Source organism: Methylobacterium variabile (genome assembly GCF_001043975.1).
GTDB lineage: Bacteria > Pseudomonadota > Alphaproteobacteria > Rhizobiales > Beijerinckiaceae > Methylobacterium > Methylobacterium variabile.
Genome location: NZ_LABY01000034.1, coordinates 1 through 42,861 on the forward strand (window position 1 = coordinate 1; position 42,861 = coordinate 42,861).

Here is a 42,861-nt window from a genome sequence, read left to right on the forward strand (position 1 = left end):
AACCTAAGCGCGGCGGTATAAAGCGGAACGCATTCCGCTCTGTCCTGCACGCTCAGCGGCTCTTGATCCCGGGCTCTCGCCTTTGGCGAGCCCCGGGATGACCCTGTGGGGTGGAGGTGTTTCCGCCAGGATCTCGACGCTTACTGCGTCAGCGGGCAACCACTCGCCTTGGCCGACAGGAACGCCTTGTCGGCGGGAATCGTGGCGAGCAGCTTGTAGTAGTCCCACGGCGCCTTCGACTCGGTCGGCGACTTGACCTGGAACAGGTACATGTCGTGGACCATGCGGCCGTTGGCCTGCACCTTGCCGCCGCGGCCGAAGAAGTCGTCGACCGGCAGCTCGCGCATCTTCGCCGCCACCGCGTCGGTGTCGTCGGTGCCGGCAGCCTTCACGGCCTTCAGGTAGTGCAGCACCGACGAGTAGGTGCCGGCCTGGATCATGTTCGGCATCTTGCCGGTCTTGGCCATGTAGCGCTTGGCGAAACCCCGGGACTGATCGTCGAGGTCCCAGTAGTAGCCTTCCGTCAGCACGATGCCCTGCGCCGCCTTGAGGCCGAGGCCGTGCACCTCGGCGAGCGTGAACAGCAGCGCCGCGAGGCGCTGCCCGCCCTGGACGATGCCGAACTCCGCCGCCTGCTTGATCGCGTTTGAGGTGTCGAGCCCCGCATTGGCGAGCCCGACGATCTTGGCGCCCGAGCCTTGAGCCTGCAGCAGGAACGACGAGAAGTCCTGGGCGCTCAGGGGGTGGCGCACGGCGCCCACCACCTTGCCGCCCTTCTGGGTCACGTACTGGGTGACGTCGGCCTGGAGCGCGGTGCCGAAGGCGTAGTCGGCGGTGAGGAAGAACCAGGTGTCGCCGCCGGTCTCGACCAGCGACCCGCCGGTGCCGACCGCCAGTGCGTGGGTGTCGTAGGCCCAGTGGAAACCGTAGGGCGTGCACTGCTTGCCGGTGAGGTCGGAGGTCGCCGCGCCGTCGACGATCGTGATCTTGCGCTTCTCCTTCGACAGGCCCTGCACCGCGAGCGCCACCGAGGAGGTGGTGAGCTCCATGATCGCGTCGACCCGGTCGGTGTCGTACCATTGCCGGGCGATGTTCGAGGCGATGTCCGGCTTGTTCTGGTGGTCGGCATCGACGATCTGCACCGGCACGTCGAGCACCTTGCCCCCGAAATCCTCGACGGCCATCCGGGCCGCCTCGACCGAGCCGCGGCCGCCGAAATCGGCGTAGACGCCGGACTGGTCGTTGAGGATGCCGATCTTCACCACGCCGTCCGAGGCGCCCTTCTGCGCCGGGGCGGCGGTCGGGGGACCGCCCTGGGCCTGCGCGGCGAACGCGAGGGCGAGGCCGGCGGCGAGCGCGGTGGTGCGGGCGAGCGCCCGGCTCAAACGTGTCATGTCTTCCTCCCCAGCCGCCTGCCTGACCCTGCGGCGGTTGTCCTGCGCGTGGCGGCAGGGCAGCTAGGGCGTTGCCGGGGCGGGAATCAAGCGGCGGGCCTCCGGCCCGCCCCCCGTCTTTCGCAGCACGGCCACGGTTGTGCCGGCGCGCCCGCTGCCTTTTGGGTGCACGGCTCCCTATATGGGCCTATAAGGCGCCCGCGGCGCGCGCCCAGACTGTTACGATCGATCGCAGGTTCACGATGCTCGGTTCCATCGCCAAGAAGATCTTCGGGTCGTCCAACGACCGCCGGGTGAAGGGATACCGACCCCGCGTTCAGGCCATCAACGCCCTCGAGCCCGAGCTGGAGGCCCTGAGCGACGATGCCCTGCGCGCCCGCACCGAAGCCCTGAAGGCCGAGCTCGCCGCCGGCAAGACCCTCGACGACATCCTGGTCCCCGCCTTCGCCACCGTGCGGGAGGCGGCCAAGCGGGTGCTCGGCCAGCGCCACTTCGACGTGCAGATGATCGGCGGCATGGTGCTCCACGAGAGCGGCATCGCCGAGATGAAGACCGGCGAGGGCAAGACCCTGGTGGCGACGCTCGCCACCTACCTCAACGCCCTCTCGGGCAAGGGCGTGCACGTCGTCACGGTCAACGACTACCTCGCCCGCCGCGACGCCGAGTGGATGGGCCGGGTCTACCGCTTCCTCGGGCTCTCGACCGGCATCATCGTCCACGGCCTCGACGACGCCGAGCGCAAGGCGGCCTATGCCTGCGACATCACGTACGGCACCAACAACGAGTACGGCTTCGACTACCTGCGCGACAACATGAAGTACGAGCTGGGCCAGATGGTCCAGCGCGGCCACAACTTCGCGATCGTCGACGAGGTCGACTCGATCCTGATCGACGAGGCGCGCACGCCGCTGATCATCTCCGGGCCGATCGACGATCGCTCCGACCTCTACACCGCGATCGACGCGGTGATGCCGCGCCTCGCCCGCGAGGATTACGACCTCGACGAGAAGCAGCGCACGGTCTCGCTCACCGAGAACGGCAACGAGCACATCGAGGAGCTGCTGCGCGAGGCCGGCATCCTCAAGGAGGGCGACCTCTACGACGCGCACAACGTCACGCTCGTCCACCACGTCAACCAGGCGCTCAGGGCCCACACCCTGTTCACCCGCGACAAGGACTACATCGTCCGCAACGACGAGGTGGTGATCATCGACGAGTTCACCGGCCGCATGATGCCCGGCCGGCGCTACTCGGAAGGGCTCCACCAGGCCCTCGAGGCCAAGGAGCGGGTGGCGATCCAGCCCGAGAACCAGACGCTGGCCTCGATCACCTTCCAGAACTACTTCCGGCTCTACAAGAAGCTCGCCGGCATGACCGGCACCGCCTCGACCGAGGCCGACGAGTTCCAGGAGATCTACAACCTCGAGGTGGTCGAGATCCCGACCAACAAGGCGGTCGAGCGCGTCGACGAGGACGACGAGGTCTACCGCACCGTCGACGAGAAGTACGCCGCGATCATCCAGGAGATCGACAAGGCGCATGCCCGCCTGCAGCCGGTGCTGGTCGGCACCGGCTCGATCGAGCGCTCGGAGCACCTCGCCGGCCTCCTGGTCAAGCACGGCTACAAGCCCCTCGACTACAGCGACCCGTCGGCGCTCGAGGACGTCTACGCGGCGGCGCGCGAAGGCCGGGTGACCAAGCGCTTCGCGGTCCTGAACGCCCGCTTCCACGAGCAGGAAGCCTACATCGTGGCCGAGGCCGGCGTGCCGGGCGCGATCACCATCGCCACCAACATGGCCGGCCGCGGCACCGACATCAAGCTCGGCGGCAACCTCGACATGCGCATCGAGCAGGAGCTCGCCGGGGTGCCGGAGGGGGCGGAGCGCGACGCCCGGATCGGCGCCCTCAAGGCCGAGATCGAGCAGAACCGCGCGCGTGTCCTGGCCTCCGGCGAGCCCGCCGACCCGGCGGCCGGCCGCAAGAATGCCCTGCCGGGCGGCCTCTACATCATCGGTACCGAGCGCAACGAGAGCCGGCGCATCGACAACCAGCTGCGCGGCCGCTCCGGCCGCCAGGGCGATCCCGGCCGCTCGAAGTTCTACCTCTCGCTTCAGGACGACCTGATGCGGATCTTCGGCTCCGACCGCATGGACGGCATGCTGCAGCGCCTCGGGCTCGAGGAGGGCGAGGCGATCATCCATCCGTGGATCAACAAGGCGATCGCCAAGGCGCAGCAGAAGGTCGAAGCGCGCAACTTCGACATGCGCAAGAACGTGCTGAAGTACGACAACGTCATGAACGACCAGCGCAAGGTCGTGTTCGAGCAGCGCCGCGAGTTCATGGCGCAGGAGAGCGTGCGCGAGACCGTCGACGAGATGCGCCAGGGCGTGATCGAGGACGTGGTGGCGCGCCACGTGCCGGAGGATGCCTATCCGGAGCAGTGGGACATCGCGGGCCTGCGCGAGAGCGTCACCCGCGACCTCAACCTCGACGTGCCGGTCGAGGACTGGGCCAAGGAGGAGGGCATCGCCGACGAGGAGATCCGCGAGCGCCTGCGCAAGGCCGCGGACGAGGCCTATGCCGAGCGCGTCGCCCGCAACACGCCGGAGGTGATGGCCTATGTCGAGAAGCAGGTGCTGCTCCAGAGCCTCGACCACCTCTGGCGCGAGCACCTCGTCACCCTCGACCACCTGCGCCAGGTGATCGGCTGGCGCGGCATCGCCCAGCGCGATCCCCTCAACGAGTACAAGTCCGAGGCCTTCGACCTGTTCAACGGCCTGGTGGGCTCGCTGCGCGAGCAGGTCACCGGCCAGCTGATGCGGGTCGAGATCATGTACCAGGAGCCGGAAGCGCAGACGCTGCCGCCGATGTTCGCCCAGCACCTCGACCCGGTCACGGGGGAGAACGAGTTCGCCTACGCGGAGGGCGCGGCCGGCGGTGGGGGCGGTGCCTACGAGTTCGCCGGCCAGGCGCTCAACCCCGACGCGCCGGTGCTCGAGCGCAATCCCGACGACACGTCGACCTGGGGCCGGGTCGGGCGCAACGAGCCCTGCCCCTGCGGCTCGGGCAAGAAGTACAAGCACTGCCACGGGCGCTTCGCCGCCGACGCGTGATGTCGGCGAGACACGAGGCTCGCGCATGAACCCTCCCCCTGTGCGGGGGAGGTTTCCGGCGCGGGCAGCGCCCCGTTCGGCTCACATCGCCCGCATCTGCCGGTCGACGAACGCCTGCACGCTTCCGAAGCCCTCGGCCATCCGCTCGTTCACGCACATTTCCACGGTGGTGCCGTAGTACAGCATCCCGTGGCTCTTCTGCTTGCGGCACTCGGAGAGCGGCTTGGCGTAGAGGCTGCCGACCAGGAGGATGGGCAGGGCCAGCACCTTGGCGACGGTGGCGAGAGCGCCGAGCCAGTGGCCGGGCCGGCGATCGGGCCGCGGGTAGGCCGGCGCCCAGACGATCTCGACGGTGTGCACCTCGCGGGCACCGAGGCGGACCGGGAGTCGTGGCTCCGGCTCGACGCGCCGCGGCACGCGGACCGGGGCAGGCTCGACGTCGACTCGTTGGAGGGCCGTGGAAAGCTGACCAGTACCGCGGCGGGTCTCGGCGATCATCCTGCGGAAGTCGTCGTTCGTCAGGGCCATTGCTGCCGTCTCATCCCGAAGTGAGGCACCCTGTGCCTCGGTTCCCGGGACCTGTGCTTCTGGCGTGCCAGCGGAAACAGACGGCAACAATGCCGGACCGGGACATGTCCCAGGGTAAGGACGTTGCAGGACGGGGCGCGGGGTCCCGCTCGTTTCCCGATTGTTTCAGAGTGGCGCAGGCCGCGTCACCGGGCGGGCGCCCCCTCCCCGGTCCCGAGCTGCTTCTCGTAGCGCCAGGCGGTCGTGCCGTCCTCGTAGTAGTCCGCGATCGTCTCGAAGCGCCGGTAGCCGGCGCGCTCGTAGAGGCGGATGCCGGCGCCGTTGTCCTCGCGGACCTCCAGGCGCAGCCGGTCGCAGCCATGGGCCAGGGCCTCGGACTCGGCGGCCTCGAGCAGCACCCGGCCGAGGCCGGTTCCGGCCCGGCTCGGCGCCACCGCGATCGAGGACAGGCGGGCGCGCCGGCTGCCGCGCCGGCGCTCGATCGTGGCGGCGCCGACCAAGACCGCCCCATCGAGGGCGACGAGGAGCGAGATCGACGGCGATCCGATGGCGTGGCGGATCGCCCGCCGCTCCGCCCGGTCGCTGGCGAAGGCCGCGGCCTCGAGGGCCATCAAGGCATCGAGGTCCTCGCTGCGCGCCGGCCGGATGGCGACGGCCGGGCGTCCGGCGGGGTGGCCGCTCACGCGGCGGTCCACGGATAGGTCCAGGTCTCGGTCAGGGTCTGGCCGCGGGCGCGCAGGAAGGCCCGCAGGTCCGTCGACTGGCCGGCCTGGTCGAGCCGCACGTCGATGGCGGCGCGAAACCCCTTCACGTGCAGGTTCGGCACCAGCGAGACCGCGGTGATCTTGCCCTGCGTGGTCGAGGGCACGATCTCGACCGCCTTCGGGTCGCCGAGCCAGTAGGCGAGGTCGCCACCCGAGAAGTCGACGAGGAAGCGCCGCGTGCGCGGATCGCTGCCCTCGGCCGAGCCGCCGCTGGCGGTCGTGCGGGCGACGTAGGTGTTCACCACCCGGCCGCCGGGATGCAGGTCGTCGGTCTCGGCGAGCGCCCGCACCGTGTAGGACAGCTCCACCGCCTCGCCGGGCTTGTAGGGCTCCTTCGGTTGCCAGGAGGCCACGATGTTGTCGTGGGTCTCGTTCTCGGTCGGCAGCTCGACGAGGCGCACCGTGCCCTCTCCCCACTCGCCCTGCGGCTCGACCCAGTAGCCCGGGCGGCGGTGGTAGAACGCCTCGAGGTCCTGGTAGTCCTCGAACACCCGGTCGCGCTGCATCAGCCCGAATCCCTTCGGGTTGCGGTCCTCGAAGGCGGAGATCCAGCGCTCCTTCGGGTTGCGCAGGGGCCGCCAGATCCACTCGCCGCTGCCGGAATGCATCAGCAGCCCGTCGGAATCGTGCAGCTCGGGCCGGTAATCGTCCGAGTGGTGGCGGTCGTTCTCGCCGATGAAGAACATCGAGGTCAGCGGTGCGATGCCGATCGCGGCGATCTCCCGCCGCGGGTGCAGCGAGCAGCGCACGTCGACCACGGTCTCGTCGCCCGGATAGACCAGGAACTGGAACGCGCCGGTGCAGGACGGCCCGTCGAGCAGGCCGTAGATCACCGCCCGGTCGGCGCCCTTCGGCGGCATCTCGATCCAGAACTCGCGGAAGACCGGGAATTCCTCCGGGCCGCCGACGCCCTCGACGTTGACGGCGAGCCCCCGCGCCGAGAGCCCGTAGAGCTGGTCGCGCCCGAGGAAGCGGTAGTAGCTGGCGCCCAGGAACGAGATCAGCTCGTCGAGGAGGCCGGGCTTGTTGAGCGGGTAGTGCAGCCGGAAGCCCGCGAAGCCGAGATTGACCGGAAGCGGCTTGTCGATGGCGGTGCGGCCGTAATCGAACAGGCCGGGCTGGTAGGGAATCGGCGTCGGCACCCCGTCGCGGACCACGTTCACGGTCACGGGGCGGGTGTAGAGGAAGCCGAGGTGGAAGAGCTGGAGCCGGAACGGCCCGTCCTGGTCCGCCAGCAGGGCGCGGTCGGGCCTGAAGCGGATGTCGCGCCAGGCGTCGTAGTCGAGCGAGGCGAGCGGCGCCGGCAGGGCCGGCACGTTGGCCTCGAAGGGCGCGCCGGCGAGCGCCCGCGCCCGCCGCACCACCTCGTCGAAGCGGAAGCGCGGCGGCCCGGACGGGGCCGGGCTCGGGGCCGGCGGCGGCAGGGCGCTCGGGCCGGGCTGGGTCGGCCCGACCTGGGCGGAGGCCGGCCCGGTCAGGGCGGCGGAGGAGAGCAGGCCGGCGATGAGCGCGCGGCGGGAGGGTGCGATCGTCATGGTGTCCAGAAGAGTAAGGCGCGCGTGCTGAACGCGCGCGTGCGCGTCGCCGGCTGAATGGCGCGTCCGGTGCCGCTTGAGAAGGCCCCGCCAGCCGAACGCGTCGCTGCGAGCAGGCTCCGCCGTGTCCGGCGCGCCACGGTGGGGAAATCCGGCGAAATTCTGCGCGGTGGGGGTTGCGGCGGAGGGGCATGGCCCGTATCTACCGCCTTGCCCAATTTCGCACGTGCCTGTGGCCGCGTGCCGGTTGGTGGGCATCCGGACAAGAGGCCGGACAGCCGCCAGGGGTCTTAAAGGATCGATGGTCGGGAAGGGTGGATCCCTCCGGCCGGCATCCAGGTGGCGACACCGGACCCCGACAACAACCGGCAGCCGGAGGCAAAACCGGCGAACCCCGCTCTCCACGGGGGACGCAGCTTAAAGCAACGACGAACGGGCTTTTTTGGTCTCGTCGGCCCTCCAAAGGCTGACACCGAAGAGGCTTGTTTCTCCTTGCCCCGAGTGCGGATCGGGTTTCCCCGTTCCAAGCAAAGGCAGCTTCCGGGTGCTCTGCGCCCGCGCCGCATGGCGTGTCTCCACAGCACGCAGGCGCCGCGCCGCATCGCCCCCTGACGCCGGACGGCCGACGCGCGCCGTCTCGATCTCGACATCGGGGTCCCGCGGGAGCCCTCTCGAACCTTTGGTGGGGATGATCATGACCGATCGCATCCGCGACTTCCTGCGCGTGCGCCGCGAGCTCGGCCGGGATGAGGGTCCCGTGATGGTCCTCGACCTCGACGTCGTGCGCGACAACTACACCGCCTTCGCCCGCGCCCTGCCGGACACCCGGGTGTTCTACGCCGTCAAGGCCAACCCGGCCCCCGAGGTGCTGCGCGCGCTCGCCGAGATGGGCTCCTGCTTCGACACCGCCTCGGTGGTCGAGATCCAGATGGCCCTCTCCGCCGGCGCCACCGCCGACCGGGTCTCGTTCGGCAACACCATCAAGAAGGAGCGCTGCATCGCCCGCGCCCTCCAGCTCGGCGTGCGACTCTTCGCGGTCGACTGCCAGGCCGAGGTCGACAAGATCGCCCGGGCGGCGGACGCGGTCAAGGTTGCCCGCGAGGACGTGCAGGTGTTCTGCCGCATCCTCTGCGACGGCGCCGGCGCCGAGTGGCCGCTGTCGCGCAAGTTCGGCTGCGTGCCGGAGATGGCGGTGGACGTGCTCGAGCACGGCTACCGCGCCGGCCTGCACGCCTACGGCGTGTCGTTCCACGTCGGCTCGCAGCAGGGCAACACCGAGGCCTGGGACGGGGCGCTGGCCTCCGCCTCGATGATCTTCCGCGAGTGCGGCCTGCGCGGCATCCACCTGTCGATGGTCAACCTCGGCGGCGGCTTCCCGACCAAGTACCTCAAGGCGGTGCCGGGCGTGGAATCCTACGGCGACGCGATCTTCCGGGCGCTGACCAAGCACTTCGGCAACCAGCTGCCGGAGACGATCATCGAGCCGGGCCGCGGCATGGTCGGCAACGCGGGCGTCATCGAGGCCGAGGTCGTCCTCGTCTCGCAGAAGTCCGACGCCGCCGACGAGGTGCGCTGGGTCTACCTCGACATCGGCAAGTTCGGCGGCCTCGCCGAGACGATGGACGAGTCGATCCGCTACCGCATCCGCACCGACCACGACGAGGACCGCACGGTCCCCTGCGTGCTCGCCGGCCCGACCTGCGACTCGGCCGACGTGCTCTACGAGAAGACCCCGTATCCGCTGCCGATCTCGCTCGCGATCGGCGACAAGGTGCTGATCGAGGGTGCGGGCGCCTACACCACCACCTACGCGGCGGTGGCGTTCAACGGCTTCCCGCCGCTCCAGTCCTACGTGATCTGACGAATCGGCGCCCACCCTGTGGGCGCCGGCCTCGCAAGCGGAACGATGCGCCGGACCCGCCGTTATCGGGGTCGGGCGCGTTCGCGCCATCCTCAGCCATCCGAAAAGTCCCGGACGGCCCGCCGCGTGCGGCGGGTGCGAGGGCTGTTCTTTCCCCGTTTTCGAGTATCGGGAGGGTACGGCCGTGATCCAGATCCGCGACGAGCGCGCCGCCGACATCGCCGCCCGCGAGCACCTGCTCGACGCGTGCTTCGGCGAGGCCCGCTTCACCAAGACCTGCGAGCGCCTGCGCGAGGGGCGGCTTCCGGCGGAAGGCCTCGCCCTCGTGGTCGAGATGGACGGCCGCCTGGTCGCCACCGTGCGGCTGTGGGACGTCGAGGCCGGCGGCATGCCCGCCCTGATGCTCGGGCCGATCGCCGTCGACCCGGCGCTCCACGGGCTCGGCATCGGCAACAAGCTGATGCGCGAGGCGCTCGCCCGCGCCGCTGCCCTCGGCCATCGGGCGGTGATCCTGGTGGGGGACGCGCCCTACTACGCGCGCTTCGGCTTCACCCAGGAGCGGGTCGGCACCTTGAGCCTGCCGGGCCCCTACGCGCCGGAGCGGTTCCTCGCGCTCGACCTCGCGCCGGGCGCGCTCGACGGCGCGAGCGGCATGGTGCGGGCGACCGGGCGGGGGGTGCCGAGTGCGCTGCCGGCGGAGGAGTTCCGCGTCGCGGCGTGATTGGGCAGGGCGGGTTCTCCCGCCCCGCGCTGCTTGTAATCTTCAAGCGTTGAGGCTGCTCAGCAGCCGCCTATCCCCCCCACCGCCCTCACTTCCTTCGCCCTCTCCTCCGCGATCCCGCGCGCCCCCTCTGCGATCAGCCGCGTGACGAGGTCCGCGTAATCCGCCCGGCTCAGCCCGGCCGCCGGCCTGAACCAGAGATAGTGCCAGTTGACCATGCCGAAGAACGACATGGTCACGGGCTTGAGCAGAGCCGTGCCGGCAAGATGGGGAGCGACGCCGGCGATCGCCTCGGAGAAGAGGCGGACCAGCTCGCGCTCGCTCGCCTTCAGCTCCGCCTGCCGCTCGCCCGAGAGCAGGCCGAGGTGGTTGATCTGCACCTTGTGCTGGGCGTCGGCGTCCCGGTAGGCCTCAAGCAGCGCGCCGGTGAGGCTGCGCAGGCGCGGCTCCGGGGCGAGGCCCGGGCGGTCGGCGGCCTCGACCGCTTCCAGCAGCTCCTCGAGGTGCAGCCGGATCACGTCGAACAGGATCTCGTCCTTGTCGCGGTAGTAGTGGTAGAGGTTCGCCTTCGAGACGCCGCAGGCCTCGGCGATCCGGCTCATCGAGGCGCGGTCGTAGCCGTGGGCGGCAAACAGCTCGGCCGAGCGATCGAGGATCGCCCGGCGCTTGTCGTCGTAGTCGCTGGCGCGGGTGCGGGCCATGAGGTCTCGTCGCTACCGGTCTCGTCGCTATTCTCGGGGGCGCTGGTCGATGACGCGCCGGGCCTTGCCGAGGGAGCGCTCGATGCCTCCCGGCGGCAGCACGTCGACCGTCGCGGTGATGCCGATCGTGTCCTTGACCGCTTGGCAGAGCCGGTCGGCCGCCGCGTCCCGCAGGTCGGCGATGTCGGACTCGGGCCTCGCCTCGACCCGGATCGTCATCGCGTCGAGGCGGCCCTCGCGGGTCAGCACCACCTGGTAATGGGCCGAGAGGGCCGGGATGGTGAGGATCTTCTCCTCGATCTGGCTCGGGAAGACGTTGACCCCGCGCACGATCATCATGTCGTCGGAGCGGCCGGTGATCTTTTCCATCCGCCGCATCGCCCGCGCGGTGCCGGGCAGGAGCCGGGTCAGGTCGCGGGTGCGGTAGCGGATGACCGGCATCGCCTCCTTGGTGAGCGACGTGAAGACGAGTTCCCCCTCCTCCCCGTCCGGCAGGACTTCGCCGGTCCGCGGGTCGACCACCTCCGGGTAGAAGTGGTCCTCCCAGATGTGCAGGCCGTCCTTGGTCTCGACGCACTCGCACGCGACCCCCGGCCCCATCACCTCGGACAGGCCGTAGATGTCGACGGCGTGGAGGTCGAAGGCCTCCTCGATCTCGCTCCGCATGGCGTTGGTCCAGGGCTCGGCCCCGAAGATGCCGACCTTGAGCGAGGAGGCCCGCGGGTCGAGCCCCTGGCGGCGGAACTCGTCGAGGATCGCCAGCATGTAGGACGGTGTCACCATGATGATGTCGGGCTTGAAGTCCTGGATCAGCTGGACCTGGCGCTCGGTCATGCCGCCCGACATCGGGATCACCGTGCAGCCGAGGCGCTCGGCGCCGTAATGGGCGCCCAACCCCCCGGTGAACAGGCCGTAGCCGTAGGCGACGTGGACCAGCATCCCGGGGCGCCCGCCCGCCGCCCGGATCGAGCGCGCCACCACGTCCGCCCAGGTGTCGATGTCGGCCTTGGTGTAGCCTACCACCGTCGGCTTGCCGGTGGTGCCCGACGACGCGTGGAGGCGCGCCACCTGCTCCCGCGGCACCGCGAACAGGCCGAAGGGATAGTTCTCCCGCAGGTCGGCCTTCGCCGTGAACGGGAAGCGGGCGAGGTCGGGCAGGTCCGAGAAATCGCGCGGGTGGACGCCGGCCCGGTCGAAGGCGGCGCGGTAATGCGGGACGTTGGCGTAGGCGTGGTGCAGGGTCTGGCGCAGCTTCTCCCGCTGCCAGGCGGCGAGCTCCGCCCGCGGGGCGGTCTCGAACCGGTCGAGCTCGCCCGCCTCCGGCACCATGCGGGCGAGCTTGCGGGGGGCGATCTGGAGCATGGCGTCTCTCCCTTGGTATTTTTTATCCGCGTCCGGCTGAGATCTTCGACCGAGCTGACGCCCTGCGCGTCATCCCGGAGCTCGCCGGAGGCGAGAGCCCGGGATCCACAACCGCAGAGAATTCATCAGGAAAACTGTCGGCCTGTCGCTTCATCCTTCAACACCTGCGCTTCTGGCTTCCGGGCTCCGCTTTCGCGGTCCCGGAATGACGCGGCGGGCGTCACGTCTGTCGAGCAGGGCAGGTCACTCCGCCGGACCACCGCCCTCCCTCGCCAGCACCGTCCCCGGCACGGTGCGCGAGTGCCCGCGGAACTCCGCCACCACCCGCCCCTCCGCGTCGGTCACCGTCACGTCGTAGATTCCCGAGCGCCCCTCGCGCACCCGCTCCAAGGCCCGCGCCGTCAGCACCTCGCCGCGCCGGCCCGGCCGCAGGAAGGTGACGGCGCAATGCTGCGCGACGGTCCGCTGGTCGTAGGCGTTGCACGCGAAGGCGAAGGCCGAATCGGCCAGCGCGAAGATGAAGCCGCCGTGGCAGCTGCCGTGGCCGTTGGTCATGTCGTCGCGCACCCGCATCGACAGCACCGCCTCGCCCGGGCCGACATGGCCGAGGCGCATGCCGAGCCCCTGGCTCGCCCGGTCCTCGGCCCACATCGCCTCGGCGCAGGCGCGGGCCACCTCCTGCGGGTTCATCGCGCCCGCCCGGTGAAGCGCGGCGGGCGCTTCTCGAGGAAGGCCGCGACGCCCTCGCGGTAATCCGGCGTGCGCCCGGCCTCGCCCTGGAGGTCGCGCTCGACGTCGAGCTGAGCGTCGAGGCCGTTGGTCTCCGAGGCGTCGAGGGCGCGGCGGATCAGCGCCAGGCCGTAGGTCGGCTGCAGGGCCAGGTGAGCGGCCAGCCGATGCGCCTCGGCCATCAGGTCCGCGTCGTCGACCACGCGCCAGATCATGCCCCAGCCTTCCGCCTGCTCGGCGGTGATCGGCTCGGCGAGCAGCGCCATGCCGCGGGCCCGCGCCCGCCCCGCGAGGCGCGGCAGCTGCCAAGTGCCGCCGGCATCCGGGATCAGCCCGAGCTTGGCGAAGGCCTGCAGGAACTTCGCCGAGCGCGCCGCCAGCACGAGGTCGCCGTGGAAGGCGAGGCTGGCCCCGGCCCCGGCCGCCACCCCGTTGACGGCGCAGATCAGCGGCATCGGCAGGTCGCGGATCTGCTTGACCAGGGGGTTGTAGAACGCCTCGAGGGTGCGCGAGAGGTCCGGCTCGACGTCGGGCGCGAAGTTGCGGGCGGAGAGGTCCTGGCCGGCGCAGAAGCCGCGACCGGCTCCGGTGAGGATCAGTGCCCGGCACTCCGGATCGGCGGCCGCGTCGCTCAGGGCCTCCCGCAGGGCGAGGTGCAGCGGCTCGTTGAAGGCGTTGAGCCGGTCGGGCCGGTTGAGGACGAGCACGCGGTAGCCCGCGTGGACCTCCGTCAGCACAAGGGTCTCGCTCGTCTCGCTCATCGTGGCGCCCTCCCGTCCCGCCGTGTCGGATGCCCGAAACCCGGGCGCCGCCGGCGCGATCTATTGACCAACCGGACGGTAAATTATAAAGCCGTGAGGGCGAAGTCAAACGCACGCGCCGTTAGCCTAACGCAAGGGTGGACGGGTGACGCGCGGGCTTGCAAAGCACGAGGTTGCGGGCACACCAGGGCCCGTGACGCCAGCGACCGGGCGAACAACCGGCGCGGCCCGTAAACGGGAGGATATCGACATGAGGCGCATCGTCTGGGCGCTCGCCCTTGCCGGCACCGCGCTGGCCGGACCCGTGCTGGCGCAGCCGATCAAGATCGGCGTGACCATCGCGAAGACCGGCCCGGCGGCCTCCCTCGGCATCCCGCAGGCCAACACCGTGCCCCTGCTGCCGACCGAGGTGGCGGGCCAGAAGGTCGAGTGGATCGTCCTCGACGACGCCAGCGACACCACCAAGGGCGTCGCCAACACCCGCAAGCTCGCGAGCGACGATCGCGTCGACGCCATCGTGGGCTCGTCGGTGACGCCGGTCTCGCTCGCGATGATCGAGGTCGCGGCCGAGGCCAAGGTGCCGATGATCAGCCTGGCGGCCTCCGCCAAGATCGTCGCCCCGATTGACGACAAGCGCCGCTGGGTGTTCAAGGCGCCGCAGAACGACGGCCTGATGGCCCAGGCGATCGCCGACCACATGACCAAGGCGGGGGTGAAGTCGGTCGGCTTCATCGGCTTCAACGACGCCTACGGCGACGGCTGGCTCGCCGAGATCGGTCCCCGGCTCGAGGCCAAGGGCATCAAGCTCGCCGCGACCGAGCGCTACGCCCGCACCGACACCAGCGTCACCGGCCAGGTGCTCAAGGTGATGGCGGCCAAGCCCGACGCGGTGCTGGTGGCAGGCTCGGGCACCCCCGCCGCCCTGCCGCAGAAGACCCTCAAGGAGCGCGGCTACGCCGGCAAGTACTACCAGACCCACGGCGTCGCCAACGCGGACTTCCTGCGCGTCGGCGGCAAGGACGTCGAGGGCACGGTGCTGCCCGCCGGCCCGCTGCTGGTGGCCGAGCAGCTGCCCGAGGCGAACCCGGTGCGCAAGGTCGCCCTCGACTACACCAAGGCCTACGAGGCGAAGTACGGCGCCGGCTCCCTCGCCACCTTCGGCGGCCACGCCTACGACGCGCAGGTGCTCCTGGTGAACGCGATCCCGGTGGCCCTCAAGACGGCCAAGCCCGGCACGCCGGAATTCCGCGCCGCGCTCCGCGACGCGATCGAGGGCCTGAAGGAGGTCGTCTACACCAACGGCGTCGTCACCATGACCCCGACCGACCACGTCGGCCAGGACGACCGCGCCCGCGTGATGGTGACGATCGAGAACGGCCGCTGGAAGCTCCTCTCGGCGACGAACTGAGCGCGCGCTCCGGGGCCCCGCGGCCCCGGAGCGGCCTCCCCCGACGTCCCGCACCGTGCGAGCCCTCTGCTGTGGACGCAACGATCCTTCTTCTCCTCCTGCAGGACGGCGTCGTGAACGGCGCGATCTATGCGCTGATCGCCCTGTCGCTGGTCCTGGTCTTCACCGTCACCCGGGTGATCCTGATCCCGCAGGGCGAGTTCGTCGCCTTCGGGGCGCTGACGCTGGCGAGCCTGGAGGCCGGCACCCTGCCGGGTACCGTGCCGCTGCTCCTCGGGCTCGGCGCCCTCGCCTTCCTGGCCGATGTCGCCGAGGCGCGCGCGACGCTGACCGGGCGGGTGCTGCTGCGCTTGTGCCTGCGCGACCTCGTCCTGCCGGCCCTCGTCGCGGCTGCGGCCTGGATCCTCGCGCCGCTCAAAGCCGGCCTCCTGGTCGAGATCCTCGTCACCCTCGCCATCGTGACGCCGATGGGCGGCTTCCTGCACGCGGTGGCGTTCCGGCCCCTGGCCCACGCCTCGGTGCTGGTGCTGCTGATCGCCTCGGTCGGCGTCCATCTCGCGCTGACGGGCTTGGGGTTGGTCTTCTTCGGCGCCGAGGGCTCGCGCACCCCGGCCCTGTCGGACGCCTCCATCCCCGCCGGGCCGCTGACGGTGAGCGGCCAGTCGCTGTGGATGATTGGCCTGACGCTGGCGATCATCGTCGCGCTCTGGCTGTTCTTCTCGCGGACCTTGCTCGGCAAGGCGCTGGTCGCCACCGCGGTCAACCGCCTCGGCGCCCGGCTGATGGGCATCGCGCCCTCGCTGGCCGGACGGCTCAGCTTCTCGGTCGCGGCCTTCATCGGGGCGCTGTCGGGCGTGCTGATCGCGCCCCTGACCACCGTCTACTACGACACCGGCTTCCTGATCGGCCTCAAGGGCTTCGTCGCCGCGATCATCGGCGGGCTCGCGAGCTACCCGGCGGCGGCCGCCGCCGCGATCCTCGTCGGCATCATCGAGTCGGTCGCCTCCTTCGAGGCCAGCGCCTTCAAGGAGGTGATCGTGTTCATGGCGATCATCCCGGTCCTGCTCTGGCGCTCCCTGCGCTCGGCCCCGGTGGAGGACGAGGAGTAGCATGCCCACCCGTCTGCTGGCCGGCCTCGGCGCGCTCCTCGTCGTCGCCCTCCCCTTCCTTCCCGGCGTGCCGCCGTTCTGGCTCACGCTCATGACCTATGCGGGCCTCTCGGCCATCGTGGTCACGGGCCTCGTCGTGCTCACCGGGGTCGCGGGCATCACCTCGTTCGGGCAGGCGATGTTCGTCGGCATCAGCGCCTACGCCACGGCGCTCCTCACCCTGCAGGGCGGGCTCTCGCCCTGGCTCTCCCTGCCGCTGGCGCTGCTCCTCGCCGCGGCCAGCGCCTGGGTGATCGGCGCCATCACGCTGCGGCTCTCCGGGCACTACCTGCCCCTCGGCACCATCGCCTGGAACATCTCGTTCTTCTACGTGCTCGGCAACACCGACGCCCTCGGCCGCTACGACGGCCTCGCCGGCCTGCCGCCGATCACCCTCTTCGGCCACCCGGTCCTCGGCGGGGCCGAGGCGCTGCTCCTCACCTGGGGCTTCCTGGCCGTGAGCTTGTGGCTGACCCACCGCCTGCTGCGCTCGCGCACCGGCCGGGCGATCCGCGCCCTCAAGGGCGGGGTCGTGGCGGCGGAATCCTTCGGCGTCGACACGGCGCGGGTGAAGATCGTCGCCTTCGTGTACGCGGCGATGCTGGCGGCCCTGTCGGGCTGGCTCTACGCGCACATCCAGCGCGCCATCAACCCGACGCCGTTCGGCATCAATGCCGGCATCGAGTACCTGCTGATGGCGGTGATCGGCGGGGCCGGCTCGATCTGGGGCGGCGTCTTCGGCGCCGTGCTGGTGACGGTGCTGAAGGACCAGCTCCAGAACGTGCTGCCCCTGGTGTTCGGTGCCCAGGGCAACTTCGAGGCAATCGTGTTCGGGGTGCTCCTGGTCCTGATGCTCCAGCGCGCCCCTGACGGCCTGTGGCCGCTGATCGCCCGCCGCTCCGTCGCCCCGCCGCCGGACCGCGGGCCCGCCGCGCAGCCCCTGGCGCCCCGCCCGACGGCTGCCCCCGGCACGGTGCTGCTCGAGGCCGCCAACCTGCGCAAGACTTTCGGCGGCCTCGTCGCGGTCAACGACATCGGCTTCTCGGTCGCGGCCGGCGAGGTGGTGGCGCTGATCGGGCCGAACGGGGCCGGCAAGAGCACCACCTTCAACCTCGTCACCGGCGTCGCCCGCCTCACCTCCGGGGCGGTGCGCCTCGCCGGCCGGGACGTCGCCGGCCTGCCGGCCCGGCGCATCGCCCGGCTCGGCTGCGCCCGCACCTTCCAGCACGTCAAGCTCGTCGCCGGTATGTCGGTGATCGAGAACGTGGCGCTCGGCGCCCACCTGCGCGGCTCGGCCGGCCCGGTCCGCGGCGCCCTCGGGCTGGACGCCGCCGAGGAAGCGGCGCTCTTCGCCGAGGCCGACCGCCAGCTTGCCCGGGTGGGCCTGTCGGCCTGCCGCGACCTGCCGGCGGGAAGCCTGGCGCTCGGCCAGCAGCGCATCGTCGAGATCGCCCGGGCCCTCTGCCTCGGCCCGACGCTGCTGCTCCTCGACGAGCCGGCCGCCGGCCTGCGCCATCAGGAGAAGCAGGCGCTCGGCGACCTCCTGCGCCGCCTGCGCCAGGAGGGGCTGGGCATCCTGCTCGTCGAGCACGACATGGATTTCGTGATGGGGCTCGCCGACCGGCTGGTGGTGATGAATTTCGGCGCCAAGCTGTGCGAGGGCGCACCGGCCACGGTGCGCCGCGACCCGGCGGTGGTCGAGGCCTATCTGGGGAGCGCCGCATGACCGGTCCGATGCTCGAGGCGGAGAGCGTCTCCGTCGCCTACGGCAAGGTCGAGGCGGTGCGCGGCGTCTCGCTCACGGTCGCGCCGGGCCGCCTCGTCACGGTTCTGGGCGCCAACGGCGCCGGCAAGACGACGCTGCTCAACGCCCTGATGGGGGTGCTGCCGGCCCGCGGCGTCATCCGCTTCGAGGGAAGCGACCTGACGCGCCTTCCCGTCGAGGCCCGGGTGGCGCAGGGCCTGAGCCTGATCCCCGAGCGCCGCGAGCTCTTCTCGACCATGACCGTCGAGGACAACCTCAGGCTCGGCGCCTTCCGGTTCCGCGGCAAGCCCGGAGGCGGCGACATCGACGAGATGTTCCGCCTCTTCCCCCGCCTCGCCGAGCGCCGGCGCCAGCATGCCGGCACCCTCTCGGGCGGAGAGCGCCAGATGCTCGCCATGGCCCGCGCGCTGATGGGCCGCCCGCGCCTCTTGATGCTCGACGAGCCGAGCCTCGGCCTCGCTCCCCTGATCGTCGCCGATGTGATGCGCACCGTGAGCCGCCTGCGCGACGAGGGCGTGGCGATCCTTCTCGTCGAGCAGAACGCCCGCGCGGCCCTGCAGATCGCCGATTACGGCTACGTCCTCGACGGCGGCACCGTGGTGCTCGAGGGCGACAGCCGCACCCTCCAGGGCGACGCCCGGGTGGTCGAGACCTATCTCGGCGTGCTGGCCGCCGACACGGACCCGCCGGGCCGCGCAGCCTCTGGACGATGACCGGGGATTCTCCTAAAGCTCGCGACGCAGGGGCCTGTAGCTCAATGGTTAGAGCCGACCGCTCATAACGGTCTGGTTGCAGGTTCGAGTCCTGCCGGGCCCACCATCCCCTTATCTCCGCACGACGTTGTCCGCCCACGCCCGCCGGAGCGCGACCTCCGTCACGCCGGTGCCGGGGATGAGGTCCCGCGGTGGAAGTGGCTGAGGAAGGTCCGCGTGGCCGCCTCGCGCGGGGCGTCGATGACCTGCCGGGCCGGGCCCTCCTCGACGACGTAGCCGTCGCGCATGAAGATCACCGTCTCGGCGACGTCGCGGGCGAAGGCGATCTCGTGGGTCACGAGGACCATGGTCATGCCCTCGGCCGCGAGCTGGCGGACGACCGTCAGCACCTCTCCGACGAGCTCCGGATCGAGAGCTGACGTCGCCTCGTCGAACAGCATGACCTCCGGATTCATGGCGAGCGCCCGCGCGATCGCCACCCGCTGCTTCTGGCCGCCCGACAGGCGGTCCGGATAGGCCTCGGCCTTGTCCCGAAGACCGACCTTGTCGAGCAGCCGCAGGGCGTCCTCCCGCGCCTCGTCCCGGCCTCGCCCGAGCACAGTCACGGGTCCCTCCATGACGTTCTGCACGACCGACATGTGGGGAAACAGGTTGAAGCTCTGAAACACCATCCCGACCTTGGAGCGGAACGCCGCCAAGTCCCGGTCCTTCGGCATCCGGTGGCCCTTGCCGAATTCCATGACGTGGGTGCCGATCCGGATCCGGCCCTCGTCCGGGATGGCGAGCAGGTTGAGGCAGCGCAGCAGGGTCGACTTGCCCGAGCCGCTCGGGCCGATGAGCGAGACCACCCCGCCGCGCGGAACGGTCACGGACATGTCCTTCAGGACGGCCAGCGTCCCGAAGGACTTCTTGACGTGCCGGACCTCGATCATCGCCGTGTCGGTCATCGTGGGGGTGCTCCTGGGATCGGCAGGCGGCCGCTCGGCGGCGTCAGCGGGCGAGCTTCTTCTCGAGGCCGTACGCGAGGGTCGTCAGGGGAAACAGGATGATGAAGTAGATGACCGCGATCATCGTGTAGGTCTCGAGCGGCTTGTACGTCGCCGAGGTGATCAGTTGCCCCTGGTAGAGCAGGTCCGGCACGGCGAGGACCGAGAGCAGGGACGTGTTCTTCAGCTGGAGGACGACCTGGTTGACGAGGGGCGGGATCATGCGCTTGAGCGCCTGCGGCAGCACGATGCGCCGCATCAAGGCGCCCCGCCGCATGCCGAGCGCGCGGCCGGCATCCCACTGGCCCAGGTCGATGGAGGTGATGCCGCCCCGGATGATCTCGGCGAAGAACGAGGCGCCGTAGAGCGTCAGGGTGATGAAGGCGGCCGTGCTCGGCGCCAGTTCGACCCCGGTCAGGATGGGCAGCGCGTAGTAGACCCAGACGAGCTGCACGAGGACCGGGGTGCACCGGAAGACCTCCATGACGGCCATCAGCGGCAGCGCCACCAGCCTCGTGCCCGACAGCCGTACCATCGCGATCAGGCCGCCGACAGTGAACCCGGAGATCGCGGTGAGGATCGTGAAGCCGATCGTGTAGGCGGCGCCGACGGCGATCAACCGGCTGTATTGAATGAGGAACGAGAAATCCCACTCGTACGGCATCGACGGCGTTCCGCTATGTCTGCTGAAATGGTGACGGCACGAGGCCCGCGTAGAGCCAGCGGCCGAGGGTGACGACGTCGTGGACGGGCAAGCCGAACGTCTCGGAGACGGCCTTCGAGAACGGCGGGAGGTTGGTGCATTCCAGCACGAGCGCGCCGATGCCGTCCTGCTCGGACAGGAGCCGTCCGGCCGCCGCGAGGACTTCCTGGCGGAGCGCGGCGTGGTCGTACGGCTCGTCGCGCTCGATGAGGCCGCGCAGCCGTCCGTCCGCCGGCAGGCCCGCGACGGGGGTCGCGGGATCGGCGCCGACCTCCGAGAAATGGGCGGGCGTCAGGGCCGCGGCGTCGTAGGTGACGACGCCGGCCCGCCGGCCCTGGGGCAGGCAGCGCTCGATCAGGGGCAGCTGCATCAGGCTCGACGTGGCGATGGGCAGGGACACGCGGTGCGCGAGCTCCCGCTGGCGGGCGGCGAGGAAGCCGCAGGAGGTGATGAGGCCGACCGCGCCGTCGGCCCGCAGCGCCTCGCCGGCCTCGACGAAGGCGTCGATCAGGTCCGCATCCCGCCCGCCGACCACCCGCCGCGCCGTCGCGCCGCGCACCACCGCGTAGCGGACCGGGAAGGGCCAGGTCGCCGGGTGCCCGACATCGCCGGGCGGCCGCTCGAACCGGGTGTCGAGCATGATGATGCCGAGCGGGGGCGAGCGATCCGGAGGCATTGGGGAATCCTGAGGTCGGTCCGACCGGGCGCTCCTGCCGGAGGCGACGGTCGGGGACCTGCGGCCGCGTGGCGGCGCCCGCAGGCGGAGCAAGGCTGGCCCGGCGCGCCGGGCTCCCGTCAGAACACGATCTCGGCCGGGATGTCCTGCGGCTGGATGCCGACGATTTCCAGGCTGGAGGTGATCCAGCTCCGTAGCGACCCGATCCCGCGGTTGTACTCGAGCCAGTTGTCGACGAAGGTCCGGAACCGGGGATCGGGATCGGGGCGGACGCCGGCGCAGGTCGGCTGGGCGCGCGCCGGGGTCGGCACGGTGATCCTGCCGAGCTTGGGATTCTTCTTGACGGTCACCAGCGAGAGCATCGCGACCTGGATGACGCAGTCGGCGCGATTCGACTGCAGGGACAGGAGCGCCTCGTCCGGCGTCTTCAGCGCGACGAGCGTCGCGTTCGGGAGCACCCGGCGCGCGAAGAGGTCGTGCGACGATCCGATGTCCACCGCGACGCGGACCTCCGGCTTGTTCAGGTCGGCCCAGGTCTTCGGCTCGAAGTCCGGCTTGGCGATGATCGTGAACGTGTTGTTCATGATCGGCCGCGTGAACTCGACCGTGAGCGCGCGGGACGGGGCCGGCGACAGGCCGAACATGATGTCGATCTTGTTCGCCTGAAGGTCGAGCACCGAGTTGCCCCAGGTGGACTCGATGACCTCGAGCTCCGCCTCCATCACCTTGGCGAGGTCCTGGGCCATGCTGATGCAGAAGCCGGACCACTGACCCGTGGCGATGTCCTTCTTGTAGTAGGGCTCGGTGCCGACGGCGGCGGCGATGCGGAGCTTCTTGGTGCGCCGGATCCGCTGGAAGGCGTTCTCGCCCGGGGCGGGCGGGGTCTGCGCCTGTGCGGTCCCGATCGGCGCGAGCGCCGCCGCGAGCGCGCCGCTGCCCAAGAGCGACGCGATGTCCCTGCGTGAAGCCATGGTCTTTTTCCCCTCGTAACCCCGGGCGGCAAAGCTCCGAATGGCGGTCCTTATGCGAGCCGGTCCGGCCGCGCTACGGGTTTCCTGGACAGGGGCGGCCCGTCCGGCGACGGAAGACGTGCAATTCCCCCGCCGCGCGGAATTTTTTCGGGAGATCGCCCGCGAGGCCCACGAAACCCGGTCTGGCCCGCCCATGGCCCTGGTGTGGGCGGCAATCGCCCGACCGGGAGATGCGACATGAGAACGATCTCGATCCTCGCCGTCGTCGGCCTGCTCGGCAGCGCGGCACCGGCCCTCGCGCAGCAGGACGCGGCCGAGGCAGCCGGCCGCCGCGGCAACCAGGAGTTCATCGGCGTCGACCTCGACAACGGCGGGGTCTACTACAACGGCCGCAATTCCGGGCGGTACTGCCTCTATCGCACCGTGGACGTGTTCAACCGCTACACGGGTTACGTCGAGCAGCGGCGGGTGCGCCGGTGCGGCCGCGGCCTCTACCTGCCGTGAGGAGGCCCGCGATGCTGACCTGCCTCTCGCCGCTCCACCTCGCGATGCTCAGCATCGTCCTCGCGCTGATCGCCGGATGACGGAGGATGGACTGTACGCGCCATGCAACGGCCGGGTTTCGTCTTCAGGTTCCCCCCTCGTCCTGGCCGGAGCGCGACGCCGCACGGCCCTCGTGGGAGCACCACCCCGGGAGACCGCCTCCCGCCGTTTCGGTCAAGGAGAACGCGCATGACGGCAAAGGCCACGATCCCGGCGACGCAGGGGCGCCGCGCCCGCTTCGTGGTCGCCGTCCTGGCACAGCTCGCTCTGGCGCAGCTCGCCGGGCTCCTCGGCCCGCCGGGCCGGGCGCTGGCCGCGGCGGACGCCCCGGACTTCGCTGACAACGGCGATTCGGTCGCCGTCGTGATCGGCAACCGCAGCTACAAGCAGACGGTGCCGGTCGACTACGCGCACAACGACGCCGAGGCGATGCGGTCCTACCTCGTCCAGCGCCTCGGCTACCGCGAGAGCAACGTCTTCGTCCTGAAGGACGCGACGCTCAACGAGTTCAACCAGGTGTTCGGCACCGAGCGCAATCCGCAATCCGGCCGCCTCTGGCGCAGCGTGCGCGAGGGCCGGTCGAACGTCTTCGTCTACTATTCGGGGCACGGCGTGCCGGACCTCGCCAGCCGCCAGCCCTTCCTGCTGCCGGAGGACGGCAACCCGAACCAGGGCGAGAGCGGCTACCTGCTGGAGACGCTCTACCGCAACCTCGACCTCGTGAAGCGCAAGATCGGGTCCGAGCGGCAGCTCGTCGTGATGGTCGATGCCTGCTTCACCGGCGAGACCGGGCGGAAAGGGGAGAGCCTGCTCGCCGTCTCCGCTCCCGGCTTCGCGCCCGCCCGGCCGAAGACCGAGAGCGGGATCGTGCGGCTGGTAGCCACCTCCGGCGCGACGCCGGCGAACTGGGACGAGGCCAACCGGCTCGGCCTCCTCACCAGCCGCTTCCTGATGGGCGTCTCGGGGCTCGCCGACGCCAAGGAGCAGCAGGGCGACGGCGACGGGCAGGTCCAGTGGCCGGAGCTGAAGCGCTACCTGCGCCGGGAGGTCGAGGACGCGGCGCGGCGCGTCTCCGGGCGCGAGCAGGTGCCTGAAATCGACGACGCGCCGATCGTGCTGAAGGCTTCCCTGCCCGTGGAGGCCGTCGCCAAGGGCGTCGCGGCGGTCCGCGACGAGGCGGCGTGGCGCCGGGCGGAACAGCTCGGGACGCGCGAGGCGTTCGAGGCGTATGTCGGCACCTGCGGCGAGGTCTGCGCCTACCGGCCCCAGGCGATGGACCGCCTGCTCGCCGGCCGGCGCCGGCATGCGGCGGCGATCGACCAGGAGAACTGGACGAAGTTCGGCACCCAGCGGCAGTACCAGGCCTACCTCGATTCCTGCACCGAGGTCTGCGCCTACCGGAGCCTCGCCGAGGGTTACCTCGGCGGCGCCGACCCGAACGGCGACCCGCGAGTGAAGACCTGCGACGCGCTCTCCGCCGGCACCGACGATCCCGACCGGCCGAAGGGGGTCGCGGGCGTGAAGTACGGCCGGATCGAGGCCGCCACCGCGATCGAGGCCTGCCGCGGCGCATCCGCCGCCTACCCGTCCTTGCGCCGCCTCGCCTACCAGCTCGGCCGCGCCTACGACCGGGCCGACCGGTCGAAGGAGGCCTTCGCGGCCTACGACCGGGCGGCCAAGGCCGGCAGCACGGCCGCGATGAACAACCTCGCGACCCTCTACGAGAACGGCCAGGGCGTGAAGCGCTCGCAGACGGAGGCGTTCCGTCTCTACAGCCAGGCCGGCGAGGCCGGCAACGTGGTGGCGCTCGCCAACGCCGCCCGGATGCTCGAATACGGCAACGGCATCCCGAAGAGCGAGGCCCAGGCCGTCGCGCTCTACAAGCGCGCCGTGGAGGGCGGCGACGTCGCCTCGATCAGCAAGCTCGTGCCGCACTACGCCACCGGCGCCTACGGCTTCCCCAAGGACCTGCGCCAGGGCTTCGGCCTGTTCCGGCAGGCGGCCGAGAAGGGCGACCCCGTCGCGATGGCCACGATGGCGACCCTGATCGACAACGGCTACGGCCGCTACTTCCCGGGCGTCAGCGCCTCCGACATGGTGATGCGGGCGCTCAAGCGCGGCGAGATCGGCGCCGCCTCGGTCTCGGCCACCGACACCGCGGCGCAGAAGCTGAAGCCTGAGACGATCCGCACCGTCCAGCGCGCGATCAAGCAGGCCGACTACTACCCCGGCGCCGTCGACGGGCGCTTCAACCCGGTCTTCGTGCGCGCCCTCGACCAGTACGCCAAGGCGAACGAGGCGGAATGAGCCGGCTTCTCGCCGCGGCGTTCGCCGCGACTCTTGCCACGTCCCTCGCCGGCGCCCTTCCGGCCCGGGCCGATCCCGGCACCGACGCCCTCGCGCCCTTCCTCGACGCGGTGGCGGCCTGCGCCGGCCGGCCGGACCTGACCCTCGCCGTGGTCGGGGTCGAGCCCGGCCAGACCGCCCTGTCCCGCGAGCAGGCCGAGGAGGTGCGCCTCGCGCTCGAGAGCCGGCTCCAGGCCACCGGCCGGGTGCGCTTCGCGGCGGCGGCGGACGTCGTGCGGGTCAAGGCCCTGCGCGAGGGCACGAGCGGGCTGTCCGGCCCCGAGGCCGAGGCGCAGATCCGCGCGGCCTTCGCGGGCGACGCCAGCGTCTTCCTGGTCGAGCCCCGCCGGGCCGGCGAGACCGTGGCGCTGCGCCTGCAGGCGATCACCCGCAGCGCCGCCTGCAAGGCGACGAGCGAGCCCGTGACGGTGTCGATCCGCGTCGGGGCCGGCGTCGCGGACGTCGACGCCGAGATGGAGCGGGCGGTCAAGGCCTTCGGGCAGGCCGCCCCGAACGTGAGCGCCGTCGAGGTCTGCCCCTTCGTGGCCGAGAGCGGCCACTCGACCTGCGCGAGCGCGCTCACCGACCGTCTGGTCATCGCCCTCGACGCCGAGGCGCGCTCGGCCAACCGCATCCTCAAGGGCGCGCGGCTGGAGGTGCGCCGCCAGCCGCGCGGCACCGCCTGCGCCGGCCCGGTCACGGCGCGCGGGCGCTTCCTCACCGACCGCGACCGCCAGTCGTGGATGGAGGTGGAGTTCGGGCGCGACGGCGCGGTGCTGGCGCCGACCGGGCGGCGGCGCATCGGCATCGAGGGCCTGGGCTGCGATCCGACCCCCCGCCCCTTCCTCGACCACCTGGCGGCGACGGCGCGGACGGATGGCGGCCGGCTCGCGGTCTCGGCCACCGCGACGCCCTTCGCGGCTGGGCAGCGGGTCGAGCTGCGCATCGATGCGCGGGCGCGCCAGAGCCTCTACTGCTGGGTGGTCGCCCCCGACGAGACCGCCTTCGTGGCCCTGCCGGTGCGCGGCAACCCCGCCTCCCTGGCGCCCCTCGCGGCCGGCGACGTCCGACGCTACCCGCGCGGCTACGGCCTCGACGAGATCGTCGCCGGCGAGCCGTTCGAGAACCTCTTCGCCTGCTTCGGCGTCGCCGGCGGCCTGCCGCCGGAGCTGGCGGAGCGCTGGCTGGCGGCAGCGCCCGGCGCCGACGGGGATGCGCGGCTGCTGCAGCCGCCCGAGGTGCTCGACCTCGTGGAGAAGATCCGGGCGACGCCCGGCGTGACCGAGGCGACGGCCCGGATCGTGGTCCGGTGAGGCGCGACCGTCGCCACCCGCAGGAGATTGCCCGATGCGCAGCCTGATCGTCGCCCTCCTCTGCCTCGCGGCCGTGCCCGCACGGGCCGAGGGCTTCGCGATCCGCGACCTCACGGCGGTCGCCGGCGAGGCGAAGGCGGCGCTCGGCGAGGGTTTCGTCGCCCGGGCCGAGCCGCAGCGGCTTACCCTGATGTGCCCGGGCTGCGAGGGCGCGCCGATGATCGACCTGCTGCTCGGCCGCCAGGCCGACGGGACCGAGGAGCGCGTCCGCGCGGGCCGGACCTCCCTGGCCCAGCTCGAGGCGATCTGCCGGTCGAGGAGCCCGGATTGCCGGCTGTCCGCGCTGTCGGTGGCCCCGGCGGTCGGCTGGGTCAGCGCCTACACCGCCGGGTCGGGCGCGGGCGCGACCGCGGTCATCCTGCGCGACGGCGACCTCCTGACGATCCGGGCCCTGGCGGGCAGCCCCGCGGCAGCGTCCCGCCAGGTCGATGTTCTGGCTCGCGCGGTGGCGCCGCGGATCGTCGGCCGCTGACGGCGGCAGGGCAGTAGAGCGGCAGGGGGCGGCGCGCGGCCGCGGCGGAGGGGTGACGGATGTCCGGGCGGGCGGTATCGGTGGGCGACGGCGAGACGCGGGACCAGGCGGGCGCATGACCGGCGGATACGACGAGCGCTGCGCGGCCGACCTCGCCAATGTCGGCGAGGGCCGCGACCTCTCCCGCGAGGACCGGGCTTGGCTCGCCCGGGTCGTGACCGGCGCGGTGCGCCCGAACCGCGACAAGCCCCTGTGGGACCTTGCCCACGCCCTCGCCGCCCTCGCGGCGCTGACCGGTGCCCGGGACGGGCGCGACCTCGTCACCCTCGCCCTCGATCCGGGGCTGGCCCGGGCCGACCAGGTCGAGACCCGCCTTGCGGGGGCGCAGGCGCGGGGAACCGCTGCCGTCGACGGGCGCGGCCCGACCCTGCGGGACGGGGCGGAGGGTTGGCGCACGACCTGGGCCGGCCTCGCGCGGCTCCTGGCGCTCGCCGAGTTCGTGCTGACGGCGGAGGACTTGGCGCAGTTCGCCGCCGTGACGGGCTGGCTCGACGAGCTCGCCGCCGCGCCCGACGCGGAGGGCGCCGCCCAGCTCGGCCGGCGCCTGGCGCGCCACCTCGCCGCCTATCGCACCGCGCACCTGCCCCTGGCGCCGCTGGAGCGGCGCTTCCGCGCCATCCTCGGCTTCCTCGACGGGCGCCGCGCCTTCACGGACGACGATATCCTCGACTTCTGGCGCGCCGCGATGAGCGGCGACGACCGCCCGGGCTTCCGCACGGTCGCCGAGCACTTCGTGACCTTCGAGGCCGCCTCGTCGCTGCTCGGCGGCCTCGAGGGGCTGGCCGCCCCCGCCTCGCTCGACGCCGCCGAGGGCTGGGAGGAGCGGCTCGACGCCTCGCTCGCCGACCTCGCCGCCGCCGAGCCGTCCGAGACCCTGGCAGTCCTCCTCGCCGAGCTGCCGGAGGGGCCGAAGATCCTCACCGGCGCCGAGCGCGACGACCTCGCCGACCTCCTGCGCCTCGAGCCGTTCCACCGCACCCGCCCGCTCACGACGCTGCGGGCGACGAGCTTCGGGCGGGTCCAGTCCGGCCTCGCCAACCGGCTGCGCCGGGGCGGCGGGGGAGCGGGCATCGCCGAGCGCGTCGCCTGCGCCGAGGCCGAGCCCTACGGAGCCCTCGCCGAGCGGGTCGCGGCCCTGTCGGCGCATCTCGACCGGATGCTGCGGATCGCGGCGGCGCTCCGGGTGCCGGCGGACGCCGAGGACCTCGCCCCGGAGGTGCGCAGCACCCTCGCGGCGGCGCTGGCCGACATCCGGCGGGTCCGGCGCGCCGGCTTCGACGACCCGGACCGTCTCGCGGCCGGTTTCGCCGCCGCGGACGCGGCGCTGCTGCGGCTCGCCGAGGAGGCCGGCCGGCTCGCCCGCGCGATCGCCGGCCTCGCCCGGCAGCGCCCGCTGGACTCGGCCTTCGCGGCGGACCGGGACGTCTTCGCCCGCACCTTCGCGGACGCCTACGCGGCGGAGGCGACCGCGTGAGCGACGAGGCGGCGCGCCTGCTCGCGGAGATCCACGCCGCCCGCGCCCTGGTGCGGGCCTCCGCCCCGAGCCACGGGCAGCGGGCGGCGACTCGCCCGGGCCATGCGGCGCTCTGGGCCCACGCCACCCGCGAGCCGGGCGCGCCCGTCGACCTCGCGGTGGTGCGGGCGATCCGCGACGATTCCGGGACGGCGCGGCGCTACCGGGCGCTCCTCGCCGGGCAGGCGGTCGCGCACGCCCCGCTCGCGGTCGCGGCCGCCGACGGGCAGGTCGCCTCGCGCCGCGTCGGGGCCTTCGCCCTCGCGATCCTGGCCGCGACCGAGGACGCGCCCCCGCTCCTGGTGCTCACGGGCGGCGAGGCACGGCCGCCGCGGCTCATCGAGGCGATGCTGGGCGACGAGACGGTGCGGCTCGGCCTGCCGCCCCCCGTCGACGGCGCGATCCTCGTCGCCCTCGACCCGGCGGTGCCGGAGGCGGTCCGGCTCGGGGCGATGCTGGGGGACCCGGCCTGCGCGGTCTTCCTGCTGTGACGGCCCGGTCAGTCACGCCGCCATGACCGGCATCGCGGCATGAATCCGGCCCTGATCCTGAATCCGGCCCTGATCCTGGTCGTGGTGCCGACGACGGGCGGGCCGCTGGTGCTGCGCAGCTTGAAGCCCCGCCCCGGCCTGCCGGCCTCCGCCGCCTTCGCGGCGGGCGACTACCGGCCCCTGCCCTGGTCGGGCGACTACGCGCGGCTCGCCGCCGCGGGCGGGCCGCTGTCGCGCCTGCCGGGCGGGGTCACGGGGCCCTACGAGCTGCGCCTCGGCGGCTCGTTCGACGCCGGGCGCTCGTGGGAGGTGCCGGTCTGCCTCGCCCACGGCCTCGTCGCGCAGGGGCACGGGCTCACCGCCGAACCGGCCGAGGCCGACCTCGTCCTGTGGGCGACCGGCGCGGTCGACCTCGACCTCGCGATCCTGCCCGGCGACTACGCGCTCCTCGACAAGATCGAGCGCTCCCGCGCCCTGCTGGCCGCGGCGCCGCAGGCCGACCTCGCTGTCCTCCTGCCGGAGGGGCCCGAGGCGGCGGAGGCCGAGCGGGTCCTGCGCGCGCTCGGGCGGGCCCGCCTGCCCCGCATCCTGCCGGGCGCCAGCGTACCGGCGGCCCTCGCGGCCCTGGTGCGGCCCGCCCCCGCCCCGCGGCCGCGGCGGGGCCCGGCGATCCTCGTCGCGGCCCTCTGCGCGGGCCTCGCTGTCGCGGCGGCCGTCGTCGTCGCGCGTCGCCCAGCCCCGGAGCCGGACCGGCCGGTCGTCGCCGCTGCCGAGCCCCGGCCGGATCCGGCCCCGGCGCCCGCACCGGCGAGCGCCGCCGTGGTGGAGGAGCTCGCCGCCCCGGCGGGCTCGTCCTGCCGCCGCGTCGTCTTCGGGGCGGATCCGCCCCTGCGCCGCCCGGTCCCCGTCGAGGCGCCGGGCCGGTTGCGCGCGAGCCGCCTCGCGCCGGACCTCTGCGGTCTCGCGTTCCGCCCGGCGGAGCCAGGCACGCGGGTCGCGGTCGGTCCGGAGCTCGCCGCCGCGGCGCTGCCGCCGGCCCGGCTGCCCGACGGCGCGCAGGCCTACTTCCTGCGCGAGAACGCCCGGCGGAACCTCGTCTACACGGTCCAGGCGACAGCGGAGGCGTCCGGCCCTGGCGATCAGCTCACTCACGCGCTGGTCCCGTGAGTATTTCGGCGCCGTCCGGGATCGACTTCCTTTGACGCAGCGCCCGACACCCGGCATAAAGCCGCCGCCGAGAGGAGAACAGCGATGGCCACAAGCCACCGGATACGCCGCTCGACCAAAAGGGGGACCTTGACTGGAACGACGACTTGGGGCGCAGCCGCCCTGCTCTTGACGCTCCTTGCGGCTGGCGCCGCGCGGGCGCAGAGCGTCGGGTTCGATCCCGCGGATTACGGACGGGCGCAGCTGCCGCTGCGTCAGACGACCGGCGACGCGGCGGCCTATGTCGACCGCAACAAGGGCGCGTTCGAGCCGATCGCCGAGCTCGATCCCAAGGACGGCCTCGCGGCGCTGGCCCGGCCGGTCGGCCGGGTCGACATCGTGCTCAGGAACGCCCGCACCGGCCAGATGGTCGGCGCCTCCTGCACCGGGGCGCTCCTGCCCGGCGACTACGTGCTGACCAACCACCATTGCCTGCCGCAATCGGGTGACCTGACCCCGGTCAAGGCCTCGATCCTGATGGATTACCTGACCCTCGACGGGCAGGACTCGCGGCGGTTCGACGTCGACCCGAAGCCGGTCGAGTTTGACGCGCGCCTCGACTACGCGCTGGCCCGCGCCGCCGGCAACCCGACCGCGACCTACGGCACCGCCCGCCTCTCGGGCGAGACTGTTCCGGGCAACCGCTCGATGCTCGTCATTCACCACCCGCTCGGCCGGCCGAAGGTGATGAGCCGCTTCCGCTGCTTCGCCCTCAAGGAGCAGGGCGAGGGGCCGGACCTGCGCCACCGCTGCGACACGCTCGGCGGCTCCTCCGGCTCGCTGATGTACGACGCCTCGGTCGCGGGCGTCGCGCTCCACAAGGAGGGCGGCCTCGACCCGAAGGACCCGTCGAGCTTCAACAGCGCGACGCGCCTCGCGGCGATCCTGGGCAAGAGCCGCGTCCTCGCCGAGATCGCCGCGCGCCAGGGCCCGCCGGCCGCCGCGGCCGCGGCATCCGCGCCACCGGCCCCCGCGCCGAAGCCCGCCGCGGCGCCCGCCGCCGCGCCGCCAGCCGACGGCCCCCTCGATCCGGGCCGGATGAACGCGATCCTGCGCGGGCGCTGATCCCGTCGGCAAGAAGAACCCGCGAAAAAAAGAATCCGGCGGAGCGGCGAAAGTCGCTCTGGAGCGTCCATGGACGGGGTGTGAGGGGCCGGAGCAAGGCCCGCGAAGCGAGGAGAGCGGATCATGCGGATCGACGACGCGCCCGCGCGGCTGCCGGCTGCCGGTGAGGAGACGGCCCTGCGCCGGACGGTCAGGCGGCGCCTCGGCCGCTCCTGCCTCGCCCTGGCGCTGGGCCTCGTCGTCGCCCTCGGCGGCGCGGCGCGGGCCAACCCGCTGACCGAGGCGCCGGGCGTCCGCCCGGCCCAGGATGCAACGGACAGGGCGGCGGGCGAGGCCGGCCGGCAGGCGGAGGCCGACGCGCGCAACCCCTCGGCGACCGCGATCATCCGGTCCCTCGCGCCCTTCGCCGACGGCAATCCCGGCGTCCCGGCGCGGGCCGTCGCGCCCGACGACGGCGGGCCGGCCCTGCGGGTCGATCCGGCCCGCACGGTCGATCTCACGGTGTTCTTCGCCTACGACAGCGCCCGCCTGACCCCGGAGGCGCGCATCCAGCTCGAGCCGCTGGGGCAGGCGCTCGCCTCCCGCGACCTCGCCGGCCACGGCTTCCTCATCGCCGGCCACACCGACGCGGCGGGCTCCCCCGCCCACAACCGGCGCCTGTCCCTCGCCCGGGCCCGGGCGGTGCGGGCGCACCTCGTCGAGACCTACGGCATCGCGCCGGAGCGGCTGCGCGTGCACGGCTGGGGCCCGAGCCGGCCGAAGGACCCGGCCGCGCCGCTGTCGCGGGTCAACCGCCGGGTCGAGGTGAGCCTGATCGCGCCCGCCCGCCACGGGGCGCTCCGCTTCGTCATGCCAGCGGCCGAGACCGCCTGCGCCGGCCCACCATTCGCCGACCCGCGCCTGCGGGTCGCCCTCGACCTCGACGATTTCGCCGCGGCGCCGACGCCGCTCCCCTGCTCCGAGTGATCCGATCCCTCAAGGAGACAACGATGCTGCCCTCTCGTGCCGCCGCGCGCCGCGCCGCCCTCGCCACGCTCTCGCTCGGCCTCGCGCTCCTCGGGAGCGCCGCCCCGGCCCTGGCGCAGCCCAAGCCCACCATCGTGGTGATGGGCGAGGATTCCGACGAGGATTCGGTGCCCCGCGGCAACCGCATCTTCCAGCGGGTGATCGCCGAACTCTCCGAGACGATGAACCTGCGCGGCTACAACGTCTACGACGAGACGGCCGTGGCGATGGGCTTCACCCAGGCCAACCGGGTGCGCCGGCGGGACGCCGAGCTGATCGAGGTCGCCCGCGCGGTGCAGAACCCGCCCCTCGACGTGGTGGCGGTGTTCCAGATCTACGCCTCGGCCTCCAAGTCGGCCTACTCGGACATCGTGCGGCCGGAGGTGCGCATCCCGGGCCGGCTCCTCAACGTGCGCACCGGCCAGTCTCTCGGCTCGTTCGAGGTCGCCGGGGTGCAGCTGCCGCCCCTGCCGCAGGCCTGCGACCGCGAGTGCCTGCTGGAGCGGGTCGGCGCCGAGGCGAAGGTGATCGCCGGCGACGTCGCGGCGGCGCTGACGGCGAAGCTCGACGGGGTCATCGCGCCGCGCCGCGGCTCCGAGCCCGGCGCGGCGGCCGCCCCCGGCCCCGCGCCGTCGGGTGCGGTCGCGGCGGCGCCCGGGGCCGAGGCCTGCGGCGGGCTGCCGACGGCCTACGTGGTGCGGCTCAACGGCTTCTCGGCCCAGGAAGTCCAGGCGGCGGAGGAGTACATGGCGGCGTTCCGCTGCTACGAGCACCACCGCCCGGTGCGCGCCGGCGGCTCCGCCGCCGAGTACTGGTACGAGACCCGCTCCGATTCCGCCCGGCTCGGCCGCAACCTCCGCCTGATGCTCGAGCACATGAGCGCGCCGGGCCAGGTCCAGTTCTCCGGCAACACCTTCGTGATCAGCCGCGTCGCGACGCGCTGAGCATCCCGGCCGTCCACCCGGCATCATCATCGGAGAGGCAATCCTCATGACGGATCGCGACCCGCCGTCCGGTCTCCACGCTCGTCTCGCCCGGAGCTGGCCGGTGCTGCGCCGCCTGCTCGCGGGGTTCGTCGCCGCGCCGCTGGCGCTGCCGGCCCTCGTTTCTGCGGCCTTCCCCGAGCCGGTCTTCCCGCCCGCGAGCGCCCTCGGCCTCGCGCCGCCCGCCGGCATGACGGTGTCGAACAGCTTCGCCGGGTTCGAGCACAAGTCCGGCGCCTCGATCCTCCTGGTCGAGATGCCGCCGGAGGCCTGGGACCAGATCAACGGCCGGTTCACCCCCGAGGCGCTGGCGCCGACCGGCTTTGCCGTGAAGGGCGGCCGCGAGGCGCTCGCGGCGGCGGGCGGCGAGGGCTTCGTCCTGCGCGGCACGCAAGGGGCCAACGGCCAGACCTACGCCAAGTGGGTCGCGGTGGTGCGGGGCAGCGCCGGCACTGGGCTCGTGACCGTGCAGGTGCCCGAGGCCGCGGCCCGGCAGGTGCCGGCGCCAGTCGTCGAGGCGGCCCTGCGCAGCATCGCGTTCCGGACCAAGGCGAGCCTCTCCGAGCAGATCGGCGCCCTGCCCTACACGGTCGGCGACATGGCGGGCTACCGGCTGCTGGCGGTGTTCGCCGGCAATGGGCTGCTCCTGACCGAGGGGCCGAAGGACGTCGATCCCGCGCGCGAGCAGCCGGTGGTGATCGTCGCGCCCTCCCTCGGGCAGGCGCCGATGCAGGCGGGGACGGAGGTCGCGGTCGCCCGCCGGCTGTTCACGACCCAGAAGGACCTGAGCGACGTCGCGATCACCGACGAGGCCCGCACCACCCGCGGCGACGCCGTCGTGGTGCGGCTGCGCGGCACCGGCACCGACACGAGGAACGGCCGCGCCCTGGGCCTGACCCAGACGATGGTGTTCGACGGCGCGCGCTACCTGCGGGTGGTCGGCTTCGCCGACGCGACCCGGACCGACGCGCTGGCCCGGGCCGAGCGGGTGGCCGCCTCGGTCGCGCTGCGCTGAGGGCGGAGGCGACCCATGGCCCGTGCAGCCGCCCCGATCGCCGCCGCGCTCCTCGGCCTCGCCGTCGCGGGTGGTCCGGCCTCGGCTGCGCCGGCCGGGCTCATCGACATCGAGGATCGGGCGCCGCAATGCGCGAAGTCCGGCGACCGGGTCCTGTGCCTGTCCGACCTCTCGGTCCACAGCGCCGCGCGGGTCCGCGCGGCGCTCAGGAAGGCGCGGGCGGCCCTGGCGGCCAGCCGCACGATCCCCGACGCCGACCGCGCGGCGGCGCTCGACATCCTGACGCGGACCCAGAAGGCGTGGCGCGCCTACGTGCGGCTGCGCTGCGAGGGCGAGGTGCCGGTGACCTTCACCGGTGGGACGGGCCGCAACCCGGCCGTCCTGACCTGCCTGCGCATCCACGACGAGCGGCGGACCGCCGAGCTCCTGGACATCGCGGGGATGAGCTGACCGGCCGGCGGCCGGGATCCGCTCGGGACGAGACGCGCAGGACCCGCCCGCCGCGACCCGGCCGGGCGGAAGCAAAGCCCGGAGATGCACCATGAGACTGGCCCTCACCCTCGTTTTCGCCGCCACGTCGGCGGCCTGGGCCGGACCGTCCGGCGAGGCGCCGGGTCTGCTGCGGGACTGGGCCGCCCTCAACAGCGCCTGCCGGGGTGGCCGCGGCGACGACCCGGCCACGCTCGAGGCCTGCGCCCGGCGCGACGCCCTCGACCGGCGGCTCACCGCGGCGGGGTGGTGCTACGGCCGGCCCGGCGATGCCGGCTACCAGCGGACCTGGCGCTCCTGCGCCGAGGCCGGGCGGTTGGGAGCCAGGGAATGAGCCCGTGGATGAGCCCGCGGCGGCCGCGCCCTGCGCCGTGGCGGAGATGGGACAGGCGCATGGTCCTCCTCGGCCTGCTGATCGTCTGGATGCCGGCGATCCTGCTCGCCCTCTCGCTGATCGTCACCCGCCTGACGGGGTGCCAGGTCAACGAGGCCCGGGCCCATCCCTGCCGGATCGCCGGCATCGACATCGGCGGCACGCTCTACACGATGATGGTGATGGGCTGGCTGGTCATCCCGCTGCTGCCGTTCATGGCCCTGTCGCTGATCGGCGGCGCCGTCGCCGGCGTGCTGGCGCTCTTCGGGGTGCGGCGGCGGTGAGCCGGCTCCTCGCCCCTGCCCTGGCTTTGATGCTCGCCGCGGCGCCCGTCGCGGGCGGCGCGCGGGCCGCCGGCCTCGTCGCCGAGCGCGCCTTCCCGCCGGCGGGCGCCTGCTACGCGCGCCGCTACGACGCGGCTCATCTCGCCCGCCACCCGGGCCAGGTCGTGACCGGCCTTCACCTCTGGGGCTCGTCGCGCGACCTGATCGGGCTTCGCGCCGCCTCCGGCCAGGTCGATCCCGAGCTCACGCTGACGCTGCGCGTCGACTTTTCCGACGGCGCGAGCGCTCAGGGCAAGGTCGGCTGCGCGGAGGTGAAGGGCCGGATCCGCCGCTGCGGGCGCGAGGCGAGCTGCTCCGGCGGCTTCGCGGTCGAGGCCCTGCCCGACGGCCGCCTCGAGATCGTCAACGACGACGCGGCCTCACGGGAGCCGGGCTCCGTGGCCGCCCGCCCGGGCTTCAGCCCGGACGCCGCCTGCCCGCCCGCCGGCCGGGCCGGGCGCTTCGTTCCGCCTGACGCGCAGAACCGCGTCTTCCGGCTGGAGCGGCTGCCGCTCGCGGCCTGCACCGAACCGGGGCCGGGCCGCTGACCGGCCACCCCCTCCCCCGTCTCCCGAGCGCGGAGCGCACCATGACCCGAACGATCCCCGTCGCCGCTGCCCTCGTCGCGCTGCTGCCCGCCGCGGCGCCGGCCCAGGACGTCGGCGCGGGCATCCTCCAGGGGATGCAGCAGCAGCAATTCCAGACCCTCGGCGCGCAGATCGGCGGCCAGTCGGTCGGCGAGACCGCCCGGGCCGGGCGCGGCGACGCGGCGTCGCCTGGCGCCGAGGCGCCGGCCCTGCCCTTCGCCTCGAGCGCGGAGCTGCGGGCCGCGACGGTCGCCCGCCACGTGCGGGAGCTGCGCGCCACCAACCCGTTGGCCGCGGCCGAGGTCGCCCGGGAGATGGCCCGGCACGATTACGACGCGATCTTCCGGAGCTTCCTCACCGATACCGACCTGCGGGCGGACGATGCCGGCGACGTGCTCACCGCCTTCATCATCCTGCAATGGATGGTCGCCAACGACACCAAGGCTGAGCCCAGCGCCGCGGCGCTCCGGGCGGTGCGGCGCCAGATGGTGGCGCCGATGGCCGACAAGCCGCCCCTGTCGCAGCCGGCCACCCGCGCCGCCTTCGCCGAGCAGGTGAAGCTCCGCACGGTCCTGCACCATGCCGGCTGGCAGGCGGCGCAGCGCCTCGGGATCGTGCCGAGCTTCGTCGCCACCCTGCCGAAGGACTTCATCCCCCCGGCGAAGCTGCGGGTCGTCGCCCTCACGGATGACGGGCTGGTCGGAAAAGGCGGCCGGAGGGCGCCCGCGGCCCGGGCCGCGGCGGAGGCGCCGCCATCCGTCGCCGCAGTCGCGCCGCCCGCCGCGGCCGAGCCGCTGGCCGAACCCCGCCACGCCGCGAACTGGGAGCAGGTCGAGGGCGTCTACTTCCGCTCCACGACGGGCGTCGGTGTCGGCGGCATGGTCGTCATCGAGTTCGAGCCGCTGATCCTGTTTCGCGACGGCAGCTTCTACGAGATCGACGATGCCGCCCTGGAGGACGTCGACCTCGCCGCCGAGCGGGCCGCCAAGCCGCGCCGCTTCGGCCGCTGGACCCGCTCCGGCGACGCGTACGTGCTGACCGGCACGGGCGGGAAGCCGGACGAATACCGGCTCCAGGAGGGCTCGTTCTTCAAGGCCTACCCGGCGGAAAGCGGCGAGCGGACGATCGCCCGCTCCTACCGCCGCATGTCGGGCGGCGGCAACAGCGCGATGGGCGGCGACGTGATGATCGCGGTGTCAAGCCGCTACGACTTCCGCTCCGACGGCACCTACGGCCGCGGCGGCTCGGTCGGCGCGACGAATTCCGGTGCGACCACCGGGGTCGGGTCCGCGGTGGGTCGGCGGCGTGCGCCGGAGGGCGGGCGCTACAGCCTCGACCGGCACACGCTCACGCTCACCGGTGCCGACGGGCGCAGCCGCCGCCTGTTCTTCGCCTACGGCTCGGAGAAGAGCCCGCCGCAGCTGGACCGCGAGATGGCCTTCATCGGTGGCTCTGTGTTCACGAACCCGGATTGAGGGGTGGGCGCTGCGGAGGGAGGCCAGGCGTGCAGGTCGTCAAGGAGCTGGAAGCGGTCGACGTGCCGTCGTTGCTTCATCCCACGCGGCGGATCGTCATCCTGAAGCGCGGCGACGGTCTGTTCACCTTCGCCGAGCAGTACGCTGCGGACGCGGGAGACGGGGCCGGCACGACCGCGGGCGCGTGGTGCACGCTCCCGACCGAGGGCATCCAGGCCAGTGCCGACCTCGCGAAGGCCGGCTGGCCCTCGCGCAGCGCTACCGCCTGCCCGACTGAATTCCCCGCACCGGGCGGCGGACGATGCATACGACACCCTCCGCGGCCCCGGAATGACGTCGGAGAGATGGAGTCTGTCGGTCAGTTCAAACAATGCTGAGAGGATCAAGCAGTCACTGACGACACGTCAGCGGACCCGATTCGCCCGCACCCGTGCGATCGCGTCGAGCACCGCGCTGGTGCCGCCCCGCACGCCTTGCCCGGCGATCCAGTAGCCGCCGCCATACAGGCCGTTGAGGCGCGTGTGCCACCGCCCGCGGCGGGTCCAGGGCAGATGATCGGCGAGGCCCGGCCGCACCTGCAGCTGCAGGAAGCCCTGCCTGCCGATCGCGACCTCGTCCACGGCCGCGATGGCGTGCCACGGGATCCAGTCGGTCGAGAGACGGCGGTCGAACAGGCCTTCCGCCGAAACCGACACCACTGGGCCCCGCCGCAGCAGCTCGCGCAGGACGAGCGGGATGCCGAGGCCGAACAGGACGAGGCCACAGGCGACGAAGAACTGCTTCAGGCTGCCCGGCACGGCGTATGCGGGGCTGCTAGGCGCGGCGAGGAGCATCCACGCGCAGGCGGCAGCGAAGCCGCCTGAGGCGAGCAGCAGGCCCGCGAGCCGAAGCCGCGTCGCCGGCAGGTCGATGGTCTCGCCTGGGCCGGGAGCGGCCTTCCCGGGCATGAGGGACGGGCTTTCATGGCCGGACCGGTTCGGCATCGGGTTTCTCCTGGTCTCGTCCCGGGGCGCGCGGGCGCTCCCCGTGGTCGAGGAGGGCATGGGCCGGCCAGACGCGGTTTCGCCCGTCGATGGCGTCGGTGATGGCGTGGGTCGGAGCCCGCGCCCCGTCCGCTCAAGCCTCGGGTGCGGCGCTCTTCTGCCGACCGGCGCTTCCCGCGAGGATCATCCCCTCGGGGGCGGGCGCCGGCTTCGCCGCGGGCCGCAGGATGACGCCGTAGCCGTCCTCGGCGTCGCCGACGAAGCGGATGCCCTCCCCTTCGAGCGCGGCGCGGATCGCCGCCAGGGTCCGGCTGCGCGGCTGGACCTGCTCGCTCTCGATCATGTTCAGGGTGACGACGGAGAGAGCGGCGCGGCTCGCCAGAACCCCTTGGGTCCATTTGAGAAGTCCGCGCCCGGCGCGGATCTGGGCAGATGTGATCATGGATCTGGAGATGACCGAAGCTGAAAGAATTTTCAAGTTTCGGCTTGACGGAGGGAAGGCGGGGCCGTATCCACCCGGTCATCGGCCTGCCGGGCCGGTGATGCAAGGTTACCGCACCATCCTGGACGTCGCGGCAAGCGAGCCTCGGGGCGCAATGCCTAGTCCGCCTTGCTCGTACATGACCGGCAGACCGACAGATCTTCACCGGCGCGGGCCGGAGACACTCGGTTATCCCTTCCCTGGATTGCCCCGAGCGTCACACGACACGCCCGCGCCACCCCGCAGCCCCGTTCGGACGGAGCATGGCATGAAACAGCACGACGATCTCTACGTCGCCGCGTTCGCCCGTCCCGGGCTGATGCGGCCGTCACGGCCGCAGCGGGAAGGCGCCGGCCTCAGGGGCTGAGAGCGCACCACCGGTCGGCGTGATGCCGACATTTTCCCAGATCACGTGAACGCGTCTGACGGCCCTGCGGGCCGGCAGGGGACGGTTATCGGAGAGAGCGCCGCGGGTTCGCCCGCGGAGGTCGCGGATTCGAGTTCCGCCGGGGCCGCGAGGTCCCAGTAGCTCAGCACCCGTTCCCGACACCATGACCGCAGGACCGCGACGGCGCGTGGATCCTCTTCGGCCGCGCGGGCCGGAGAGGGACGGTTATCCTTGCCAAGGAGGTGGTCGCGGGTTCGAATCCCGCCGGGCCGGAAGGCCCGTAGCTCAGCAGGTAGAGCGCCTTTCACCGTCCCTCATACCACGACCGCGAGGCCCGGCCGGGCCGGCAGGTGAAGGTTATCAGGTAATCCGGGGGGTGCGGGTGCAAGTCCCGCCGGACTGACAACGTCCGTAGCTCAAGGCAGAGCACCGGAAAAGATCCTTCGTCGCCACCATGTCCGGCCGGCGATCCCACGCCGTCATGTTCGCTTGACAGTTGATGACATTGGCAGGACGCGACGAGAGCACGGCCGTGCGGGCCGGCCGGGACAGGTTATCTGGTCGACCGAAAGGTGAGGGTTCGAATCCCACGGGCCGCGAGGCCCGATGCTCGGGTGGCGGACGAGCTGCCCTTCCGGCGTGAGCCGGGAGCACGACCTGTCCCGAACACATGCCCGCACGGCCGCCCGCCGGCCGTCCGACACGAGACCACGATTCCGGCCGCGCCACGCGGCGGGGGACGGCGCCGCACGGCGCAAGCTCCCGCACGACGACGCGCGCCGCCAAGAGCCACCGGTCCGCGACGTCGCAGAGCGACCACGGGGCCGCGATGGAGAGAGGAGAGACGAGAGGAGAGCGCGATGATGAAGTACGCCAAGATGCTGTCGCTCCGGCGCACCCCGCAGTCGGAGCCGGTTCCCGGCACCGTGCCGAACTCCGCCGGCGGGCACGCCTTCGCGGTCGACGACTGGGCGCGGCTCGACCGCTTCCTGGTGCTCGGCTCCGAGGGCGGCTCTTACTACGCGAGCCCGCGGGCGCTGACCGCCGGGAACGCGGCCGCCGTGCAACGCTGCATCGCCGAGGACGGCCTGCGCGCGGTCGCGGCGATCGTGGCGGTGAGCGAGGCCGGACGGGCGCCGAAGCAGGACCCGGCGATCTTCGCCCTCGCGCTCGCCGCCGCCTCGGCGGACCTGGCGACGCGGCGCGCCGCGCTCTCCGCCCTGCCGCGGGTCTGCCGCACCGGCACGCACCTGTTCCAGTTCGCCGGCGCCGTCGAGGCGACGCGCGGCTGGGGCCGGTCCCTGCGCCGCGCGGTCGGCACCTGGTACTGCGCCGCCCCGGTGGAGGCCCTGGCCTTCCAGGCGGTGAAGTACCGGGCGCGCCAGGGCTGGACCCACCGCGACCTCCTGCGCCTCGCCCATCCGGAGACGGACGAGCCGGCGCGGAAGGCGCTGTTCGACTGGATCTGCCGCGGCCGGATGGCCGAGGCGGTCCCGGAGATCGTCCACGCCTTCACCAAGGTGCAGGCATCGGACGTCGACGGGGCGGTGGCCGCGGCCCTGATCCGCTCGCACAACCTGCCCTGGGAGGCGCTGCCGACCGAGCTGATGCGCAGCCGCGCCGTGAACGAGGCCCTGATCGAGCGGATGCCGGTCGGTGCCCTGGTGCGCCAGCTCGGCCGCCTCACGGCGGCGGGGGCGCTCGCGCCCTTCTCGGAGGGCACCGAGCGCGTCCGGGCGGTACTGTCGGACCGGGAGCGCATCCTCCGGGCGCGGCTCCACCCGATGGCGCTGCTCCTCGCGCTCAAGACCTACGCCTCCGGGCGCGGTCAGCGCGGGCAGCTCGCCTGGGAGCCCGTGGCGGCCACCGTCGAGGCGCTGAACGCCGCGTTCTACACCGCGTTCGCGGCGGTCGAGCCGACCGGCAAGCGCCTGGTGCTGGCGCTTGACGTCTCGGGCTCGATGGGGTGCAGCACCGTGGCGGGGTCCGCGTTGACCGCCCGCGAGGCGGCCGCCGCGATGGCCCTCGTCACCGCGGCGACCGAGGAGCACTGGCAGGTCCTCGGCTTCAGCGGAGGACTGACGCCGCTGCCGATCGGTCCCTCGATGCGGCTCGATCAGGCGGTGGCGGCGACGGCGAACCTGCCGTTCGACGCCACCGACTGCTCGCTGCCGATGCGCTGGGCGCTGAAGCAGGAGGTCAAGGCCGACGCGTTCGTGGTCTACACGGACTCGGAGACCTGGGTCGGTCCGCTCCACCCGGTCCAGGCCCTGCGGGAGTACCGGGAGAAGACCGGGATCCCGGCGAAGCTCGTGGTCGTGGGGCTCGTCTCCAACGGCTTCAGCATCGCCGACCCGGACGATCCCGGCATGCTCGACGTGGTCGGCTTCGACACGGCAGCGCCGGCGGTGATCGCCGACTTCATCCGGTCCTGATCGAGGAGGGGCGGCCCTGCGGGGTCGCCCCTTCGCGTCTCCGGCAGGCAGAGCGTGCTCGCAGCCACGCCGGAGCATCGTCCGACGAACCGGAAATCAATGCACTCAGCAGATCGATCCAGTCTTCTCAACGGCATGCGACGTCGGTGGGTGATCGGTGTCGCAAAGCGGATCGCCTATCGCAGGCCTCCCCCGTTCCGGGACCGGAACGGGCCTGCACGACTGGCGCGTCAGCGGAAGGAAATCCTGAAGCCAGCACAAGAACTCGCGAAGCGACCGCTGGTTTGCAACGTTGCCATGGGCAGAGCCGCTTCGCGGCAAGTCTTACGGCTGGTTCCCGGATCTCCTTCCACTCCGTTTCAGTCGTCCGGGAAAGGGTGTGGGCGTTTGGAATAGGGTTGTGGGCCCGCTCATCAGTCTCGTGCAACGCCCGGACAACACCGTCCGGTCAGCGGGATCATGACACAACGGGACGCCGTCCTGAGACGTGCACAAGACGATCGCCGGCTCCGAATGCGCATGCCTTAGCCGGCAATCGACGCGGCGCCGGACCTCCAAGATCACCCTTGGAATTGATGTAAAGTGCAGCGACCAATGACCTTGGGTTTCTGGCCAAGCTTGCCTGGGACATCATTTCGTGCAGACTGCGCATCACGCCAGACACGTTGCACGGACAGCCGACCGACCCGCCGCATGAGCCTGACGACTGCGCAAATTCTCGATCTCGCCCCCGACGCGTCGAGCCGCAAGGCCGGGCAGGACCAGGCGAAACCGCAGAAATGGAGCGGCCTCGGCCGGACCGGATCGGTGATCTGGGGCGAGATCAAGGGCAGCGGCGCGAGCCCCTATCGCGCCGTCGCGGATCTCGCCGGGCCGGTCTCGAAATGCACCTGCCCGAGCCGCAAGTTCCCCTGCAAGCACGGCCTCGGCCTGATGCTGGTCGATGCGGCCTCCCCTCTGGCCGAGGCCGAGCCGCCGGACTGGGTCGCCGCCTGGACGAAGGGGCGCGAGAGCCGCGCCGCCGCGGCCGAGACCCGGGCGAAGGAGCCGGCCAAGCCCGTCGACGAGAAGGCGCAGGCCAGGCGCCGCCAGGCCCGCGAGGACAAGGTCGGCGCCGCCCTCGACGAGCTCGACCTCTGGCTGCGCGACCTGATGCGGCGCGGCCTCGCCAGCGCCCGCACCGAGCCCTACGCCTTCTGGGACCGCATGGCCGCGCGTCTGGTCGACGGGCAGGCCGCCGGCCTCGCCCGCCGGGTGCGCGCCCTGCCGGGGCTGATCGCGGCGGCGCCACAAGCCGGCGCGCCCCGGCCCGAGGCGGCCCTGGCCCTCGGCCTCGGGCGGATTGCCCTCCTGGTCCGGGCGGCCCGCCGCCTCGAGGCGCTCTCGCCCGAGCAGGCGGCCTCGGTGCGCGCCGCC

40 protein-coding genes and 1 tRNA gene are annotated in these 42,861 nt (G+C 72.6%); 27 read left to right on the top strand and 14 right to left on the bottom strand.

The window, feature by feature from the left end:
• Positions 1 to 140: 140 nt before the first annotated feature.
• Positions 141 to 1,394: an ABC transporter substrate-binding protein gene (locus VQ02_RS05845; protein ID WP_048443226.1), complete on the bottom strand. Its 1,254-nt coding sequence runs from the start codon at positions 1,392 to 1,394 to the stop codon at positions 141 to 143.
• A gap of 242 nt (positions 1,395 to 1,636) precedes the next feature.
• Between VQ02_RS05845 and secA the strand changes: the two genes are divergently transcribed.
• A complete protein-coding gene (secA, locus tag VQ02_RS05850) occupies positions 1,637 to 4,507 on the top strand; it encodes a preprotein translocase subunit SecA (RefSeq protein WP_048443227.1) in 2,871 nt (956 codons plus the stop codon).
• Between the two features lie 81 nt (positions 4,508 to 4,588).
• On the opposite strand, the gene VQ02_RS05855 is transcribed toward secA, so the two are convergent.
• The 3 genes from VQ02_RS05855 to VQ02_RS05865 form a co-directional block, all read right to left on the bottom strand.
• On the bottom strand, positions 4,589 to 5,035 hold the full coding sequence (locus tag VQ02_RS05855; protein WP_048443228.1) for a hypothetical protein: 447 nt from the start codon (positions 5,033 to 5,035) through the stop codon (positions 4,589 to 4,591).
• 185 nt (positions 5,036 to 5,220) lie between these two features.
• Entirely contained in the window at positions 5,221 to 5,718 is a 498-nt protein-coding gene (locus VQ02_RS05860; RefSeq protein ID WP_245239636.1) for a GNAT family N-acetyltransferase, read from the bottom strand.
• Positions 5,715 to 7,334 carry an OpgD/OpgG family glucan biosynthesis protein gene (locus VQ02_RS05865; RefSeq protein WP_048443229.1) on the bottom strand — a complete coding sequence of 540 codons (1,620 nt, stop codon included), beginning with the start codon at positions 7,332 to 7,334 and terminating at the stop codon, positions 5,715 to 5,717. Before VQ02_RS05865 ends, VQ02_RS05860 begins: the two co-directional genes overlap by 4 nt.
• Positions 7,335 to 8,028: 694 nt before the next feature.
• Here VQ02_RS05865 and VQ02_RS05870 point away from each other — a divergent pair.
• Together VQ02_RS05870 and VQ02_RS05875 are read left to right on the top strand one after the other, a co-directional pair.
• Positions 8,029 to 9,195, top strand: a complete 1,167-nt coding sequence (locus tag VQ02_RS05870) for a type III PLP-dependent enzyme (protein ID WP_048443261.1) — start codon at positions 8,029 to 8,031, stop codon at positions 9,193 to 9,195.
• Between the two features lie 184 nt (positions 9,196 to 9,379).
• Complete coding sequence (locus tag VQ02_RS05875; protein ID WP_048443230.1) at positions 9,380 to 9,916, top strand: GNAT family N-acetyltransferase; 537 nt, start codon at positions 9,380 to 9,382, stop codon at positions 9,914 to 9,916.
• A gap of 59 nt (positions 9,917 to 9,975) precedes the next feature.
• On the opposite strand, the gene VQ02_RS05880 is transcribed toward VQ02_RS05875, so the two are convergent.
• The 4 genes from VQ02_RS05880 to paaG form a co-directional block, all read right to left on the bottom strand.
• Positions 9,976 to 10,617, bottom strand: a complete 642-nt coding sequence (locus VQ02_RS05880; protein ID WP_048443231.1) for a TetR/AcrR family transcriptional regulator — start codon at positions 10,615 to 10,617, stop codon at positions 9,976 to 9,978.
• Between the two features lie 27 nt (positions 10,618 to 10,644).
• On the bottom strand, positions 10,645 to 11,979 hold the full coding sequence (gene paaK / locus VQ02_RS05885; protein ID WP_048443232.1) for a phenylacetate--CoA ligase PaaK: 1,335 nt from the start codon (positions 11,977 to 11,979) through the stop codon (positions 10,645 to 10,647).
• A 243-nt stretch (positions 11,980 to 12,222) separates the two neighbouring features.
• Positions 12,223 to 12,669, bottom strand: a complete 447-nt coding sequence (gene paaI, locus VQ02_RS05890) for a hydroxyphenylacetyl-CoA thioesterase PaaI (RefSeq protein WP_048443233.1) — start codon at positions 12,667 to 12,669, stop codon at positions 12,223 to 12,225.
• Entirely contained in the window at positions 12,666 to 13,469 is an 804-nt protein-coding gene (paaG, locus tag VQ02_RS05895) for a 2-(1,2-epoxy-1,2-dihydrophenyl)acetyl-CoA isomerase PaaG (RefSeq protein WP_048443234.1), read from the bottom strand. The genes paaI and paaG overlap by 4 nt, the downstream gene beginning before the upstream one ends.
• 250 nt (positions 13,470 to 13,719) lie before the next feature.
• On the opposite strand from paaG, the gene VQ02_RS05900 reads away from it, so the two are divergent.
• The 5 genes from VQ02_RS05900 (at position 13,720) to VQ02_RS05920 (ending at position 18,609) form a co-directional block, all read left to right on the top strand.
• Positions 13,720 to 14,877 (top strand): ABC transporter substrate-binding protein, encoded by a 1,158-nt coding sequence (locus tag VQ02_RS05900; RefSeq protein WP_048443235.1) that lies wholly within the window; start codon positions 13,720 to 13,722, stop codon positions 14,875 to 14,877.
• Positions 14,878 to 14,948: 71 nt separating this feature from the next.
• Entirely contained in the window at positions 14,949 to 15,986 is a 1,038-nt protein-coding gene (locus VQ02_RS05905) for a branched-chain amino acid ABC transporter permease (protein WP_048443236.1), read from the top strand.
• 1 nt (position 15,987) lies between these two features.
• The gene (locus VQ02_RS05910) at positions 15,988 to 17,751 is read left to right on the top strand and encodes a branched-chain amino acid ABC transporter ATP-binding protein/permease (protein WP_048443237.1); all 1,764 of its coding nucleotides are present in this window, start codon (positions 15,988 to 15,990) and stop codon (positions 17,749 to 17,751) included.
• Positions 17,748 to 18,503 (top strand): ABC transporter ATP-binding protein, encoded by a 756-nt coding sequence (locus VQ02_RS05915; RefSeq protein WP_048443238.1) that lies wholly within the window; start codon positions 17,748 to 17,750, stop codon positions 18,501 to 18,503. The genes VQ02_RS05910 and VQ02_RS05915 overlap by 4 nt, the downstream gene beginning before the upstream one ends.
• Before the next feature lie 30 nt (positions 18,504 to 18,533).
• A tRNA-Ile gene (locus VQ02_RS05920) sits at positions 18,534 to 18,609 on the top strand.
• A gap of 55 nt (positions 18,610 to 18,664) precedes the next feature.
• On the opposite strand, the gene VQ02_RS05925 is transcribed toward VQ02_RS05920, so the two are convergent.
• From VQ02_RS05925 to VQ02_RS05940, 4 genes are all read right to left on the bottom strand, one after another.
• Positions 18,665 to 19,450: an amino acid ABC transporter ATP-binding protein gene (locus VQ02_RS05925; RefSeq protein ID WP_048443239.1), complete on the bottom strand. Its 786-nt coding sequence runs from the start codon at positions 19,448 to 19,450 to the stop codon at positions 18,665 to 18,667.
• Between the two features lie 43 nt (positions 19,451 to 19,493).
• Positions 19,494 to 20,153, bottom strand: a complete 660-nt coding sequence (locus tag VQ02_RS05930; protein WP_048443240.1) for an amino acid ABC transporter permease — start codon at positions 20,151 to 20,153, stop codon at positions 19,494 to 19,496.
• A gap of 13 nt (positions 20,154 to 20,166) precedes the next feature.
• Positions 20,167 to 20,868, bottom strand: a complete 702-nt coding sequence (locus VQ02_RS05935; protein WP_048443241.1) for an aspartate/glutamate racemase family protein — start codon at positions 20,866 to 20,868, stop codon at positions 20,167 to 20,169.
• A gap of 119 nt (positions 20,869 to 20,987) precedes the next feature.
• The gene (locus VQ02_RS05940) at positions 20,988 to 21,839 is read right to left on the bottom strand and encodes a transporter substrate-binding domain-containing protein (protein WP_048443242.1); all 852 of its coding nucleotides are present in this window, start codon (positions 21,837 to 21,839) and stop codon (positions 20,988 to 20,990) included.
• A gap of 237 nt (positions 21,840 to 22,076) precedes the next feature.
• Here VQ02_RS05940 and VQ02_RS05945 point away from each other — a divergent pair, with 237 nt between their 5' ends.
• From VQ02_RS05945 to VQ02_RS06025, 17 genes are all read left to right on the top strand, one after another.
• Positions 22,077 to 22,343 (top strand): hypothetical protein, encoded by a 267-nt coding sequence (locus VQ02_RS05945; RefSeq protein WP_048443243.1) that lies wholly within the window; start codon positions 22,077 to 22,079, stop codon positions 22,341 to 22,343.
• A 228-nt stretch (positions 22,344 to 22,571) separates the two neighbouring features.
• Positions 22,572 to 24,689, top strand: a complete 2,118-nt coding sequence (locus tag VQ02_RS05950) for a caspase family protein (RefSeq protein ID WP_048443244.1) — start codon at positions 22,572 to 22,574, stop codon at positions 24,687 to 24,689.
• Positions 24,686 to 26,041, top strand: coding sequence for a hypothetical protein (locus VQ02_RS05955; protein ID WP_048443245.1), 1,356 nt, complete (start codon positions 24,686 to 24,688; stop codon positions 26,039 to 26,041). Before VQ02_RS05950 ends, VQ02_RS05955 begins: the two co-directional genes overlap by 4 nt.
• 34 nt (positions 26,042 to 26,075) lie before the next feature.
• On the top strand, positions 26,076 to 26,573 hold the full coding sequence (locus tag VQ02_RS05960) for a hypothetical protein (RefSeq protein WP_048443246.1): 498 nt from the start codon (positions 26,076 to 26,078) through the stop codon (positions 26,571 to 26,573).
• A gap of 115 nt (positions 26,574 to 26,688) precedes the next feature.
• Positions 26,689 to 28,107, top strand: coding sequence for a hypothetical protein (locus tag VQ02_RS05965; RefSeq protein ID WP_048443247.1), 1,419 nt, complete (start codon positions 26,689 to 26,691; stop codon positions 28,105 to 28,107).
• Positions 28,104 to 28,637 (top strand): hypothetical protein, encoded by a 534-nt coding sequence (locus tag VQ02_RS05970; RefSeq protein ID WP_048443248.1) that lies wholly within the window; start codon positions 28,104 to 28,106, stop codon positions 28,635 to 28,637. Before VQ02_RS05965 ends, VQ02_RS05970 begins: the two co-directional genes overlap by 4 nt.
• Positions 28,638 to 28,676: 39 nt before the next feature.
• Positions 28,677 to 29,804 (top strand): hypothetical protein, encoded by a 1,128-nt coding sequence (locus VQ02_RS05975; protein WP_048443249.1) that lies wholly within the window; start codon positions 28,677 to 28,679, stop codon positions 29,802 to 29,804.
• A 129-nt stretch (positions 29,805 to 29,933) separates the two neighbouring features.
• Entirely contained in the window at positions 29,934 to 30,908 is a 975-nt protein-coding gene (locus VQ02_RS05980) for a trypsin-like serine peptidase (protein ID WP_048443250.1), read from the top strand.
• 123 nt (positions 30,909 to 31,031) lie between these two features.
• Positions 31,032 to 31,874 (top strand): OmpA family protein, encoded by an 843-nt coding sequence (locus tag VQ02_RS05985; RefSeq protein WP_083469079.1) that lies wholly within the window; start codon positions 31,032 to 31,034, stop codon positions 31,872 to 31,874.
• Positions 31,875 to 31,897: 23 nt separating this feature from the next.
• On the top strand, positions 31,898 to 32,857 hold the full coding sequence (locus VQ02_RS05990) for a hypothetical protein (protein WP_048443251.1): 960 nt from the start codon (positions 31,898 to 31,900) through the stop codon (positions 32,855 to 32,857).
• A 46-nt stretch (positions 32,858 to 32,903) separates the two neighbouring features.
• The gene (locus VQ02_RS05995; protein WP_048443252.1) at positions 32,904 to 33,911 is read left to right on the top strand and encodes a hypothetical protein; all 1,008 of its coding nucleotides are present in this window, start codon (positions 32,904 to 32,906) and stop codon (positions 33,909 to 33,911) included.
• A 15-nt stretch (positions 33,912 to 33,926) separates the two neighbouring features.
• A complete protein-coding gene (locus VQ02_RS06000) occupies positions 33,927 to 34,361 on the top strand; it encodes a lysozyme inhibitor LprI family protein (protein WP_048443253.1) in 435 nt (144 codons plus the stop codon).
• Positions 34,362 to 34,452: 91 nt separating this feature from the next.
• Positions 34,453 to 34,734, top strand: coding sequence for a hypothetical protein (locus VQ02_RS06005; RefSeq protein WP_048443254.1), 282 nt, complete (start codon positions 34,453 to 34,455; stop codon positions 34,732 to 34,734).
• Between the two features lie 59 nt (positions 34,735 to 34,793).
• The gene (locus VQ02_RS06010) at positions 34,794 to 35,057 is read left to right on the top strand and encodes a hypothetical protein (RefSeq protein ID WP_048443255.1); all 264 of its coding nucleotides are present in this window, start codon (positions 34,794 to 34,796) and stop codon (positions 35,055 to 35,057) included.
• Complete coding sequence (locus tag VQ02_RS06015) at positions 35,054 to 35,644, top strand: hypothetical protein (protein WP_245239638.1); 591 nt, start codon at positions 35,054 to 35,056, stop codon at positions 35,642 to 35,644. Before VQ02_RS06010 ends, VQ02_RS06015 begins: the two co-directional genes overlap by 4 nt.
• 41 nt (positions 35,645 to 35,685) lie before the next feature.
• Complete coding sequence (locus VQ02_RS06020) at positions 35,686 to 37,158, top strand: hypothetical protein (RefSeq protein ID WP_245239639.1); 1,473 nt, start codon at positions 35,686 to 35,688, stop codon at positions 37,156 to 37,158.
• Between the two features lie 29 nt (positions 37,159 to 37,187).
• Positions 37,188 to 37,535, top strand: coding sequence for a hypothetical protein (locus VQ02_RS06025; RefSeq protein WP_048443257.1), 348 nt, complete (start codon positions 37,188 to 37,190; stop codon positions 37,533 to 37,535).
• A gap of 27 nt (positions 37,536 to 37,562) precedes the next feature.
• Here the strand turns inward: VQ02_RS06025 and VQ02_RS06030 are convergent, their stop codons facing one another.
• Positions 37,563 to 38,141 carry an STM3941 family protein gene (locus VQ02_RS06030; protein WP_167350713.1) on the bottom strand — a complete coding sequence of 193 codons (579 nt, stop codon included), beginning with the start codon at positions 38,139 to 38,141 and terminating at the stop codon, positions 37,563 to 37,565.
• Positions 38,142 to 38,274: 133 nt separating this feature from the next.
• On the bottom strand, positions 38,275 to 38,583 hold the full coding sequence (locus tag VQ02_RS06035; RefSeq protein WP_245239640.1) for a helix-turn-helix domain-containing protein: 309 nt from the start codon (positions 38,581 to 38,583) through the stop codon (positions 38,275 to 38,277).
• A gap of 1,287 nt (positions 38,584 to 39,870) precedes the next feature.
• Here VQ02_RS06035 and VQ02_RS06045 point away from each other — a divergent pair.
• Both VQ02_RS06045 and VQ02_RS06050 read left to right on the top strand, forming a co-directional pair.
• A complete protein-coding gene (locus VQ02_RS06045) occupies positions 39,871 to 41,445 on the top strand; it encodes a TROVE domain-containing protein (protein ID WP_053080251.1) in 1,575 nt (524 codons plus the stop codon).
• Between the two features lie 693 nt (positions 41,446 to 42,138).
• A partial coding sequence (locus tag VQ02_RS06050; RefSeq protein ID WP_048443259.1) for an SWIM zinc finger family protein occupies positions 42,139 to 42,861 on the top strand: 723 nt, incomplete at its 3' end.

What these genes read in the sequence shown, in the direction of transcription:
- VQ02_RS06030 (WP_167350713.1), bottom strand. Translation starts at nt 38,141, where the DNA reads ATGCCGAACCGGTCCGGCCATGAAAGCCCGTCCCTCATGCCCGGGAAG.
- VQ02_RS05965 (WP_048443247.1), top strand. Translation starts at nt 26,689, where the DNA reads ATGACCGGCGGATACGACGAGCGCTGCGCGGCCGACCTCGCCAATGTC.
- VQ02_RS06010 (WP_048443255.1), top strand. Translation starts at nt 34,794, where the DNA reads ATGGTCCTCCTCGGCCTGCTGATCGTCTGGATGCCGGCGATCCTGCTC.
- VQ02_RS06045 (WP_053080251.1), top strand. Translation starts at nt 39,871, where the DNA reads ATGATGAAGTACGCCAAGATGCTGTCGCTCCGGCGCACCCCGCAGTCG.
- VQ02_RS06000 (WP_048443253.1), top strand. Translation starts at nt 33,927, where the DNA reads ATGGCCCGTGCAGCCGCCCCGATCGCCGCCGCGCTCCTCGGCCTCGCC.
- VQ02_RS05940 (WP_048443242.1), bottom strand. Translation starts at nt 21,839, where the DNA reads ATGGCTTCACGCAGGGACATCGCGTCGCTCTTGGGCAGCGGCGCGCTC.
- VQ02_RS05990 (WP_048443251.1), top strand. Translation starts at nt 31,898, where the DNA reads ATGCTGCCCTCTCGTGCCGCCGCGCGCCGCGCCGCCCTCGCCACGCTC.
- VQ02_RS05915 (WP_048443238.1), top strand. Translation starts at nt 17,748, where the DNA reads ATGACCGGTCCGATGCTCGAGGCGGAGAGCGTCTCCGTCGCCTACGGC.
- VQ02_RS05935 (WP_048443241.1), bottom strand. Translation starts at nt 20,868, where the DNA reads ATGCCTCCGGATCGCTCGCCCCCGCTCGGCATCATCATGCTCGACACC.
- secA (WP_048443227.1), top strand. Translation starts at nt 1,637, where the DNA reads ATGCTCGGTTCCATCGCCAAGAAGATCTTCGGGTCGTCCAACGACCGC.
- paaK (WP_048443232.1), bottom strand. Translation starts at nt 11,979, where the DNA reads ATGCTCCAGATCGCCCCCCGCAAGCTCGCCCGCATGGTGCCGGAGGCG.
- VQ02_RS05845 (WP_048443226.1), bottom strand. Translation starts at nt 1,394, where the DNA reads ATGACACGTTTGAGCCGGGCGCTCGCCCGCACCACCGCGCTCGCCGCC.
- VQ02_RS05960 (WP_048443246.1), top strand. Translation starts at nt 26,076, where the DNA reads ATGCGCAGCCTGATCGTCGCCCTCCTCTGCCTCGCGGCCGTGCCCGCA.
- VQ02_RS05900 (WP_048443235.1), top strand. Translation starts at nt 13,720, where the DNA reads ATGAGGCGCATCGTCTGGGCGCTCGCCCTTGCCGGCACCGCGCTGGCC.
- VQ02_RS05930 (WP_048443240.1), bottom strand. Translation starts at nt 20,153, where the DNA reads ATGCCGTACGAGTGGGATTTCTCGTTCCTCATTCAATACAGCCGGTTG.
- VQ02_RS05925 (WP_048443239.1), bottom strand. Translation starts at nt 19,450, where the DNA reads ATGACCGACACGGCGATGATCGAGGTCCGGCACGTCAAGAAGTCCTTC.
- VQ02_RS05995 (WP_048443252.1), top strand. Translation starts at nt 32,904, where the DNA reads ATGACGGATCGCGACCCGCCGTCCGGTCTCCACGCTCGTCTCGCCCGG.
- VQ02_RS05855 (WP_048443228.1), bottom strand. Translation starts at nt 5,035, where the DNA reads ATGGCCCTGACGAACGACGACTTCCGCAGGATGATCGCCGAGACCCGC.
- VQ02_RS05880 (WP_048443231.1), bottom strand. Translation starts at nt 10,617, where the DNA reads ATGGCCCGCACCCGCGCCAGCGACTACGACGACAAGCGCCGGGCGATC.
- VQ02_RS05975 (WP_048443249.1), top strand. Translation starts at nt 28,677, where the DNA reads ATGAATCCGGCCCTGATCCTGAATCCGGCCCTGATCCTGGTCGTGGTG.
- VQ02_RS05985 (WP_083469079.1), top strand. Translation starts at nt 31,032, where the DNA reads ATGCGGATCGACGACGCGCCCGCGCGGCTGCCGGCTGCCGGTGAGGAG.
- VQ02_RS05955 (WP_048443245.1), top strand. Translation starts at nt 24,686, where the DNA reads ATGAGCCGGCTTCTCGCCGCGGCGTTCGCCGCGACTCTTGCCACGTCC.
- VQ02_RS05870 (WP_048443261.1), top strand. Translation starts at nt 8,029, where the DNA reads ATGACCGATCGCATCCGCGACTTCCTGCGCGTGCGCCGCGAGCTCGGC.
- paaI (WP_048443233.1), bottom strand. Translation starts at nt 12,669, where the DNA reads ATGAACCCGCAGGAGGTGGCCCGCGCCTGCGCCGAGGCGATGTGGGCC.
- VQ02_RS05910 (WP_048443237.1), top strand. Translation starts at nt 15,988, where the DNA reads ATGCCCACCCGTCTGCTGGCCGGCCTCGGCGCGCTCCTCGTCGTCGCC.
- paaG (WP_048443234.1), bottom strand. Translation starts at nt 13,469, where the DNA reads ATGAGCGAGACGAGCGAGACCCTTGTGCTGACGGAGGTCCACGCGGGC.
- VQ02_RS06005 (WP_048443254.1), top strand. Translation starts at nt 34,453, where the DNA reads ATGAGACTGGCCCTCACCCTCGTTTTCGCCGCCACGTCGGCGGCCTGG.
- VQ02_RS05865 (WP_048443229.1), bottom strand. Translation starts at nt 7,334, where the DNA reads ATGACGATCGCACCCTCCCGCCGCGCGCTCATCGCCGGCCTGCTCTCC.
- VQ02_RS06020 (WP_245239639.1), top strand. Translation starts at nt 35,686, where the DNA reads ATGACCCGAACGATCCCCGTCGCCGCTGCCCTCGTCGCGCTGCTGCCC.
- VQ02_RS05950 (WP_048443244.1), top strand. Translation starts at nt 22,572, where the DNA reads ATGACGGCAAAGGCCACGATCCCGGCGACGCAGGGGCGCCGCGCCCGC.
- VQ02_RS06035 (WP_245239640.1), bottom strand. Translation starts at nt 38,583, where the DNA reads ATGATCACATCTGCCCAGATCCGCGCCGGGCGCGGACTTCTCAAATGG.
- VQ02_RS05945 (WP_048443243.1), top strand. Translation starts at nt 22,077, where the DNA reads ATGAGAACGATCTCGATCCTCGCCGTCGTCGGCCTGCTCGGCAGCGCG.